The following is a 45918-nucleotide window of genomic DNA, read 5'->3' on the forward strand; positions in this document are numbered from 1 at the left end:
TTCAGCCTGGTCCTCGCCGAACTCTCGCAGCGTGGTCAGCCTGCTGACAGCGACATCCAGGTGTCCCTGTTCGGCGGGACCACGGCGACGGTGACGCACGCCCCGGCGGAGCCGGGGCAGAAAACTCAGCACAAGAAGCTGAAGCGGACCTTGCGCACCGGGTTGTCGACGTTGGTGTCGACCAGACAGATCGACTGCCAAGTGCCCAGCGCGAGCACCCCGCCCAGCACCGGAACCGTCGCGTACGGCGGCACCAGCGCCGGCAGCACGTGGTCACGGCCGTGGCCCGGGCTGCCGTGGCGGTGCCGCCAGCGCGCGTCGCGGGGAAGGATGTCCTCCAGCGCGGCGAGCAGGTCGTCGTCGCTGCCGGCGCCGGTCTCGAGGATCGCGAGACCGGCCGTGGCGTGCGGGACCCAGACGTGCAGCAGGCCGTCGGTGGCGTCGGCGTCGCGCAGGAACTTCTCGGCCTCGTGGGTCAGGTCGTGCACGACGGCGGTGTTTCCGGTGTGCACCTCGAGTTCGGTGGAGTACATGGTGATGAGCGTAGGTGCGTTCACACGCCGAGGTAGCGGAGCACCGCCAGCACCCGGCGGTTGTGGCCTTCCGACGGCGGCAGGCCGAGCTTGGCGAAGATGCTCGTCACGTACTTCTCCACCGAACCCGCCGACAGGAACAAATCGCCGGCGATGGCGGAGTTGGACCGGCCCTGCGCCATCAGGTCGAGCACCTCGCGTTCGCGGGCGGTCAGTTCGGCCAGCGGCCCCGACCGGCCGGTGGCGGCGAAGAGCTGGCGCACGACTTCGGGGTCCAGCACCGTCTCGCCGGCCGCGACCCGGCGCAGCGCGTCGAGGAAGTCGGACACCTCGGCGACGCGGTCCTTCAGCAGGTAGCCGACCGCGCCGGCCTGGTCGGCGAGCAGCTGCTTCGCGTACTTCGTCTCCACGTACTGCGAGAACAGCAGGATCGCGCACCCCGCCAGCTCCTCACGCAGCTCGATCGACGCGCGCAGGCCCTCGTCGGTGTGCGAAGGCGGCATGCGGATGTCGACCACGGACACGTCGGGCCGGTGCGCGCGCACGGCCGCCCGCAGCTCCTCGGCGTCCTTCACCGCGGCGACCACGTCGTGGCCCCGCAGCCCCAGCAGCTCGACCAGACCCTGGCGCAGGATGGTCGAGTCCTCGGCGATCACGATCCGCATGCGTCCCCCTCGTCGCCAGCCTAGCGAGGCAGCGGGACCTCGGCCGTGACCAAGGTCGGGCCGCCGGGCGGGCTCACCACGGTCAGCTCGCCGTCCACCGGCCGCAGCCGCTCCGCGACCCCGGCCAGCCCGCCGCCGGGTACCAGCACCGCGCCGCCGGGGCCAGGATCGGTGACGGTCAGCCGCAGCACGCCGTCGTGCTCGTCGATCCCGACGGTGCAAGGCTTTCCGGAGTGCTTCGCCACGTTCGTCATCAGCTCCGCGGCGGCGAAGTACACCACGGCCTCCAGCGACGGCGGCGGCCGGTGGCCGAGCCGCACGGACACCGTCGCCGCCATCCCGGCGGAAGTGGCCACAGTGGACAGTGCCACGTCGAGGCCCTTGTCGAGCGCCGCTGGGTGGATGCCACGCGCGAGGTCGCGCAGCTCGACCAGCGCCTGCTTGGCGTTGCCGTGCGCGGCCGCGACGAGCGTGCGCACCTGGTCGAGGTCGACGCTGTCCGTGGCCAGCTCTTCCTTCGCCAGCCCCAGTTTCATCGCCATCGCGACGAGCTGCGCCTGGGCCCCGTCGTGCAGGTCGCGTTCGATGCGCCGCAACCGCTGCGCCGCGTCTTCGAGCGCCGTCGCCCGCGTCTCCTCCAGGAACCGCAGGCGGTGCAGCAACCCGGGCCCGGACAGCAGCAGCCGCCCGAGCTGCCGGTCGAGGACCGCCAGCGAGTGCACGACCCACGGCACGGCGGCCAGCGCGATCACGCCGCCGACCGCCCACAGCACCGTGCCCGGCCACGTGCGGCTGACGATGTTGTAGACCGGCAGCACATCGCGCGTGAACAGCCACAGCACCGGGTAGCTCGCCCCCGCGACGCCGAACACCAGGAGCGACCCGGCCACGGCGAACCCGGCGAACGAGATCGGGACCCGCAGCACGAGATACGCGCCGGCGCGCCACGCGTGCCGGTCGCCGAGCCGCGCGACCAGCCAGTGCCACAAGCCGGGCCGCAGCGCCACCGGCGCCGGCGCGCGCAGCGGTGCGTCGAGCAACACGCCCGCCAGCCGCCGGTGCAGGCTCCCGAGCAGCCGCATCCCTCGCACGACCCCCGCGAGCACCAGCAGCCCCAGCCCGAGCGGGCTCAACGCGACACCGATCGCGAGCCCGACGAGCACGACGACGAGCGCGACCGGCGACAGCACCCCGGCCACCACCAGCCACACCGCTTCCGCCCGCGTCTGCCGCAGCGGCCCCGGCCACCACCCGCGCCGCGGCGCGCGTGCGTCCGCGGCCCGAGAAGTCATGCCCCGAAGTCTGCCCGCCACCCGGCCGGCCGACCACCGGGTTCGCCCTGAACCGGGTGGGGGATTTCCCCCGCCCGGCCCGGGGCGTCAGTCTTGTTGGGGGCGCTGCTCGTCCTCGCGAGCGCCGTACTCAGGAGCGCTGTGCTCACGGACGCTGTCCTCGCGAGCGCTGTCCTCGCGAGCGCTGTAGTCAGGTGCGCTGTAGTCAGGAGCGCTGTGCTCACGGGCACCGTGCTCACGGGCGCTGTCCTCCCGAGCGCGCTGCGACGCTTCGCGCATCTCGATCACGTCGGTCAGCCAGCTGCCGGTTTCGCGCGCGATGTCGCGCACGGCGCCGGTGATGATCGTCGCGATCGCCCCGATGTGGGTGGCCGCGGATTCCGTGAGCTCCTGCACCGTGTCCTTGCCGCTTTCGAACTGACCCACCATGTGAGGTTCCTCAGGCTGCTCGGAGTTGCCGGTCGGGGTCCACCGTAACCTCCGGGCCGCCCGGAGGCGTTCCGGGAAGCGCCAGCTTCACGATCTTCTTGGCCACCGACCACAGCTGTTTGCGCAGCGGCCCGGTGTTGTAGGGCAGGCCGTAGCGCTCGCAGATCTCGCGCACCTCGGCCGCGATCTGGGGGTAGCGCCGCGCCGGGATGTCCGGGAACAGGTGGTGCTCGATCTGGTGCGAAAGGTTCCCCGAAAGGATGTGGAACAGGGGGCCGCCGGTGATGTTGGCCGACCCCAGGATCTGGCGCAGGTACCACTGGCCGCGCGACTCGTCGTCGGTCTCTTCCTGGGTGAAGCTCTCCACGTCGGCGGGGAAGTGGCCGCAGAAGATGATCGCGAACGCCCACAGGTTGCGCACGAGGTTCGCGCTTGCGTTGCCCACCAGCGTCAGCGGCGCCAGCGGTCCGGTCAGCAGCGGGAAGAGCACGTAGTCCTTGCCGATCTGACGCCCGGCCTTTTGCACGATCTTGCGCAGCACCGGCACGTTCTCGGCCCACGTGCGCTCGCCCTTGAAAACTCGCTCGATTTCGAGGTCGTGCAGCATCACGCCCCACTGGAACAGCAGGGCCAGCAGCGTCGCGTACACGGGGTTGCCGAGGTAGTACGGGTGCCATTTCTGCGCCGCGTCCATCCGCAGGATGCCGTAACCGATGTCACGGTCCTTGTCGAGGATGTTCGTGAACGTGTGGTGCAGGTAGTTGTGGGAATGCCGCCAGTTCTCGGCGGGCGCGACGTTGTCCCACTCGAAGCGCTGCGAGCTCAGCTCCGGGATGCGCGTCCAGTCGTACTGGCCGTGCATCACGTTGTGGCCGATCTCCATGTTGTCCAGGATCTTGGCCAGCGACAGCGCCGCGACGCCGGCGACCCACGCGGGCGGCAGGAACCCGGCGAACAGCAGCCCCCGCCCGGCGACCTCCAGCCCGCGCTGGGTCTTGATGATCGTGCGGATGTACTCGACGTCGGCCTCGCCGAGGTCGTCGACGACGCGCCGGCGCAGCGCGTCGAGCTCGCGGCCGAACTCCTTGATCTGTTCTGGCGTGAGGCGGTCCTGAAGTCCTGTCATGGCATACCTCCTGTGTCTTGCGGGGCACCCGCACCCGGTCGGCGTCGCGATCGGGCGGGGCATGATGTGCTCACGACGCCTCTCAGGCGTTGATCTCGACGTCCCCGACCGGGACGCTGATGCAGAGCTGGATCTCTTCGTCTTCTTCGCCGGAGACCTCGCCGGAGCGGACGTTGCGCACGCGCCCGGCGGTCTTCACCTGGGTGCAGGAGAAGCAGATGCCCATGCGGCACCCGTGCTCCGGCGACAGGCCCGCGTCCTCGGCCTGCTCCAGCAGCGGCTTGCCCGAGTTGGCGCATTCGCGGCCGCTGCGGGCGAAGCGCACGGAGCCCTCGGCGGTCTGGTTGGTCTCAGCGTCGAACGTCAGCGGCGGCGCCGTGAACTCTTCGGTGTGCAGTCGTTCACCGAGTCCTTCGGCCTCGAACAGTTCGCGGGCCGAGTCCATGAGCGGTTTCGGACCGCAGAGGAAGGTCTCGGCGTCGCGGAACCACGGTGCGGCGTGGGCGAGGTGCTGCTTCGAGAAGAACCCGCGCAGGTCGCCGCCCCCGCCGTGGGTGTGCGCGTGGACCACCCGGAACCCGGGGTGGCGCTCGGCGAGCCCGGCCAGCTCGGTGCGGTAGAGGACGTCGTCGGCGGTGGTGGAGTAGTGCAGGAACACGACCTCGCCGCCGTGCCCCTCGGCGACGAGCCGGCGTGCCATCGCGAGCACCGGCGTGATGCCGCTGCCGCCGCTGACCAGCACGATCCGCTCAGGTTGCGGCGAGGGCAGAGTGAATTCGCCGTCCGCGGCGGACAGCCCGAAGACCGTGCCGACGCGGGTGGTGGCGTGCAGGTGGCGCGACACCAGGCCCTGCGGGTCGGCCTTCACGGTGAACTCGAGGTCGCCGCCGCCCGGCCCGCACGGCGAGTAGCAACGGGTGCGCCGGACGCCGTCGATCTCCACGGTCAGGCGTACGTACTGCCCGGCCTCGAAGCCCCGCCACGCGCGGCTCGGCCGCACGGTGAACGTGACCGTGTCCGGGGTCTGGTGCCGCACGTCGACGACGCGGCCGCGGATCTCGCGGCGGACCAGCATCGGGTCGAGCAGTTCCAGGTAGCGGTCGGCGCCGTGCGGGGTGAGCAGGGCCTCGGCGAGCGAGGCGAGCCCGCGCAGGCGCTTCGGGAGCAGTGCGGTCATCACGCCCTCCGGATTTGAGTGCACATCTGTACACTCACTAGTGTGGGGGCACGGCCCGGGTGGCTGTCAACGCGGGAGCGAGGTGATGTGACGTGGACCATGCCGAAGGCGTCAGTACGCTGCTGGGGGTGTCCGCTGGGTCGGAATTCGAGATGCCGGCGTCGGTGAGCCGGCAGGAGCGCAAGCAGCGCACCCGCCAGGCGCTGCTCGGCGCGGCACTGGAACTGCTGGCCGACCGCGGGTTCGGCAGCCTGTCGCTGCGCGAGGTCACCAAGCGCGCGGGCATCGTGCCCACCGCGTTCTACCGGCACTTCACCTCGATGGACGAGCTCGGCGTCGCCCTGGTCGAGGAGACCACGCGCACGCTGCGCGGCGTGATCCGCTCCGCGCGCGCCGAGCCCGTGAGCCACCGCGGCATGATCGACGCGTCCGTGCGAACGCTGTACGAACACGTGCGAGCGCACGAGGACCATTTCCGCTTCGTCACGCGCGAGCGCTACGCCGGCACCGGCCCGGTCGCGCGCGCCATCGGCGTGGAGCTGCGGCTGTTCTCCAGCGACCTGGCCATCGACCTCGCCCGCTTCGACCACCTGCGCGAGTGGCCCACCGAAGACCTCCACGCGCTGGCCGACCTCATCGTCACGGCCATGCTCGCCACGGTCGTCGACCTGCTCGACGTCCGCCACGGCGACCGCGAAGCCGACGAACGCACGTTGGAGCTGGCCCGCAAGCGCCTGCGGATGATCCTCGTGGGCGTGCCCCACTGGCGCCCGTCCGCCTAGCCGCGGGCCGGCGCCCGAGAGCTACGATTTCGTTGACCAGCCTGTTCTTCGGGGACGCCGGATCTTCGGCGGGCGGGGTCGTGGAGGAGCGCTGTGGACACCGGGTCGGACGTGCGTGCGGAGTTCAGCGACCCGGCCGGGAACCTGGCGTTCGACGAGGCGCTGCTGCGGGAAGGCCCGGCCGCGCCGGTGCTGTGGCTGTGGCGCAACCCGGTGAGCGTGGTCGTCGGCCGCGGCCAGAAGGTGGCGCGCGAGGTGCGCGTGGCCGAGTGCGAGCGCGACGGCGTGCCGGTGCTGCGCCGGGCCAGCGGTGGCGGCACGGTGTTCCACGACCCGGGCAACCTCAACGTCACGCTCGTGCTGCCCGGCCCGGCCGACCGGCCGCTGGAGATGCTCGGGCTGGTGATGTCGGCGGCTGTCGAGAAGCTCGGCCTGCCGCCGCGCCTCGGTGAGCGCGGCCTGTTCATCGGTGACGCGAAGCTGTGCGGGTTCGCGGTGTTCCGGACCAAGAACGGGCTGCTGGCCCACTCGACACTGCTGATCGACACCGACGCCGCGCGCGTCGGTGCCTACCTCACCGGGCCGCCGCCGGACCCGAAGCCGCTCGACTCGCACCGCAGCAAGGTCGCCTCGCTGGCCGACCACGGCGTGCGTCCGGCGGAAGGCGAGGCGGAGTCCGTGGTGCGTGCCGCGGCCGCCGGGCTGCTAGGCCCGCTCGTGCCGCGGCCGCCGACGGACGCGGAGCTCGAGCGGCAGCGTGTGCTGCTGGACACGCGCTACCACTACGACGGCTGGCACACCGACGGCAAACAGCGCCGGTGAGCGCTACTCGCCGGCGGAGAACGTGACGGCGGGGATCTTCTTCACCGGGCGTCGGACGTCCTTGGCCGGCTTCGGCTCAATGGTCTTCACCACGGCTTTCGGTTCCGCGGCAGCGTTTTTCACCGGCTGCTTGGCCCGCGTGGTCTTCGGCGCCGGTTCGGCCTGCTCGACCGGGCGGGCCGTCGTCTTCGCCGCTGCCGCGATGCGCTTGGCGGGCTTGGCCTTCGCCGGAACTTCCTGTGGTTCCACGGCTTTCGCCCCCGCCACCAGGCGCGGCCGCTGCTTGCGGCCACCCGTGCGACGGCCGTTCGTCACGTAGGGGTCGAAGATTTCCCGCAGTGCCGCGGCGTTGCGGACGGAGAGGTCGATCTCGTAGTCGAGTCCGTCGAGGCCGAAGCCCACCGTCTCGGCGGCGGGTGCGCCGGTGAGGTCGTCCAACACGTGGACGGCGGTGTTCTTGGCCATGCGAAAGCCTCCGTGCTCGATCGTGGTCGTGCGTGCAATCGGCACGGCGACGACCCGGTGACCCGGTGTCGCCGATTTCTTGCAGCTCGCGGAAGACAATAACGGCTGGCTTGCGTGAAGCCGCGCGGTGGTGTGCGCTGAACCCATGTCAGGACAGACTTTCGACGTCGTGGTGATCGGGGCCGGCCCGGTCGGTGAGGTCGCCGCGGAACGCGCCGCCATGGGCGGGTTCAAGGTGGCGCTCATCGAGCACGAGTTGTTCGGTGGTGAGTGCTCGTACTGGGCGTGCGTCCCGAGCAAGGCGTTGCTGCGCCCGGGGAACCTGCTCGCCGCGGCCAAACGCATGCCAGGGGTGGTGGTCGGCGACGCGCTCGACCCGGCGCAGGTGCTCGCCCGCCGGGACTCGTTCACCGGCCGCGCTGACCCGCAAGGTCAGGACCACGGCCAGGTGGACTGGGCGCGAGGGGTGGGCGTCGAGCCGATCCGCGGCCACGGGCGGATTTCCGGTGAACGGGAGGTGACGCTGTCCGACGGGCAGGTGCTCACCGCGCGCCACGGCGTGATCGTCTGCACCGGCAGCGTGCCGCGTAACCCGCCGATCCCCGGCCTCGACACGATCAAGCCCTGGGGCTCGCGCGACGCGACGGCGTCGTCGGCCGTGCCCGCGCGGCTCGGCGTGCTGGGCGGTGGCGTCGTCGGCGTGGAGATGGCGCAGGCGTGGGCGCGCCTGGGCGCGCAGGTGCACCTGATCATCACGGGCAAGCGCCCGCTGCCGCGGCTGCCGGAGTTCGCCGGCGACCTGGTGCTCGCGGGCCTGCGCGCCGACGGCGTGATCGTGCACACCGGCTCGGGCATCGACGAGGTGTCCGCTGTGGACGGCGGCGGCGCGTCGCTCACGCTCACCGGCGGCGAAGACCTGGTGGTCGACGAGCTGCTGGTGGCCACTGGCCGCGTGCCGGCGACCGGCAACGTCGGGCTCGATGTCCTCGGCCTGCCCACGGAGGGCCCGCTCGAGGTCGACGAGAGCGGCCGCGTGTCCGCCGTGGACGGTGGCTGGCTCTACGCCGCGGGCGACGTGACCGGCCGCGCGCTGCTGACCCACCAGGGCAAGTACGGTGCCCGCGTGGCCGGTGACAGCATCGCCGCGCGCGGCCGCGGTGAGGACATCTCCACCGCGCCGTGGAGCCGCTACAGCGCGACCGCCGACCACCACGCCGTGCCGCAGGTCATCTTCACCGACCCGGAGGTGGCGTCCGTCGGCCTCACCGAGGCCCGCGAGGGCTCGGCCGACCGCGTCGTCGACATCGACATCGCGGTCGCCGGCTCGGCGCTGTTCGCCGACGGCTACACCGGCAAGGCCCGCATGGTCGTCGACACCGACCGCGGCGTGGTCCTGGGCGTAACCTTCGCCGGCCAGGACGTCGCCGAAATGCTGCACTCCGCCACGATCGCCGTCGTGGGCGAAGTCCCCCTCGACCGCCTGTGGCACGCGGTCCCCTCGTTCCCCACGATCAGCGAGGTCTGGCTGCGGCTGCTGGAGGCTTACGGCCTGTAGACACGGTTTTTGGGAGGCGGCGGGTCCCCGGCTGTTGCCGGGGACCCGCTGTTTTTCAAGGCGGTCAGGCGGGCATGGCGAGTGCGAGGGCGCCTTGGGCCGCGCGGGTGAGGCCGGGGTCGTCCGGAGTGGACGGACCGGACTGCCACACGACTTGCACCAGCCGCACGCCGGTGCCGTCGAGTTTGCTGGCGTAGGCGGCGCTGTCGAACTGCGGGGGCGGGGCCGGCCACTTGCCGGTCTCGGTGGCGACGTCGAGGATGCCGCCGCCGCCCGGGGTGTCGGCGACCTGCTTGAAGTGCGTGGCCTGGGCGGCGTCGGGGAACTGGACCACGGCCATGGTCACCGCGGCGGCGCGCCCGTCGACCAGGGCCGTGTAGCTGGCGCGGCTGACGGCGGAGCAGCTCGTCTGCTGCAGGCTGGCCTGCACATCGCCGAACGCGTGCGACGCGCACCGCTGGTCCGAACTGCTCGCCCGCGGCTCGAACGACAGGCTCGGCGACGCGCTGCCGGCCGGCGCACTGCTCACGGCCGCGGGCGGCGGCACCGGCCGTGCGCTCGAGCTCGGTGCGGGAGCGGCCTCGCCGCCCCCACCGCCGCCGGTCGCCGCCACGACGATCGCCGTGACCAGCAGGATCGCCAGCAACCCGATCGCGGCCACCGGCACCCACCGCACGGTCCGCGACTGCTGCTTCTCCCGCGGCGGCGCACCGCCACCCGCGGGCACCTCCACCGACCCGGAGGCCGACGGCGCTGACGACACAGCCCTCGGCGGGCTCGCCGCGTTCGTCGCGGTCGCTGCGGCACCCTGCCGGGCCGCCGGTGCCGGCGGCTTGCCACCCGGTCCGGCGCCGGCCACGGCGGGCTTGCCGCCGGCAGCGACGGGAGGCGGTCCAGCCGGAGCCTTGCCACCAGCAGATACAGAAGACCTGCCTCCAGCCGGAGCGACAGGCGGGTTTCCAGCGAGAGGGACAGGCGGCTTGCCGCCGGGCGCACCAGTCGGCCTGCCGTAACCATTCCCCGGCGGGACCGGCCTCGGCGCAGGCACCGCTCGCTGCCCGGCCGGCCGCTGCCCGCCCTGCTTGGGCCCACCCTGCTTCGGCGACGTCATCTTCTCCGTCACCGCCGACTCCAGCGAACCGCCCCGGCCACCGCCCGAAGTGGACGGACCGTTCGCCACCGCACCGGGGAAGCTCGGCGGGGCAGTCGACTCGGTCGGCCCGTCGGCGAGGGGAATCGCCTGCTCAGGCTCGGTGGCCGACTCCGCGCCGGCCGGCGAAGCAGCCGCACTCGCCGCGCCGGGGGACGGCGGGGTGCCGGGCGGACCGGCCGGCGAAGAGGCCGTACCGGGGAAGGTCGGTGCGGCGGTGGACTCCGTCGGGGCGTCGGCGAGGTGGTTCGCCGGGTCCTGGTCGGTGCCGGTGGTTTCCTCGGTGGCCGGGGGAACGGCCGCCGAGGAAGACTCCGTAGGGAACGGCGAAGCGGCCGAAGTGGACGAACCCGGTGCCGCCGTCGACTCGGTGGGTGCGGTGGCGAGGTGACCCGCCTGTTCCGGAACCGCGGCCGGGGAAGTGACCGAAGTGGACGCACCCGGGAAAGCCGGCGCCTCGGCCGGGACACCCGCCAGGGAAGGCGCGGCGACGTGCGGCACCGGCCGGGTGGTCGGGATGACCGGCGGTGGCGGCGGCACCGACGTGATGCGCGTGCGCTGCGCGGGCTTCGACACACCGGAAGCAGAAGCAGGAGTAGCAGCCGGAACAGGAGCAGGCACAGGAACCGGCGGATCATCCGTGTACCGGACGAACCCCTCACCCAGCAGCACCTCGTCCGACATCCCCGGCGCATCCGGCGCCAGCGCGGTGATCAGCGCCCGCGCCTGGTCCAGCGACCGCGGACTCCGCGCCGTGGCCAGCGACACCGTCGCGGCCAGCATCGTCGTCGGCGTCGGGTGCAGCACGCGTACCGGCCCGGAGAGGTCCGCGGGTGGCTGATCCACCGTCTCGACATACGGACCGACCGCCACGATCGTGCCCACCGGGCCGGAACCCGGCGCCAGCTCGGCGATGCGGCGTTCGCACTCGGCCGAGAGGTCCAGGGCTTCCGTGGCGGGGTTGACGGCGTCGTCACCGTGGACCAGCGGCCAACCGTCGGCCTTCCACGGGCCGCCGAGCGGCGCTTCGAGGCGCAGCGCAGGGTCGGGGAGGTCGACGCCGATCACGATGAGCACGCCCTTCGGCAGCACCACCACGGCTTCGACAGCGCGCTCGCCGCCGGCCGGGCGGGCGCCGATCAGGGCCACGCCACCGATCACGGTGCTGCCGCGGCCGAGGGAGGCCAGCGCCGCCCGCACATCCTCGGCGACGCGCGACGGCTGCTGCCCGAGGCGGACCAGTCGCACCGAAACCCTCCTCACCTCGTCCGTTTCGCGGCCCACGCTAGCGTGCCTGCCCCGCAGATCCCTGCTATACGCGGACGCGTCGGCGAGCCTCCCTCCTCAAGGGGGATTCCGGTGCGACTTGTGGTGTTCGTGTGGCCAAACGGCACGGTTGGGGTGCAGAATGTGCTACACAGATCGGGAAGTGGCACATCGGGGAGGGGCACGGAAGCCCACAAGCCGAAGCGAAGCTCGAGAGGTCGTAGGGGAAGACGTCCCTCGTCGAGCAAGCGGAGGTCAGCAGTGAGCACCCGTGGCAACACCCGAGGTGTGGTGTACGTCCACTCGTCGCCGTCTGCGGTGTGTCCGCACGTCGAGTGGGCAATTTCGGGCACCCTCGGGGCCCGAGTCGAGCTGAAGTGGACGGCGCAGCCCGCCAGTCCCGGGCAGCTGCGTGCCGAGTGCGGCTGGCGCGCGCCTTCCGGTACCGCGGGCAAACTGGCCTCGGCGCTCAAGGCGTGGCCGATGCTGCGCTTCGAGGTCACCGAGGAACCCAGCGCCGGCGTCGACGGCGAACGGTTCTGTTTCGCGCCCGGACTGGGCCTGTGGCACGGCCGTACCAGCGCCAACGGCGACATCGTGGTGGGCGAGGACCAGCTGCGCTCTCTCGTGAGCATGACTCGTGGCGGTGAGTCGCTCGCGCACAAGCTGGACGAGCTGCTCGCGGCGAGCTGGGACGAGGCACTCGAGCCCTACCGCCACGCCGGCGACGGCGCTCCCGTCACATGGCTGCACCAGGTCGGGTGACACCCGCGGGCGGGTGGGTACCCTCTCGGGGGTGACCGCCCGTCCGCCCGCACCCGCCCGCCAGCGGTGGCTGGTACCCGTCCTCGTCGTGGTGTTGTCGATCACCGTCGGCGGTGGCCTGCTCGCGCGCGAGCTGTACCGCCGCCCGGTCGTCGACACCGCCGACCCCATCGCCCTCACGACGCCGACGTCGGTGGACAAGGACGACCTGCCCGGCCCCGGTGACGTCAAGGTCACCGAGGACGCCGCCCGGCACCCGCACGGCAAAGCCGTGCAAGCCGTGCTGCAGGACTACTTCGACGGCATCAACAACCACGACTACGACCAATGGGCACGCTCGGTCAGCAAAGCCCGGATCTCGGACAACCCCCGCACGACGTGGACGAGTGACTACAAGTCCACGAAGGACGGCAGCATCCTGCTGTACCGCATCGAACCCGGGGCCGGCTCGTCGCTGCGGGTGCTCGTGGGCTTCACCAGCACGCAGTCGTCCAACGAGGCACCGGAAGCGCTCAAGGAGGGCTGCATCCACTGGCGCCTGGTGCTGCCGATGATCCTCGAAGGCGGCGGGTACAAGATCGACACTGTCACCCCCGGGACCTTGCCCGAACAGGAAAAGTGCTGAACCTGCCCGGCCCGGACAACGAATCAGGGCCCCTCCCGCGACGGGAGGGGCCCTGATTCGTTGCGGTGGAACCGATCAGGCGGCCGGCGTGAACAGCAGGGCGGTGTTGTGGCCGCCGAAGCCGAACGAGTTGCTGAGCGCCGCGGTGAGCTCGACCTTGCGGTTCTCGCCCGACACGATGTCGAGCTGCACCTTCGGGTCGAGGTCGGTGAGGTTCAGCGTGGCGGGCACCACGCCTTCGTAGAGCGCGAGGATCGTGGCGATGCCCTCGACCGCGCCGGCACCGCCGACGAGGTGGCCGAGCGCGCCCTTCGGAGCGGTGACCACAGCGTGGTCGCCCACGGCCTTGAGGATCGCCGCCGCCTCGCCGATGTCACCGACCACAGTGGACGTCGCGTGCGCGTTGACGTGACCGATGTCCGCCGGGGACAGGCCGGCCATGCTCATGGCCGCCCGCATCGCCGCGATCTGCCCGATGCCTTCCGGGTGGTTGCCCGTGATGTGGTAGGCGTCGGACGTGATGCCGTAGCCGGCGAGCTTCGCGTAGATCCGCGCGCCGCGCTCCCTGGCGAGGTCGGCCCGCTCCAGCACGACCACCCCGGCGCCTTCGCCGAGCACGAAGCCGTCGCGGCTGGAGTCGAACGGCCGGGACGCGGCCGCCGGGTCGTCGTTGCGGGTCGACACCGTGCGCGCCTGGGCGAAGCCCGCGAGGGTGATCGGGTGGATGCACGCCTCGGTCCCGCCGGCGACCACGACGTCGGCCCGGCCGGACCGGATCATCTCGTAGCCGGTGGCGATGCCCTCGGCGCCGGAGGCGCACGCCGAAGCGGGGGAGTGGACCCCCGCCCGCGCCTTGAGGTCGATGCTCACGTGCGCTGCCGGCCCGTTGGGCATCAGCATCGGCACGGTGAGCGGCGACACCTTGCGGAGCCCCTGCTGGTGCAACAGGTCGTTCTGGCTCAGCAGCGTCATCGGGCCACCGACACCGGTGCCGATCGACACGCCGAGGCGTTCCGGCTCGACGTCGGTGTGCTCGTCGGTCTGCTCGGCGAACCCAGCGTCGGCCCAGGCCTGGCGGGCGGCGATGATCGCCACCTGCTCGCACCGGTCCAGCCGGCGGGCCTGGACCCGCGGCAGGACCTCGGACGGCTCGACGGCGAGCGTCGCGCCGATCAGCACCGGCAGGCCCAGTTCCTCGGGCCAGTCCGCCGGGATCTTGCGGACACCGCTGCGACCGGTCAGCAGACCGTCCCAGGTGGACGCGACGTCACCGCCGAGGGGCGTGGTCGCACCCATACCGGTGATCACGACGTCGATGTTGCTCATGGGAGTCTCCCCAAGGTCTCGGCTCCGGACCGGGGAGCATCCCCGGCCCGGGTACGAAGAGGAATTACTTCGAGTTGGCGGACACGTAGTTCACCGCGTCGCCGACGGTCTTCAGGTTGGCGAGCTCGTCGTCCGGGATCTTGACGCCGAACTTGTCCTCGGCCTGCACGGCGATCTCGACCATCGACAGCGAGTCGATGTCCAGGTCGTCCACGAACGACTTCTCGGCGGTGACGTCGTCCTGAGCCACACCGGCCACCTCTTCGACGATCTCGGCGAGGCCGGCGAGGATCTCAGCGTTGTCAGCCATTGGAGTTGTTCCCTTCTCGGTTCTTCTACAGGTCCACCTCGCGGGCACGGCGCCCGCGAGGGAAGTATCCATCAGGGGCAGACGAAGGCCTGTCCGGCATACGAGAGCCCGGCGCCGAATCCGATCGCCAGCACGATGTCGCCCGGCTTCGCGGTGCCTGCCTTGCGCATGTGGTCCAGCGCCAACGGGACCGACGCCGACGAAGTGTTGCCGGAGTACTTGATGTCGTCGGCCACGATCATGTCCTCGCGCGCGCCCGCGGCGCGCAGCTTCTTCGCGATCGACTCGACGATGCGCAGGTTTGCCTGGTGCGGGATCAGCACGTCCACATCGGACGGCTGCAGGCCCGCGGCCTCGAGCGCCCGCAGGGCGATCGGCGCGATCTGCGTGGTCGCCCAGCGGAAGACCGACTGGCCCTCCTGGTAGATCCACTTCTCGTCGCGCATGTAGATCAGGTCCACGAGGTCGCCCGCGCTGCCCCACACGACCGGGCCGATGCCCGGCTCGTCGGAGCCGCCGACCACCGCGGCGCCCGCGCCGTCGGCGAAGATGATCGCGTTGGCGCGGTCGGTCGGGTCCACCACGTCGGTGAGTTTCTCGGCGCCGATCACGAGCACCTTCTTCGCGGAGCCGGCGCGGATCAGGTCCGAGGCCACGCCGAGGCCGTAGCAGAAGCCGGCGCACGCGGCGTTGAGGTCGAAGGCGCCGGGGCTCGGGATGCCGAGCCGCGCGGCGACCTGGCCGGCCGCGTTCGGGATGGGCGAGGGCATCGTGCAGTTCGGCAGGATGACCGTGTCCACTTCGGACGGATCGACGCCCGCGTCTTCCAGCGCGGCGGTGCCGGCGGCGACGGCGAAGTCGACGAGCAGCTCGTCCTTGTTCCCGAAGCGGCGCTCGATGATGCCCACGCGCTCGCGGATCCACTTGTCGTTGGTGTCCATGAGCTCCGAGAGGTCGTCGTTGGTCACGACCCTCTCCGGCTGGTGGCTGCCGACGCCGAGGATGCGGGTGCTGGCAGGGCCCGTGCTCTGGCGCAGGCTGGGACGGTCGGTCACTGGGCGTCCTCCTCGCGCAGCTTCGCCAGCTCGGCCGGCGTCTTCAGCGCGGTGGTTGTGGTGACGACACCCTTGAGCTGCCGCTTGACCAGGCCGGTCAGCGTGCCCGCGGGCGCCAGTTCGACAGTGCTGCTCACGCCGAGCGACACGAGGCCGTCCATCGTGAGGTCCCAGCGCACGGGCCGGGTGACCTGCGCGAGGAGCCGCTCCAGGTACTCGGTGCCGCTGGTGACCACGGTGCCGTCGGCGTTCGACAGCAGCGGGCGCGTGGGGTCGGCCGGGGTGAGGCCGGCGGCGTGCTCGCGAAGGGCGTCTTCCGCCGGCGCCATGTACGGCGTGTGGAAGGCTCCCGCGACCTTGAGCGCACGGATCTTCGTGCCCTCCAGGGGTTCGGCGACGATCCGCTCGATGGCGTCGGCCGCGCCCGAGGCGACGATCTGGCCGGCGCCGTTGCGGTTGGCCGCGGCCAGCCCGCGCTCTTCGAGCCACGCGACGACCTGCTCGGGGTCACCGAGCATCACGGCCGCCATCGACGTCGGCTCCAGCGCGCAGGCCTTGGCCATCTCGGCGCCGCGCACCGCGGCCAGCGCCACGGCGTCGGCCGGGGTCAGCACCCCGGCGATCGCGGCGGCGGCGAGCTCGCCCACGGAGTGGCCGGCCACCGGCGCGTCGTCGGCCACCGGCGCCACCTGCTGCAGGCGCTCGAACGAGAGCAGCGAGAGCGCGACGATCAGCGGCTGCGCGACCGCGGTGTCCTGGATCTCCTCGGCGTCGCCTTCCGTGCCGAGGCGGACGAGGTCGAGCCCGGCACGGGCGGACCACTCCTCGACGCGCGCGCGTGCGCCGTCGGTCTCGAGCCACGGGGAGAGCATGCCGGGGGCCTGTGAGCCCTGGCCGGGTGAGAGGACTGCTGCTGTCACGCCGTCTATGACACCACGCTGGGTCGCGTCCCTCGGATGCGGCCGGTCACCAAGTCCGCGGGGCGTTATTGGAGGAAACCTCCAAAGACCCGCGATAGAACCTTGCCCTTAACCCAGATGCCTTGTGGGATTCAACCATCGCTTGCCGTGAAGTCGGTCACGGGACCGGTGCCGCCCGCGGGCACGTCACGCCGAGTCATCATCCGGGCCGCCGCAAGAGTCACCAGAGGCCGCGGGCGCGGGCCAGCCTGCCGACGGTGAGCGCCGCCCGGAGCACGAACGCGTCGCGCGGCTCGGTGGGGTTGCGGCCGGTGAGCTCGGCCGCCTTGCGCAGCCGGTACCGCACGGTGTTGGGGTGCACGAACAACGTCTGCGCGCAGCGTTCGAGCACACCACCGCTTTCGAGGTAGGTCTCCACGGTGCGCTGCAGCGCGGGGCCCGCCTCCTCCAACGGCCGCGCCACGAGATCCACCAGCAGGCGCTCGGCCTCGGGATCACCCGACAGTGCGCGCTCGGGCAGCAGGTCGTCGGAGCGGACGGGCCGCGGCGCGCCCGGCCAGCCGACCACCGCGCGCAGGCCCGAAAGCGCTTCGGCCGCGCTGTGGTGCGCCTCGGCGAGCGACGGCACGGTCGGGCCGGCGACCACGGGACCGTCGGCGAACACCGCGGACATCCGCGAAAGCGTTTCGCGTTCCTTCACTCCGCCTTCGGTCGGGCCGCCGATCACGATCACCAGCCGTGAGCCCTGCACCGACAGCAGCACGGGCCGGCCGACGCGGGCGGCGCGGCTGCGGACCTCGAACACCACCGTCGGCGGGTCCTCCGAAGGCGGGTTGCCCACGATCACGGTCGCGGCCGACGCGGGGTCCCAGCCGAGCGCGGCCGCGCGCGAGAGCACCGCCTCCTCGGCGTCGCCGCGCACGATGCCGTCGACGACCAGCGCTTCCAGCCGCGCGTCCCACGCGCCGCGCGCCTCGGCCGCCGCCGCGTAGGAGTTGGCCGCGGCGAACGCGATCTCCCTGCCGTAGCGCAGGATTCCCTCGATCAGGGCCGCGCGTTCGGCCTCGTTCGCGGCGAACTCCGGCAGCTGTTCCTCGAACTGCTCGATCGCGAGCCGCACCATGCTCACGGCCTGACGCAGGCTGATGTAGCGCGACAGCTCGGCCGGCGCGTCGCGGAACGCCTCGGTGGTGAGCTTGAGCGCTTCCTTCGAGTCGCGCAGCCAGTCGACGAACCCCGCCGCGCCCGCCTGCGTGATCAGCAACACGCTGGCGCGCTGGTCGGCGGGCAGCCGCCCGAACCACACCAGCCGTCGTTCCATCACCGCGACGCTCGCGCTCGCGAGCCGCCCTGAGGCGTGGTCGAGCGAGCGCAGCGTCTTCGCCGACAGCCCGTGGTGCTTGGGGACCCGGCGCCCCGTCGTCTCTGCCATTCGTTCCGATCCTCCGCTGGAATCCTAGTTGGACATTCGATCGGCAACTTTCGGTGGCGGACACGCAACCGGGGGCGCTAGGCACCGTCCAGCGGGAACTCTACGATCCGTAACCGGTGATGTATGTCACCGAAATCCGACAACAAGGGGGAAAGGGCCGATGCCAGAGCCCGGACTGGAGATCGATGCGATCTCCAAACGCTACGGCACTGTCGTGGCACTGGAGAAGATGACTTTCGACGTGCGGCCGGGCGAGCTGTTCGGCTTCGTCGGCAGCAACGGCGCGGGCAAGACCACCACGATGCGCATCGCGCTCGGGGTGCTCAGCGCGGACGCGGGCGAAGTCCGCTTCGCGGGTTCGCCCATCACGCACGAAACCCGGCGGCACATCGGGTACATGCCGGAAGAGCGTGGTTTGTACCCGAAGATGAAGGTGGGTGAGCAGCTGACGTACCTCGCGCGGCTGCACGGCATGTCGGCGGCCGACGCGAAGGCGTCGACCGAGCGCTGGACCGAACGGCTCGGCGTGGCTTCGCGCCGCGACGACGAGGTGGAGAAGCTCAGCCTCGGCAACCAGCAGCGCGTGCAGCTCGCGGCCGCGCTGGTGCACGAACCGCGCATCCTCGTGCTGGACGAACCGTTCTCGGGCCTGGACCCGGTCGCGGTCGACGTGATGAGCAAGGTGCTCAAGGAGAAGGCGGCCGACGGCGTGCCCGTCGTGTTCTCCAGCCACCAACTGGATCTGGTGGAGCGCCTCTGCGACCGCATCGGGATCGTCCGGAGTGGACGGATGGAGGCGATGGGCACCGTCTCGCAGCTGCGGGCCGGCGGCGCCGTGCGGCTGCTCGTCGACGCGCCGCAGGCGGCCGACGGCTGGGCCGTGAACCTGCCCGGCGTCACGGTGCTGGGCCGCGACGGTTCGGTGACCGAGCTCGAGCTCGTCGACGGTGCCGACGACCAGGTCGTGCTGCGCGCGGCGCTGGCGACCGGGCCGGTGCGCGAGTTCGCGCGGAAGCTCCCGTCGCTGACCGATCTGTTCCGTTCCGTCGTCACCGAGAACCACCACGAGGAGGTGGCGGCATGAGCACGCCCGACGTCCGCATGAGCCCGCTGTCCGGGGTCGGCCTGGTCGCCTCGCGCGAGATCAGCACGCGCCTGAAGTCCAAGGCCTACCGGATCAGCACGCTCGTGCTGCTCATCCTCATCGTCGCCGGGGTCGTGGTGCTGAAGCTCGTGGGCGGCAGCAGCGGTCCCGACGAGACCGTCGGCTACGTGCCTGCCGCGGCACCGCTGTCGGCGCCGCTGACGGCGATCGGGAAGTCGGTGGGGCAGGACATCGCCACGCAGCGCGTCGCCGACGAGCAGGCCGGCCTCGCGAAGCTGAAGGACGGTTCGATCGACGCGTTGCTGGTCCAGGGCGCGGACCGGGTGCACGTGCAGGTCGAGAAGGACCTCGACGGCAACCTCAAGAACGTGCTCACCGTGCTCGCGGGCCGCGTCGCGCAGAACTCGGAGATCATCGCGCAGCACGGTGATCCGGCGAAGGTGGACGCCGCCGTCGCGAGCGCGAGCATCGACGAGCTGCCGCCGCTGGAGAAACCGTACGACTACGACAGCCAGCAGCTCGTGCTCGGCATCATCGCGGGCATCCTCATCTACATGTCACTCCTGCTCAACGGCCAGACCGTGGCGCAGGGCGTGGTCGAGGAGAAGACGTCACGCGTGGTCGAGCTGCTGCTGTCCACCATCAAGCCGTGGCAGCTGATGGCGGGCAAGGTGCTCGGCATCGGCACGGTCGGGTTGATCCAGATGCTCGCGATCGGGGTCGTCGGCATCGCCGCGGGCCTGGGGACGGGGGTGCTCACCATCTCGGTGTCCGCGGCCATCGGCACCGTCGTCTGGCTGGTGGTGTGGTACCTGCTCGGGTTCTTCATGTATTCGATCGTGTTCGCGGCGCTCGGCGCGCTCGTGTCGCGGCAGGAGGACGTGAGCGGCGCCGTGTCGCCGGCGCTGATGCTGGTGATCGTCGGGTACGTGGTGGGCATCTCCGTGCTGCCCTCGGACCCGTCGAACGAGTTCGCCGAGGTGCTTTCGGTGATCCCGGTGTTCGCGCCGACGCTGATGCCGATGCGGCTCGCCATGGGCGGGGTACCCGTGTGGGAAGCCGTGGTGTCGGTGGGACTCGTGGTGCTGCTGATTCCGCTTTTGATCTGGCTGGCCGCACGGATCTACCGCAACGCCGTGATGCGCACCGGTGCGAAGGTCAAACTGCGCGACGCGCTGCGCGCGGCCTGAGTGTCCGTTCGGTGAACGCGTGTCGTCGCCCTGTGAAACCCGAAGGCCGCTGAAACCTCGATGGGTGCTGAAAGCCCTGAAGGGTCCGGCGAAACCTGAAGCGTATTCGCAGGGCGACGACGCGAACACCCGCTGAATACGCCCGGTGGTAATACCCGCAAATGCTCGAGGCCGCCCGGCGCTTGCGGTTTACGCTGCGCCGGACGGCCTCGTCTCCCCGGTCCCCACCGGTAGTACAAGTATGGCCGCGATTGATCTTCTCGCGCCAGTCGTCTCACTCGATCGTGGTGCAACGCACTCCCGCTGGCTGGGTACCTGATCATCGACCCGCTGCAACAGCCCGCAGCCGGGAATCCATGACGAAGGGAGCCCAGCGTGGGTGAGCAACTCAAGGACGGACTCGGACAGGCCTGGAATCTGGTGGCCACGTTCGTCCCGAAACTCGTCGGTTTTCTGATCATCCTGCTGATCGGCTGGCTGATCGCGAAAGCGGTGTCCAAAGCACTGTCACTGGTGCTCGGAAAACTCGGATTCTCCCGGCTCGTCGAGAAGACGGGCCTGACCGGAATGATGAAGCAGGCGAATGTCGACGCCACCGGCATCCTCGTGAAACTGGTCTACTACTTCATTCTGCTGATCGCGCTCCAGCTGGCGTTCGGCGTGTTCGGTGAGTCGAATCCGGTCAGCCAGCTGCTCAACGACATCATCGCGTTCCTGCCGCGGATCGTGGTGGGGCTGGTGCTGATCGTGGTGGCCGCCGCCATCGCGAAGGTCGTGCGCGACGTCGTGAACTCGGCGATGTCCACGCGGCCGGCGGCCCGGCTGCTCGGCACCGTCGCCTACTGGCTGATCATGGCGTTCGGCATCATCGCCGCGCTGGGCCAGGTCAACATCGCCACCGCCATCACCGGCCCGGTGCTCATCACGGTGCTGGCGACCATCGGCGGCGTGATCGTGGTGGGCTTCGGCGGCGGCCTCATCAAGCCCGCCCAGGACCGCTGGGGTGGCTGGCTCGCCAACCTGCAGGGCCAGCTGAGCCCGGGCGACGGAGGTGGTCAGCGGCAGGTCGGTGGCCGGCCGCAGGCCCAGACCACCCAGGCGCAGGCCCAGACCACCCAGGCGCAGGCCCAGACCACGCAGGCCCAGACCACGCAGACCCGCACCCAGCCCGTTCAGCCGGGAAACGGCCACCAGGCCGCGAACGACACCCCGACCCCGCCGGTCGGGTTCAACCGCGTCGATCGCTGATCGCGGCGCGGTTCGGACAGGCCCGGTGCATCGCCGACGGCACCGGGCCTGTCCGCGTGCTGGGACGGTGTCGCCCGGCTCACACCCCGGGGAATCCCGCGCCCGCCCGGGGTGTTGCGGCCAGAGTTACGTGGGGGACGAGAAGGGGTGCGGACGTGGACTTCCTGCTGCAGCACGGTGTCACGGTTTTCGGCCAGTGGATCTCGATCGCGGAGCTCGCGGGGCAGGTGCTCGCGCTCGCGGTCGTGTTCCTCGCCGACCGGCGGACGCTGTGGACCTGGCCCGTGCAGGTCGGCGCGACGATCCTGCTGTTCTCCGTCTACGTTTCCGCGCACCTGGGCGGTCTGGCCAGCCGGCAGATCGCCATCCTCGCGATCTCGCTCTACGGCTGGTGGGCGTGGCGGCGCCGCACCGACCCAGTCAACGGGGTGGTCGTGCGCACCGCGCGGGCGACCGAGCGGTGGGCGATGCTCGGCGCGTTCGTGGTCGGCACGGCGGCGATGGCGTTGGTGCTGCAGGCGCTGAACGCGTCGTGGGCGCCGTGGCCGGACGCCGCGATCTTCATCGGCACGCTCGTCGCCTTCGGTGCGCAGGGCGCGGGGCTGGTCGAGTTCTGGGGTGTGTGGCTGGTGGTCGACGCGATCGGCGTGCCGCTGCAGATCTCCTCCGGCCTGTACTTCTCCGCCGCGATCTACCTCGTCTTCGCGGTGCTGGTCGTGCACGGCTGGTGGAACTGGAACCGCTCGGCCAAGCGCGTGGCCGCGCACCGGGCGGTCACGGCAGCATCCAGCTGAGCACCGGGGTGCTCTGCCCGAACACGATCAGGCACATCACCAGCAGTAGCCCCACGCTCCACGGCAGCACCTTGCGCAGCAGCTTGCCCTCTTCGCCCGGCAGGTTGGCCGCGACGCACGCGATGGTCAGGTTCTGCGGCGAGATCATCTTGCCCAGCACGCCGCCGGAGCTGTTCGCCGCGGCCAGCAGGTCCGCGGGCAGGCCCGTCTGGTGCGCGGCCGTGACCTGCAGGGCGCCGAACAACGCGTTGGCTGAGGTGTCCGAACCCGAGACGGCGACGCCGAACCAGCCGAGCACGGGGGAGAGGAACGCGAGCCCGGCGCCGGCAGCGGCGATGAACGTGCCGATGGTGGTCGTCTGGCCGGACAGGTTCATCACGTAGGCCAGCGCGAGCACCCCGGTCACGGTGACGATCGCGAACCGCAGCTCCTTCACCGTCGCCAGCCACTCCCGTCCGGCCGTGCTCGCGGCGACCTTGAGCACCACGAGCGTGAGCAGCCCCGCGATGAGCACGAGCGTGCCGCCGGTGTTGAGGAACGGCAGCGAGAACGTGTTGCCGGACACGGCTTTGCCGTCCGGGCCGTGCACGTCGAGGCCGGGCCAGTGGAACTTCCACGTGGCCGCGTCGAGGAGCTTCTTGATCGGCGGCACCTGCGCGAGCGAGAAGATCACGATGATCAACGCGTAGGGCAGGTAGGCGCGCACGACCTCGCCGCGCTCGTCCGGCCGGTCGAGCGTCGCGGTGCGGGAGCCGGTGAGCACCTGCGCGCGGACCTCGGCGGGCACCGCGCGGCGCGTCATCGGCAGCGCCACGAGCGCGGCGGCGCCGGCCAGGGCCGCACCGATGTCGGCCAGCTGCGGCGAAACGAAGTTGGAGGCGAGGAACTGCACCACGCCGAACGCGACGCCGCAGACCAGAGCCGGCACCCACGTCTCACGCAGGCCGCGTTTCCCGTCGACGATGATCACCAGCAGCAGCGGCACGAACAGCGCCAGCAACGGCGTCTGCCGCCCGACGATCGACGACACCTGCTCCAGGGGCAGCCCCGTCACCTGCGCGAGCGTGACCACGGGCGTGCCCATCGCGCCGAACGCGACCGGCGCGGTGTTCGCGACGAGCGCCACCACGGCGGCCTTGCCCGGCCCGAACCCGACCGCCACGAGCATCACCGCGCTGATCGCCACGGGCGCGCCGAAGCCGGCCAGCGCCTCCATCAGCGCGCCGAAGCAGAAGGCGATGATCAGCGCCTGCAGCCGCGGGTCGTCGGAGATCCGCCCGAACGAGCGGCGCAGCACGTCGAAATGACCCGTGTGCACGGTGATCCGGTAGATCCACAGCGCGTTGACCACGATCCACAGGATCGGGAACAGCCCGAACGCCGCCCCTTGCAGCGCGCCGGAAATCGCTTGTCCCACAGGCATCCCGTACACGGCGATGCCGACGACGAGCGCCACGACAAGCCCGATCAGCGCGGCGTGGTGGGCCTTGGTCCGGACCACCCCCAGTAGCACCAGCACCACGGCCAGTGGCACCACCGCGACGAGCGCGGAAAGCCCGAGACCACCGAGCGGAGCCAGGTCTTGCACGAACACGCCGACCTCCCGGGGGGACCGCCGTTTCCGGATTGCGGAAACAGCCTTTCACGAGGTGGCAGAGATACTCGTCACAGACCCACCGGTACGTCAACCCGGTGTCGCACGTCTGGACCAATGCCCCAACGCGGCATTGGGTGTGTTGGGCGCACCGAATGTGGCGTTCGGTGCAACGCGCACCAAGAACGCCACATCGGGGCGATTCAGGCTTCGCGGATGGTCAGCGCAGGGTCACGTGCGAAGGCCGCAGGTCCTCGACGCGGCGCACGCCCAGCAGCTGCATGGTCCGGATCATCTCCGTGCGCAGGATGTCGACGCAGCGCTGCACACCGCGCTCGCCGCCCGCCATCAGGCCGTAGAGGAATGCCCGGCCGACGAGCACGAAGTCGGCGCCGCGTGCGATCGCGGCCACGATGTCGCCGCCGGAGAGGATGCCGGTGTCGACCCAGACCTCGGCGGTGCCCTGGATCTCGTCGAGCACCGCGGGCAGCAGCTCCAGCGGCGTCGGCGCGCGGTCGAGCTGGCGCCCGCCGTGGTTGGACAGGACCACGCCGTCGGCGCCGTGTTTCACCACGTCACGCGCGTCGGCCACGTTCTGCACGCCCTTGACCACGAGCTTGCCGGGCCAGGTGCGGCGCACCCAGTCGAGGTCGTCGAAGTCGAGCGTGGGGTCGAAGAGCTGGGCCAGCAGCTCGGCCACGGTGCCGTCGAAGTGGCTCAGCGACGCGAAGTTCAGCGGCTCGGTGGTGAGCAGGTTGAACCACCACGCCGGGTGCATCGCGCCGTCGGCGAACGTCTTGAGCGTGAGCGCCGGCGGGATGGTGAGGCCGTTGCGCACATCGCGCATGCGCGCGCCGGCCACCGGGGTGTCGACGGTGAGCAGGAGCGTGTCGTAGCCGTTCTCCCACGCGCGATTCATCAGATCTTCGCCCGCGCCGTGGTCGCGCCACACGTAGAGCTGGAACCACTTGCGCGCGTCGGGCGCCGCCGCGGCGAGGTCCTCGATGGAGGTGGTCGCCATGGTGGACAGGCCCATCGGGATGCCGTTGCGCTGCGCCACGCGGCCCACGGCGCGCTCGCCCTCGTGCTGCATCATGCGTGTGAACCCGGTGGGCGCGAAGCCGAACGGCAGCGCCGAGGTCTTGCCGAGCACCGTCCGCGTGGTGTCCACATCGGACACGCCGCGCAGCACGTTGGGGTGGAACTCCACGCGCCGGTAGGCCTGGCGGGCGCGCAGCAGGCTGTCTTCGAGCTCGGCCGCCCCGTCGGTGTAGTCGAACGCGGCGCGCGGCGTGCGCTTGCGCCCGATCATCCGCAGGTCGGCGATCGTGTGCGCGCCGGCCAAGCGCCGCTCGGTCGGGTTGAGCACGATCGGCTTCGGCCGCAGGATCTGCTTCAGTTCACTCGGCCGCGGCAGACGACGCTGGGTCACGTGCGATCACCCTTCCTCAGGCGCTCGGTCAGTTCAGGGACGAGAGCTCTCGGACGCTGAGATACATCCGATGTCTACCCTAGTGGGCGGGGGTCTCGAAACACCAAGACCCTCCGGGCCATTGTGCGCCCGGAGGGTCTTGCTGCGACCACTGCTTACGCGTTGCCCGAGTCCGACGTCTGCGGGCCGGCGGCCGAGACGTCGTCGAGGCGGTAGCGGCGCACCGCTTCGGTCACCTTGTCCTGCGCCACCTCGCCGCGCTTGGCGAGCGCCGTGAGGGCGCCGACCACGATCGACTGCGCGTCCACGAGGAACTTGCGCCGGGCGGCCGGGCGGGTGTCGGAGAAGCCGAACCCGTCGGTGCCGAGCGTGAGCATGTCGGTGGGCACCCACGGGCGGATCAGGTCCGGCACCGCGCGCATCCAGTCCGACACCGCCACGACCGGCCCGTTGACGCCCGACAGCGCCTGCGTCACGTACGGCACGCGGGGGCTGTCGGCCGGGTGGAGCAGGTTGTCGTGGTCGATTTCCACGGCCTCGCGGCGCAGCTCGGTCCACGACGTGGCCGACCACACCGCCGCACGCACGCCCCACTCCTCGGCCAGCAGCTGCTGGGCCTTGAGCGCGTCGGGCATCGTGACGCCGGAGACCAGGATGTGCGCCTCCGGGCCGTCGCCCGCCGGGGCGTCGGCGTACTTGTAGAGACCCTTGAGCAGGCCGTCGACGTCGAGGTTCTCCGGCTCGGCGGGCTGCTGGTAGGGCTCGTTGTAGATCGTCAGGTAGTAGAAGATGTTCTCGCCGTTGCCGTGCGGCCCGGTCTCGCCGTACATGCGCCGCAGACCGTCGCGGACGATGTGGGCGATCTCGAACGAGTAAGCCGGGTCGTAGGCCACGACCGCCGGGTTGGTCGCCGACAGCAGCAGCGAGTGCCCGTCTGCGTGCTGCAGGCCCTCACCGGTCAGCGTGGTGCGGCCCGCCGTGGCGCCGAGCACGAAGCCGCGCGCCATCTGGTCCGCCGCCGCGTACAGGCCGTCGCCGGTCCGCTGGAACCCGAACATCGAGTAGAAGATGTAGATCGGGATCATCGGTTCGCCGTGCGTGGCGTACGAGGTGCCGACGGCCGTGAACGACGCGGTGGAACCCGCCTCGTTGATGCCCTCGTGCAGCAGCTGGCCCTTCTCGGACTCCTTGTAAGCCAGCATCAGGCTCGCGTCGACCGACGTGTACGTCTGGCCGTGCGGGTTGTAGATCTTGGCCGTCGGGAACATCGAGTCGAGACCGAACGTGCGGGCCTCGTCCGGGATGATCGGGACGACGCGCTTGCCGATCTCCGAGTCCTTCGCGAGCTCGCGCACGAGCCGGACGAACGCCATCGTGGTGGCGACCTCCTGCTTGCCCGAGCCCTTCCGGATGCCCTCGTAGACCTTGTCGCCCGGCAGCACCAGCGCCTTGGCGTGCTTCGGCCGGCGCTCGGGCAGGTAGCCGCCCAGCGCCTTGCGGCGGCCGATCATGTACTCGATCTCGGGCGAGTCGGGGCCCGGGTGGAAGTACGGCGGCAGCTTCGGGTCGCGCTCGAGCTCGGCGTCGCTGATCGGGATGCGCTGGGCGTCGCGGAACAGCTTGAGGTCGTCGAGCGTGAGCTTCTTCATCTGGTGCGTGGCGTTGCGGCCCTCGAACGCCGGGCCGAGGCCGTAGCCCTTGATGGTGTGGGCGAGGATCACCGTCGGCTGGCCGTGGTGCTCCATGGCCGCCTTGTACGCGGCGTACACCTTGCGGTAATCGTGGCCACCGCGCTTGAGGTTCCAGATGTCGCCGTCGGAGAGGTCCTTGACCAGGTCCTTCGTCCGCGGGTCGCGGCCGAAGAAGTGCTCGCGCACGTACGCGCCGTCATTCGCCTTGTACGTCTGGTAGTCGCCGTCCGGCGTCACGTTCATCAGGTTGACCAGGGCGCCGTCGCGGTCGGCGTGCAGCAGCGAGTCCCACTCGCGGCCCCAGATGACCTTGATCACGTTCCAGCCCGCGCCGCGGAAGTACGACTCGAGCTCCTGGATGATCTTGCCGTTGCCGCGCACCGGGCCGTCGAGCCGCTGCAGGTTGCAGTTGATCACGAAGGTCAGGTTGTCGAGGCCCTCGCCGGCGGCCACGTGGATGAGGCCGCGCGATTCCGGCTCGTCCATCTCGCCGTCGCCGAGGAACGCCCAGACGTGCTGGTCGTTGGTGTCCTTGATGCCGCGGTCGCGCAGGTAGCGGTTGAATCGCGCCTGGTAGATGGCGTTCATCGGGCCGAGGCCCATCGACACCGTGGGGTTCTCCCAGAAGTCCGGCATCAGCCGCGGGTGCGGGTACGACGGCAGGCCGCCACCCTCACCGGCGTGGCTGTACTCCTGGCGGAACCCGTCGAGCTGCGACGAGGACAGGCGGCCCTCGAGGAACGCCCGCGCGTACATGCCCGGGGAGGCGTGGCCCTGGAAGAAGACCTGGTCACCGCCGCCGGAGTGGTCCTTGCCGCGGAAGAAGTGGTTGAAGCCCACCTCGTACAGCGCCGCGGACGAGGCGTAGGTCGAGATGTGCCCGCCGACGCCGACGCCCGGCCGCTGCGCGCGGTGCACCATGATCGCGGCGTTCCAGCGGATGTAACGGCGGTAGCGGCGCTCGATCTCCTCGTCGCCGGGGAACCACGGCTCGTTCTCCGTGGGAATGGTGTTCACGTAGTCCGTGGACGTGAGCGCGGGCACTCCGACGTTGCGCTCGCGGGCGCGCTCCAGGATGCGCAGCATCAGGTAACGCGCGCGCTGCTGACCACCCCTGGCCAGCGCCTCGTCGAAGGAGTCCAGCCACTCGGCGGTCTCCTCCGGGTCGATGTCGGGCAGGTGCGCCGCGAGTCCGTCACGGATGACGCGTACGCGTGCCGGGGTCTCCTTGCCGGAGGCGCCGTCGTTCTGCGGGGCCAAGGGGTCTCCTTGTAACTGGTTGTAGCCGTTGTAGCTGCTGGGCGGGAGTGCACGCCGATTCCCATCGTCGTCCCCGGCCCGGCTCCCGTCACCTTTACTGTCCGGTAACAAGGGTCGCCCCGAGTGTGCCACTCCCCGCGTGCGGTGTATCGCGCGCGCGTTTAGTTCTCCCCAACACTAGAGGAGAGGTTTCCGGGGGTTGCCGGAGCGGTCGTGCGACACTGCCCACAGACACCTGTCCCGGGGTTACCGAAGACCCCGGGGGGCCTCCACGCTGCGACACGACTTGTCAAAGATCCGGTGTGGACGGTTGCGCGCAGCGCCGCGCCAGTGTTCGCTATCGACAACCGTGTACCCGAGTGTGGTGGCCGGCGCGGCTTCGCCCGTGTGTCCGACCACCGCGCTCCGTCGTAGTTGGAGGAGTGGAAGCAGTGGTCGCCGCGGGAGACGCAGGCACTGCCGGCGTCGCCGAGAGCCTTGGCATCAAGCCGGACATGGTGGTCCAGGAGATCGGCTGGGACGAGGACGTCGACGAGGACGTTCGCGCGGCGATCGAGGAGGCGATCGGCGCCGAACTCCTCGACGAGGACGCCGACGAAGTCATCGACGTCGTGCTGCTCTGGTGGCGCGAAGACGACGGCGACCTGGGCGACGCCCTGGTCGACGCCCGGGGTCCGCTGGACGAGAACGGCGTGATCTGGGTCCTGACGCCCAAAACGGGTCAGCCCGGGCACGTCGAGCCCAGTGAGATCGCCGAAGCCGTGCCCCAGGTCGGTCTGTCGCAGACCGCCAACATCAGCGTGGGAGCCGACTGGCTCGGGACCCGACTGGTGTCGCCGAAATCCTCGAAGGCGAAACAGCGGTGAACCGGGGCCTGCGCAGCTGACACGATAGGGTTGTCGGCGCAGGTTTCGTGATCGCTTTCGGAGAGGATTCGCCGCATGGCCGTCGAGGTCGGTACGCCAGCCCCGGACTTCACGCTCAACGACTACAACAAGCAGCCCGTCACGCTGTCGTCGTTCAAGGGCGACAAGCCGGTGCTGCTGGTCTTCTTCCCGTTCGCGTTCAGCGGGACCTGCACCGGCGAGCTGTGCCAGCTGCGTGACGAGTTCGCCGACTACGACACCCAGGGCGTGCAGATCCTGGGCGTCTCCGTCGACGCGGTCTTCTCGCTGAAGGTGTGGGCCGAGCAGCAGAACTACCAGTTCCCGCTGCTCTCGGACTTCTGGCCGCACGGCGCGGTCGCCCAGGCCTACGGCGTCTTCAACGACAAGGCCGGCATGGCCCTGCGCGGCACGTTCCTCATCGACACCGACGGCATCGTCCGCTTCGCCGAGGTCAACCAGCCCGGCGAGGCTCGCGACCAGTCGGCGTGGAAGAAGGCCGTGGCCGAACTGGCCTGACTTTCTTTTTTGTTGACGGGCCCGGCTCCTTACCGGCCGGTCCCGTCAGCGGGCGCATAGCTCAGCGGAAGAGCACTCGGTTTACACCCGAGCGGTCGCAGGTTCGAACCCTGCTGCGCCCACCGATTCGATCGGTGGACTGTGTCCGCGGAACGCGCGAACCGGTCGAATCGGTCGTGTCTTTTGGGGGTGCAACCCCCAAACCCCGCCCGGCGGGCTTCGCCCCCGGACCCCCCACGGTGGTCGTCTTGGGTGGTCTTGCGCCCGGACCTCCACGGTGGTCGCCTTGGGTGGTGTTGTCTTCCGGATTCCCGCGGTGGTCGGCGTGCGTGGGTGGTCTCCCGGGTTCCGGCGGTCGTCGGCTGGGGTGGTCGTGGCGGTGCCGGACTTTTCGGCGGTGGTCGTGCGGGGAGTTCCCGGAGCCGCCCCCCGGCAGTGGTCGTCTTTGGTTGATCAGTAACGGTTGGTGATCGGTCGGGGACGGGGCGAGACCGGCGCGGCGGAGTGGCCCTACGCTGGACCGGCGTGATCGGGGGGTCGCCGGTCTGCGGTGGGGGGACGAGTGGACGCGCAGCGTGCATATCGACGGGTCAGCGGGACGTTCGGATTCTTCGCGCTGCTGTTCAGCACCGCGGTGGGCACGGCGGTCGTCGCTGACGGAGCACTGAGCCGGTCGAGGGTGGAGTGGACGCCCGCGCTGGTGCTGGCGGGAATCGCGGTGGTCGGAGCGGTGGCGCTGCGGGCCGGGCGGAAGGTCGCGTCGGCGGGGTACGTCGAAGCCTCCAGGCGGCGGCGCCGGGCGGGGTTTTCGCCGGCGTTCCCGTTCACGCTGGCCGCCTGGGTGCTCGCCGCGGCGGGCTTCGGGGCGGTGGCCGGCACCGCGGTCGTGGCCGGCGAACTCAGGGACGCCGAATCACGTGCGCGCCTGCAGACACTCGTGGACTTCCCGCGGCCGATTCTCCTGCTGTTCGCCGGGCTCGTGCTCCTGGCGGCCGCAGGGTACTACTCGTGGCGTTTTCGGGAACGGCACGAGCTGCTGGCGCTGCAGGCGGCGGGGATCGCGGTCCTGGTCGAGCCTGAGCCGCCGCGGCCGATCCAGGCGACCCGGCTCTGGCTGGTCGGCACGCTGGTCGACGCCGTGCTGTTCGCCGGCGCGATCGTGCCCCGGCTGCTGTCCGACGTCGACCGCCCCACCTGGGACGAGCTCCTCACCGGCGGCTTTGGCGTCCTCGCCGGGCCGGCGGTCGTGAGCTTCTCGATCCTGCTGCTCATGATGGTCAACTGGTCGACCCGCCGATCCGCCTGGCGCGCCCTGTCCCACCCGGCTTCCCTCGGCGCCCTCGCCCTGGTGGCGATCGGCTACGGCCTCGATGCCGGCGCCGGCCTCTCGGTCGTCGGCGCCGTCATCGGCGTCGCCGGCATCCTCCTCGGGTCGATCACCTGCCTGAACATCATGACCCGCGGCGCCCAACCGTGGATGGGCCTGCTGTACCTCGCCGGCAACTACGTCTACGGCTACCTCACCGCCCCGAACGGCGACTACGTCCTCCCACAGGGCGTCACCGGCTGGATCATCGCGGTGCTGGCCGCGGCCTACGCGATCCGCGAGGCGATCAAGCACTACCGGGAGTGGACCGCGGTGGAGCCGCCGCCGTTCTGAGGCCGGCGGGCCGGGGCCGGGCCTGCCCCCTCGACAGGCCCGGCCGCGTGGTGCGCGTCGCGGGCGAACGTGGAGTAGGAGGCTCGGCGGGCCCCGGTGGATACGTCGGAGACTGCGGCAAACGGGTGATCTTCCGAGACCGACGAGGACCCGACGAGGACCGACGAGGCCGACGAGGACCCGACGAAGACCGACGCTGTCAGGCGGCGGTCCACGCGTGCTCGGTCAGGCTCGGGTGCAGGGGAGCGGCCACGAGCCGGTTGGCGAACGTCGAAAGCGTGTACGCGCCGATGCCCAGCACCACCTCGAGTGCCTGCCGCGGGGTGTAGCCGGCGGCGAGGAACGCGTCGAGGTCGGCGGCAGGCACGTCACCGGTCGTCGCGAACGTGGTCAAAGCGAACTGGCGCAGCGCCTCCAGCCGAGGCACGGGCAATGGCGCCGACGCGCGCAGCGCGGCGATCAGCGAAGCCGGCGCGTCGAGCTGCACCAGCTTCACGGTGTGCATCGCGACGCAGAAGTGGCAGCTGTTGCGCGTGGACACCACCAGGATCAGCGTCTCGCGCTCCAGCGGCGACAGCGTGGTGGTCTCGAACAGGGCGCTCAGCTTGAGGAACCCGTTCAGCAGCTCCGGCGACGTCGCCAACCGGGCGACGGCGGCCGGCAGTGAGCCGAACTGGGCTTCGGTCGCGGCCAGTGCGCGGCGGGCGGCCGGTGGGGCGGTCTCGGCGGTGTGGTCGGGGAAGTGCGGCACGGGACCCTCCTGGGGTAAAGTCGTCAACGTGGTTGTCGAATTCCAGAAGGTAAACCTGGTTGTCGAATTTGGCAAGCGGTATGGCTGACGCGCCCGGCTTCGAGCTGCCGTTGCTGTTGTTCTCGGGCTTCCGCACGCTGATCGACGACCTGCACGTCGAGCTCGCCCGTCAGGGGCACCCCGACGTGCGCCCCGCGTTCGGCTTCGCGATGCAGGCCATCGGACCGCGCGGGGCCACCGCGTCGGAGCTGGGTAAACGGCTCGGCGTCTCGAAGCAGGCCGCCGGCAAGACCGTCGACCGCCTGGAGCAGCTCGGGTACGCCGAGCGCGCCGACGACCCCGAGGACGCCCGCCGCAAGCTCGTGCGGCTCACGCCGCGCGGCATCGACTCCCTCGCCCGCTCCGCCGCCATCTTCGAAACGCTGCGCGCGAACTGGGTGGGCGAGCTCGGCGCCGACCGCGTCCGCGCCCTCGAAGCCGACCTGCGCACCATGACCGGCGGCGGCTTCCGGCTCGACGTCGCGGGCTGGTTCGCCGGGTAGCGCGTCAGCCGTTGCGCGACTCCTGGGCCAGCTTCGCCACCTGGCTCGTCAGCAAGTCGATCTCGCCCTCGGTGTTGTAGTAGTGCACCGACGCGCGGACGAGGTCGGGCAGGTCGCGGGCGGTGAAGTCGTACTGCGCCGAGGTCGCGTGGGTCACGCTCGTGTTGATCCTCGCGGCCGAGAGGCGCACCTTCACCTGCTCCGCGCCGAGGCCGTCGAGGCTGAACGCGACGAGCCCGCACTTGCGCGCGCCGACGTCGTGCACCCGCACGCCGTCGAGCTCACCGAGGCGGCCGCGCAGCGTCGCGCCCAGTTCGGCCACGCGGTGCTCGATCGCCGGCAGACCCCATTCGAGCGCGTAGTCGACGGCTGCGCCGAGCCCCAGCACGGCCGCGTAGTCGCGTTCCCAGACCTCGAACCGCTTCGCCGTCGGGTCCACCACGAACTCGTCCGGCGACTCCCAGCTGGCCGAATGGAGGTCGAGCATCGCCGGCTCGAGCTGCTCGCGCAGCCGCGGGTGCACGTAGAGGAAGCCGGTGCCGCGCGGCCCGCGCAGGTACTTGCGGCCGGTGGCCGACAGCGCGTCGCACTGCAGCAGCTCCACGTCGAGGTCGAGCTGCCCGGCCGACTGGCACGCGTCGAGCAGGAACGGGATCCCGGCCTCGCGCGCGACCTTGCCGATCTCCTCGGCCGGGTTCACCAGGCCGCACTGCGTCGGCACGTGGCTCACGGCGATGAGCTTCACGTCGTCGTCGATCAGGCGGCGCAGGTCGGCCACGTCGAGCTGGCCGGTCCCGTCGTCGGCGACCACCTCCACGCGCGCCCCGGTGCGGCGAGCCACCTGGAGGTAGGCGATCGCGTTGCTCGCGTACTCGGCGCTGGAGGTCAGGATCCGGTCGCCCGGGCCGAAGCGCAGCGCGTAGAAGACCGCCTGCCACGAGCGTGTCGCGTTGTCCGTGATCGCGATGTCCTCGGGCGCGGCGTTGATCAGCCTCGCCACGGACATGTACACGGCCTCGGTGCGCTCGGCCGCCGCCGCGGCGGCCTCGTAGCCGCCGACCAGCGCTTCGGCTCGCAGGTAGTCGACCATCGTGTCGGTGACGCGGGCCGGCGGGAGCGCCGAACCGGCGTTGTTGAAGTGGACGACGCCGGTGCAGCCGGGCGTCTCGGCGCGGGCGCGGGCCACGTCGGCGGGCTGGATGCTGACCATGTGAACTGAATACAGTAGGGCCAGTCTGTATGCAATACTGCGCGGATGACCAAGCGACTCCTGCGGGGTGAGCTCATCGAGGAGATCACCGCGCGCGTGCTCGACGGCCGGCTGGACGCCCGGATCAACGAGGTACATCTCGCGCGCGAGCTCGGCGTGAGCCGCACGCCGCTGCGGGAAGCGCTGATCGGGCTCGCCGACCGCGGGCTGCTCGTCGCCGCGCCCGGCCGCGGGTTCCTCGTCGCGCCGCTCGACCTGGAGGAGGCCCGGCGGCTCTACCCGCTGGTCGCCGAGCTGGAGTCGCTCGCTCTGCGCTGGACCTCGCCGCTGGACCTGACGCTCCTGCCGGACGCGCTCGACGCGATCGCCGACGAGATGGCGGCCCGGCCCGCCGGCGCCGATCTGTCCGCTGTGGACGATCGCTGGCACGAGATGTTGCTCTCCCGCTGCGGAAATCCGCACCTGCTGCGCTTGATCGAGCAGACCAAACCGCTGCTCAAACGCTACGAATCCGTGTACTTCGGCGGCCCCGAGCGGGCAGCCGAGAGCATCGCCGAGCACCGGGGGATCGCCGACGCGCTGCGTTCCGGCGACGGGCCCGGCGCGACGGCGCTGCTCGTGCGCAACTGGGTCAAGGCACTGGCGTACCTCGAACGGAGCTGAACGTATGAAGGTCTTCGCGCACCTGTCGGACATTCACCTCGACGGCGGCGAACGCGCCGACGCGCGCGCCACCGCGGTGCTCGACTACCTGCGCGCCCTAGAACGCCCGGTCGAGGCCGTGTTCGTGACGGGCGACCTCGCCGACCACGGCCTGCCCGAGGAGTACCGCCGCGCGACCGAGCTGCTCAAGCACCCCGCGCCCGTGCTTACGTGTCCCGGCAACCACGACGTGCGCGAGGCCTTCCGCGAGGTCCTGCTCGGCGAGCCGGCGAGCGTCGCCCCGGTGAACGTCGCCACCGACGTGAACGGCGTCCTCGTGGCCATGTGCGACTCGACGATTCCCGGCGAGGGCGCGGGTTATCTCGAAGACGCGACGCTCGCGTGGCTCGACGAAGCGCTCACGGCCCACGACGGTCCCGCGTTCGTCGCGTTCCACCACCCGCCGGTCGAGGTCGGCATCCCGCTCGTGGACGCCATCCGCCAGACCGGCGAAGACCGCCTCGCCGAGGTCCTGCGGCGCCACCCGCGGGTGCTCGCGCTGCTCTGCGGCCACGTCCACACCGGCGCCGCCACCACGTTCGTGGGCGTGCCCGTGCGCGTCGCCCCGGGCGTCGTCTCCGGTGGGCTGCTGCCCGTCGAGCCCGGCGCCGACCGCTCCTGGGCCGAGGGCGGCCCGATCGACCTCGAGCGGCCGCCGTCGCTGCTGCTGCACGTGCTTCACGACGACGGCCGGCTCACCACCCACCAGCGGGTGGTGCCGTTCAGCGGCTGAAGACGGGCAGCGTGACCCGCGACGGGTGCGCCGCGTCGTGGAAGATCTCGAATCGGTTCGCCTTGCCGTCGACGGCGCTCGCCACCGGTTCGCCCGTGCCGTGGTTGCGGGCGAAGCGCGGGAACGCGCCGCCCGCCACCTGCACGCGCAGCCGGTGGCCGCGGCGGAACCGGTAGGCCGTCGGGTCGAGCTGAACCCGCACCGTCACGATCCCGTCGGCGTCCGCCTCGGGCGCGCCGGGCCGCAGCCGGAGGATGCCGTCGGTGACGTTGCGGGAGCGCCCGTCCTGGTCCACGTCGCAGAGCCGCACGTACACGTCGGCGTGGCCGAGTTCGGTTCGCACGAACACGGTCGCGCTCGCCTCGCCGATCACGTCCAGGTCGGCGATCAGCGGTTCGCCGGTGAACACGAGCACGTCGTCGCGGGCCTCGACCACGTTGTTGTCCTGCTGCTTGTTGGTGCCCGTCAGCAGTGGCCCACCGACCGCGGGCGTCGGGTCGGTGGGGTCGTAGGTGAACGCGGTGGGCTGGGCTTCGCCGCTGACCACCTCGCCGAGGCCGCCGATCGGCCGCAGGTGCGATTCGGTGGCCGTGGACTCGGGCGGCCACGCGTCGAAGTCGAGCCAGGTCGCCGCCTGCTGCAGGTACAGCCGCACGGGGGAGCGCTGCAGCTGCGCGCGGTCGTCGAGCAGGTGCGCGCGCAGGAACCCGACCTGGTCCTGCACGGAGATCCGGAGGCTGGCCGGGTCGCCGTGGGCCCACGGCCCGATCGTGATCCGCGGCGCGCGCCCGGCGTCCTGCAGCGTGCGGAAGTCGCGCAGCTGGCCCTGGATGAACAGGTCGTACCACCCGGTGACCATGCTGACGGGCACGGTGAGCCCGGCGACCTCCGCGCTGTGGTCGGACATGGCCCAGTAGCCGTCGTCCGGTTCGGCGTGGGTGGTCACGTCGCGCAGGAACAGCACCTGCTTGCCGATCGCGGCCACATCGGCGGCGTTCAGCGGCAGGTGCGCCATCGCGCGGCGCGTCTTGCGCTTCTGCACCGGGTTCGGCAGCGCCCCGAACCGTTCCTCTTGCCGGCCGATCATGGCCGACCACGACACCATGTTGTCGGCCGCGAGCACCCCGCCCGGGTAGAACGTGCTCACGAACTCCGAAGCCGTCACGCCCAGCGCCATCGCCTCGAGCGGCGGGTCGAGGTAGGGCCCGATCGCCCATTGGGTGTGCCCGAGGTAGCTCAGGCCTGCCGTCGCGAGCCGCCCGTCGCACCACGGCTGCTCGCGCAACCACTCGGCGGTGGCGATGCCGTCTTCGCGTTCGAGGTGGAACGGGCGGAACTCGCCCTCGGAGCCGAACGTGCCGCGCGTGCTCTGCACCACCGTCTGCAGGCCGTGGCGCGCGAAGACGCTGCCGAAGAGCGCGGCGATCGGCCCGCTGCGCCCGTACGGCGTGCGCACGAGCACGACCGGCCCCGAGCGCAGGCCGGCCGGCGTATACCGGTCGGCCACGAGGTGGACCCCGTCGGGCATGGGTATCCGCAGGCCCTTGGTGGCGACGGGGGCCGGGCCCTCCGCCTTCGGGAGACCGAGCAGGAGGTCGGCGATGCGCTGCAGCACAGGTTTACCCCTTTCACCAAGCCGGACGCTTTCGAAGCTACCCGTCTCGCGTGAGCGGGGTCACGCAGCGCGCGGGCGGCCCTCGAGTTCCGCGGTCACCCGCAGCGCCGGGTTCGTGAACGGTTCGAGCACGCCGGCGTCGACCCCGCACCGCTCCAGCGCGGCCGCGAGCACGGCGGCCCTCGCGCGATCGCCGCCGTCGGCGATCTTCAGCGCCACGGCCGTGCCGTCGGGCAACGCGGCGAGCTGCACGGCCTCGAACCCGTCCTTCGCGAGGAGCCCGGGCACCGCGCGCATCACCGCGGTGACGTCCCGCCGGGTGCCGCCCACGAGGTCCGGGTGCTGCCGGATCCCTTGGGCCACCAGGCTTTCCGGTGTGCCGGGCGCCGCGGTCGCCAGCCGCGAGGCCGCTCGGGCGAGTCCCCGCAGCGACAGCGCGAACAGCGGCGCACCGCACCCGTCGACGGCCACGCGCGGCACGGTCTGCCCGGTGAGGTCTTCGACGGTCGCGCGGATCGCTTGCTGCAGCGGGTGCCCGGGATCGAGGTACGTGCGCGGGTCCCAGCCCTGCTCCCGGCAGGTGGCGAGCATCGCCGCGTGCTTGCCGGAGCAGTTGTGCGCCAGGCGCGCGGCCGGCCGGCCCTCGGCGACCCACGCGTCGCGTTCGACCGGGTCGAACGGGTAGTCGGCCGGGTTGCCGAGGTCTTCGGCGGTCAGGCCATGGCCGGCCAGCACGGCCGCCGCGGCGTCGAGGTGCCGGCGCTCGCCCGAGTGGCTGGCCGCGGCGATCGCGAACCCCGCCGGCGGCAGCCGCAGGCCCAGCCGTGCCATCGCCGTGGCCTGAAGCGGCTTCGCAGTCGAACGAGGGTACATCGCGACGTCCGGGTCGCCGGCGGCGAAGAGCGTGGACCCGTCCGGCGCGAGGGCGATCACCGAACCGTGGTGCACGCCTTCGACCATGCCGTCGCGCAGGAGGTGGACGAGGGGGACGTGGCGCGGCACGCGCTGTTCGGGAGTGCTCACTGTCCGGCCTTCTCGAACGTGCTCATGGAGATGTGGCGGGACTTCAGCGCCTTGTTGTAGCCGGCGCCACCTGCGTGGGCGTGCTTCTCCGTTTCGCCGGACGACGGCAGGGACTGCTCACTCACGTTTTCAGTCGTTCCTGTTCTGCTTCGCCGTGCGACCCGGCCGCACGATGGTGGTCAGCGCCTGCTCGACGCTCGCGAGGTGCGCCGTCATCGCCGCCACGGCCGCCTCTTCGGAGCCATCGGTGATCGCCGTGACGATCCGCCGGTGCTCCACGTTCGACTCCGCACGCCGGTCGCCCAGCTGGTTGAGGAAGGCCGACTGGCGGGCCAGCGCGTCGCGGATCTCCTCGATGACCTTGGCGAACACCGGGTTGCCCGAGGACTGGGCGATGGTGATGTGGAACAGCGAGTCGAGTGCCACCCACGCCGTGTTGTCGGTCTCGAGCTCCATCCGCTCGGCGAGGTGGCCGAGCAGGTCGAGGTGGTCGGCGTCGCGGCGCAGGGCCGCGTAGCCGGCCACGGGGATCTCGACGTGGCGGCGCACCTCGATGAGGTCGCGGGCTGAATAGTCGCCGAAAGTGGGGCTCTCGGCCGGGCCGGTCGCGGTGACGAACGTGCCCTTGCCGGTGCGGGACACGGTGAGCCCGAGCGCCTGCAGCCCGCGCAGCGCCTCGCGGATCACCGAGCGGCTGACCTCGAACTCCTTGCTCAGCGCGGCTTCGGACGGCAGCTTGTCGCCCACGGCGTACTCGCCGCGTTCGATGGCGCGGCGCAGGTAGGCCAGCACCGCCTCCATGGCGCTCACGCGACGAGGGCCTTGTCCGGCTGTCTGGCTGTCAGACAGGTTCATGGAATGAGATCGTGAAGTTCCGCCGAACCGGTGTCAAGTCAGGTGGAGGTCTGCCACATCAGTACTGGGGGAATCACCGGAATCCTGTGGGCCGGTTCACTCGCCCCGGTTCTGTCGGTGGGGCGTGCGAGGGTGTCGCCGTGGCGTCACCCGCGAAGGTTTCGTCGGGCCCCGGGCGGCATGTCGGCGGGCGCGGCGGGCGGGTGAGGAGAGAGGATCCCTACCGAGCCGCACAGCGCGAGCGCGGACTAGGGTGGAGGACCCCGGGCCGCGCCGCAGCAACAACCGGGAAGCCGTCTGCCTAGGGGAGGTTTTCGCTGGTGTCGAACGATTCCTTCGTCCACCTGCACGTCCACACCGAGTACTCGATGCTCGACGGTGCGGCGAAGATCGGACCCCTCTTCGCCGAGGCGGCGCGGCTGGGCATGCCCGCGGTGGGCATGACCGACCACGGCAACATGTACGGCGGCGACGAGTTCTACCAGACCTCCAAGAAGCACGGCCTGAAGCCGATCATCGGCATCGAGGCCTACATCGCGCCGGAGAGCCGCTTCCACAAGAAGCCGGTGTTCTGGGGCCAGGCCAGCCAGCGCGGCTCCGACGAGCTCGGTGAGGGCGGCGACGTCTCCGGCGCCGGTGCGTACACGCACATGACGATGCTGGCGGAGAACGCCACCGGGCTGCGAAACCTGTTCAAGCTCTCGTCGATCGCCTCGATCCAGGGCTACTACCGCAAGCCGCGCATGGACCGAGAGCTGATCGCGGAGAACCACGCAGGCATCATCGCCACCACCGGCTGCCCGTCGGGCGAGGTGCAGACCCGCCTGCGGCTGGGCCAGCGCGAGGCCGCGATCCAGGCCGCGTCGGACTACAAGGACATCTTCGGCGCCGACAACTTCTTCCTCGAGCTGATGGACCACGGCCTGCCGATCGAGCGGTCCGTGCGCGAGGGCCTGCTCGAGGTCGGGAAGCTGCTCGATCTCAAGCCGCTCGCCACCAACGACTCGCACTACGTCACCAAGGACCAGGCCGACACTCACTCGGCGCTGTTGTGCGTGCAGGCGGGCAAGACGCTCAACGACCCGACCCGGTTCAAGTTCGACGGCGACGGCTACTTCCTCAAGTCGGCCGAGGACATGCGGGAGTACTGGGACAAAGAGGTTCCGGGCGCGGCCGACAGCACGCTGCTGATCGCCGAGCGCGTGCAGTCCTACGACGAGGTCTACTCGCACAAGGACCGCATGCCGGTCTTCGAGGTGCCCGAGGGCCACACCGAGGCGACGTGGCTGCGCCACCAGGTGGCCGAGGGCCTCCGGTGGCGCTTCCCGGCCGGCGTGCCCGACGGCTACGAGGAGCGCTGCGACTACGAGCTCGGCGTCATCGAGCAGAAGGGCTTCCCGGCCTACTTCCTCATCGTCGCCGACCTCATCCAGCACGCGCGCGAGGTCGGCATCCTGGTCGGCCCCGGTCGCGGTTCCGCCGCCGGCGCGCTCGTCGCGTACGCGCTGGGCATCACGAACCTCGACCCGATCCCGCAGAAGCTGCTGTTCGAACGGTTCCTGAACCCCGAGCGCATGTCGATGCCCGACATCGACATCGACTTCGACGACCGCCGCCGCGGCGAGATGATCCGCTACGCCACCGACAAGTACGGCGCCGACCGCGTCGCGCAGGTGATCACGTTCGGCACGATCAAGACCAAGGCCGCGATCAAGGACTCGGCCCGCGTGCACTTCGGCCAGCCGGGCTACTCGATCGCGGACAAGATCTCCAAGGCGCTGCCGCCGCCGATCATGGCCAAGGACATCCCGCTGTCCGGCATCGTCGACACCAAGCACGAGCGCTACGCCGAAGCCGCGGAGGTCCGCGCCCTCGTCGAGACCGACGAGGAGTGCAAGACGATCTTCGACACCGCGCGCGGGCTCGAGGGCCTGATCCGCAACGCCGGTGTGCACGCCTGCGCGGTGATCATGTCGAGCGAGCCGCTGACCGACGCGATCCCGGTGTGGCAGCGCGACGACGGCTCGATCATCACCGGCTGGGACTACCCGTCGTGCGAGAACATCGGCCTGCTGAAGATGGACTTCCTGGGCCTGCGCAACCTCACGGTGATCGGCGACGCGCTGGCCAACATCAAGACCAACCGCGGCGAGGAGATCGACCTCGACCGCCTCGGCTTCGACGATCCCGAGGCGTACAAGCTCCTGGGCCGCGGTGACACGCTCGGCGTGTTCCAGCTCGACGGTGGCGCGATGCGCGACCTGCTGCGCCGCATGCTGCCGACCGGGTTCGAGGACATCGTCGCGGTGCTCGCGCTGTACCGCCCCGGCCCGATGGGCATGAACGCGCACAACGACTACGCCGACCGCAAGAACAACCGGCAGAAGGTCACGCCGATCCACCCGGAGCTGGAGGACCCGCTGCGGGAGATCCTGTCCGAGACCTACGGCCTGATCGTGTACCAAGAGCAGATCATGCAGATCGCGCAGAAGGTCGCGGGCTACACGATGGGCCGAGCGGACACGCTGCGCCGAGCCATGGGCAAGAAGAAGAAGGAAGTCCTCGAGAAGGAGTACGAGGGCTTCGAAGAGGGCATGAAGGCCAGTCCTCTGCTGCCTGGCGGCTTCTCGCCCGAAGCGGTCAAGGCGCTGTGGGACACGATCCTCCCGTTCGCCGGCTACGCGTTCAACAAGAGCCACGCGGCCGCATACGGCCTGATCGCGTACTGGACGGCCTACCTCAAGGCGAACTACACGCCGGAGTACATGGCCGCGCTGCTCACGTCGGTGGGTGACAACAAGGACAAGTCGGCCATCTACCTGTCGGAGTGCCGCCGGCTCGGCATCAAGGTGCTGCCGCCGGACGTCAACGAGTCGGCCCTGCGGTTCGCGGCCGTCGGGACCGACATCCGCTTCGGGCTGGGTGCCGTGCGCAACGTCGGCGCCAACGTGGTGGAGTCGGTCATCAAGACGCGCGAGGAGAAGGGCAAATACTCCTCGTTCACCGATTTCCTGGACAAGTCGGAGCTGGTGGCCTGCAACAAGCGGGTCATGGAGTCGCTGATCAAGGCCGGCGGGTTCGACACGATGGGCTACACCCGCCTGTCGATGATCCAGGTGCACGAGGACGCGGTGGAAGCCGTCGTCCCGCTCAAGCGCCAGGAGGCCATGGGCCAGTTCGACCTGTTCGGCTCCTTCGGCGGGGACGACGACTCGGCCGAGGCCACGCCTTCCTCGTCGCCGCTCGCGCACCTGAAGTTCGGCGAGGAGGAGTACCCGCGCAAGCAGCTGCTCGCCTACGAACGGGAGATGCTGGGCCTCTACGTGTCCGCGCACCCGCTCGACGGTGCCGAGCGCATCCTGCGCAAGCACGCGCCCAAGCCGATCGCCGGCCTGCTCGCCGATCCGCCGAGGGAGGGCGAGGTCGTGATCTCGGGCCTGCTCACCTCGCTGGAGCGGCGCGTGAACAAAAAGGGCGAGCCCTGGGCGATCTGCACGGTCGAGGACATGGACGCCGCCATCGAGGTGCTGTTCTTCGCCAAGGCGTACTCGATGTTCGGCGCGGACCTGGTCGAGGACAACGCGGTGCTGGTCAAGGGCCGGGTCAACTGGCGTGAGGACAAGATGTCGGTGTTCGGTGGCGGGCTCGTGCCGCTGGACCTGTCCGAGATCGGCAACGGCGACGAGGAACCACCGCTGATGCTGCTGGCCGCCGCCGAGAAGATCGACCAGTCGGTGGTGAGCGAGCTCAAGTCGACACTGCTGGCGCACAAGGGCGAGACCCCAGTGCACCTGAAGCTCGTCGGCAAGAACCAGACCGTGTTCGCGCTTTACGATTACCCGGTGAAGGTCAGTTCGATGCTCATCGGTGAGCTCAAGGGCATCCCCGGGATCACCGCCAACACCTGATGACGGAGTACGTGCCGGACCCGCGCCGGTGGCGGGCACTCGCCGTCACGCTGGCGGCCGGGCTCATGACGCTGCTCGACGTCAGCATCGTCAACACGGCGCTGCCGGCGATGCAGCGCGGCCTGAACACCGGCAGCGGCACGGTCCAGTGGGTCGTGTCGGGTTACGCGCTCACGTTCGGCCTGGTCCTGGTCACGGGCGGCCGGCTCGGCGACGCGCTGGGCCGGCGCCGGATGTTCCTCATCGCGCTGGCGGCGTTCGTGGCTACGAGTGTGCTGGCCGGCGCGGCGACCGGCCCCACCATGCTGGTGATCGCGCGGCTCGCCCAGGGCTGCGCGGCCGGCCTGCTGACGCCGCAGAACAGCGGCCTGATCCAGGACCTGTTCCGCGGCGCCGAGCGCGGCCGCGCGTTCGGCATCTTCGGCGCCGTCGTGGGGATCTCCACGGCTGTGGGGCCGGTGCTGGGCGGCGTGATCCTCGCGGTGTTCGGCGACCCCGGCGGCTGGCGGTGGGTGTTCTTCGTGAACGTGCCGGTGGGCGCCGTCGCGTTCGTGCTGGCGATGCGGCTCCTGCCGAAGACCGCGCGCAGGCCGATGCGGGTGCGCTCGGAGATCGACTTCGTCGGCATCGCGCTGCTCGCGATCACTGTGCTCGGGGTGCTGCTGCCACTCGTGGAATCGGAGCAGGGCGGTCTCGCGAAGCTGTGGTGGCTCTTCCCCGTGGCGGTGGTGTTCGGCATCGGTTTCGTGCGGTGGGAACGCCGGGTGGTCGCGCGCGAACGGTCGCCGCTGCTGGACGTCCGGCTGTTCACGGGCACGCCGGGCTACTCGGCCGGCGCCGCGGTGGGTGCGCTGTACTTCTGCGGGTTCGCCGGGATCTGGCTCGTTTTCGCGTTGTTCTTCCAGCAGGGGCTGGGATACACGCCGCTGCAGTCGGGGCTTTCGGTCACGCCGTTCGCGATCGGTTCGGCCGTTTCGGCGGCGGTCGCGGGCCGGCTCGTGCCGCGGTTCGGCCGCCGGTTGTCCGTCACGGGCTTGAGCTTGGTGGCGTTCGCGCTGCTCTTGGTGGCGCTGGTGGTGGAGCTCGTGCCGCCGTCCGCGGCCGGGTTCGCCGTGGCGCTGCCGTTGCTGATCGGTGGCATCGGCGGCGGCATGGTGCTGGCGCCGAACACCACGCTGACGCTGGAGTGCGTGCCCACGTCGATGGCGGGCGTCGCCGGTGGCGCGCTGCAGACCGGGCAGCGCATCGGCACGGCGATCGGCACGGCTGTGCTGGCGTCGGTCTTCCAGTCGGTGGTGGTGGGCTCGAACCGGGACTACTCGCTGGCCCTCACCACGGCGATGTGTTGCTCGGCCGGGCTCACGTGTGTCGCGCTCGTGCTGGCTGTGCTGGAGCTGCGGGCGCGTCGCAACAGGGCTGCGCGTGACGAGGAGCGTGCCGCTGCGGAAGCGGCTGCCGGCGTTCACCGACAGTGAGCAGATCACGCTCACTCAGCACTACAGGTGAATTACTTTCAGCGAATCCACGATGCTCCATCCGAGTGACACGCTACGTTTGACACTGGTGCTACTCAGAGCAACCGGGTAGACCTTATGGAGCCTTCAGCACGACACTTTGGCTACCTACAGTGGCATTTCGATCGATCGACCGGGGATGGGTCGATCGGGCGAGCGGCTGAGAGTTCCGGAGTTCCATGGAATGGACACTCTTGGTCACCTCCCAGGCAACGGATCGTCGGCGTCCGCGGGGGACCGTACGGCGACCGCCGGGAGCATTGCCCCCGAGGTGGCGAGGGAGTGCGGCGAAGGCGTTCGGGCGGGTCCGGAAGAGGGGGAACCGGGCCCGCCCTTTCTCACCTCGGATTTTCTCCCCTTTCACCCTCTGTTGGGGGTCGTACTCGCCTGAGCGCTTTGGCCGTGTTGGGATGGCGGCGTTCGTCGGGTGAGTGCGGGGAGCGTCGATGTCCCAGGGGATTTTTCCGGTCCAGCGGTTCCGGGTGTGGTACCGGCCGATGCGGTCGCGCGACAGCGGTGAGAACCACCGCGTGTCCACCCCGCTGGAATTGCTGTTCGACCTGTGTTTCGTCGTCGCGGTGGGCGCCGCGAGCGCCGACCTGCACCACGAGCTGGTCGAAGGGCACATCGGCCACGGGGTGCTGAGCTACGCGATGGTGTTCTTCGCGATCTGGTGGGGCTGGCTGAACTTCAGCTGGTTCGCCTCCGCGTTCGACACCGACGACGTGCCCTACCGGCTGGCCACTCTCGTGCAGATCGCCGGCGGCCTCACCGTCGCGGCCGGCGTGGACCGCGCGTTCAACGGCGACTTCCGCGTGGTGATGGTCGGCTACGTGCTGATGCGCCTCGCGATGGTGACGCAGTGGCTGCGCGCCGCGAAATCGGATCCGGAACGCCGCACGACGGCGCTCTGGTACGCGGGCGGGATCACCTTCGTGCAGGTGTTGTGGGTCGCCGACGCGTTGATCGGCTTCCCTCAGACCACGGCGGCGATCGTGTTCGCGGTGCTGGTGGTCTGCGAGCTCGCGGTGCCGAGCATCGCGGAGTCGCGGGGAGGTACTTCGTGGCACCCGCACCACATCGCCGAGCGCTACGGGCTCTTCACTCTGATCGTGCTCGGCGAGGTGGTGCTGAGCGCCACCACCGCCGTGAAGGAGGGCGTGTCCGAGGGCGAGCACGTCGGCACGCTCATCGGGCTCGCCGCGGCAGGGCTCGTGCTGGTGTTTTCGATGTGGTGGCTGTACTTCGACCAGCCGGGGCACCTGCGGCTCGTGCGCCATCCGTCGCTGCTGAGCACGTCGAGCTGGGGGTACGGGCACTACCTGATCTTCGCTTCCGCCGCGGCGGTCGGGACGGGCCTCGAGCTGGCGGTGGACTACGACACGCACCACAGCGCGATCAGCGGTCTTGCCACGGCGCTCGCGGTGACGGTGCCGGTCGCGGTGTTCCTGCTGAGCGTGTGGCTGCTGCACATCGGGCCGACGAACGAGTGCCGGGAGATCGCGATCGGATACCCGGTCGCCGCGGTGCTCGTGCTGGCGGCTTCGTTCGGGCCGGCGCCCATTCACGTCGCGGCGGTGCTGGCGGCTGCGTTGGTGGCGCTGACGGTGTTCGCGACCCATGGGCGACCGCGGCCGGCTTGAGCGGCGTATCGGTGCAGGTCGGGGGCCCGGTGCGAGAAAAGGGGACCCCCCTGTTCGGGCCGGTTTTCGGCCATGTAAAGTTCTCCAAGTCGCCAGGGAAACCGGGTGGCCGCCGGGAACACGAACCAAGCTCCTACCTCTGGGTGGTAGAGTGGGTGGTCCCAAACCTCCGGAGCTGAACCAGCCCCCCGCGAAGCGCGAGTTTCGCCAGGGTGTACTGTAAGTCTCCGGAACAAAATAGCTTGAAACAACGCGGTGATCTGGTTTGCCTGCTGGGTGGGCTGGGTTGCGGTGTGTTGCTTGAGAACTCAACAGTGTGCTAGTGAACTAAGCCAGTAGAGCTTATATGT

The 45918-nt window shown here is 70.6% G+C and carries 39 protein-coding genes, 1 tRNA gene and 1 pseudogene; 19 read left to right on the top strand and 22 right to left on the bottom strand.

The genetic code is table 11. The features are described 5' to 3' along the window. Positions 1–125: 125 nt before the first annotated feature. The 6 genes and pseudogenes from ABZU76_RS48025 to ABZU76_RS48050 form a co-directional block, all read right to left on the bottom strand. Positions 126–533 (bottom strand): secondary thiamine-phosphate synthase enzyme YjbQ, encoded by a 408-nt coding sequence (locus ABZU76_RS48025; RefSeq protein ID WP_354884088.1) that lies wholly within the window; start codon positions 531–533, stop codon positions 126–128. 20 nt (positions 534–553) lie between these two features. Further along, complete coding sequence (locus tag ABZU76_RS48030; RefSeq protein ID WP_354884091.1) at positions 554–1198, bottom strand: response regulator transcription factor; 645 nt, start codon at positions 1196–1198, stop codon at positions 554–556. Positions 1199–1218: 20 nt separating this feature from the next. Beyond that, positions 1219–2490 (bottom strand): sensor domain-containing protein, encoded by a 1272-nt coding sequence (locus ABZU76_RS48035; protein WP_354884094.1) that lies wholly within the window; start codon positions 2488–2490, stop codon positions 1219–1221. A 246-nt stretch (positions 2491–2736) separates the two neighbouring features. Then, a pseudogene (locus tag ABZU76_RS48040) lies at positions 2737–2919 on the bottom strand (hypothetical protein); the annotation flags it as partial. 10 nt (positions 2920–2929) lie between these two features. Then, a complete protein-coding gene (locus tag ABZU76_RS48045; protein ID WP_354884097.1) occupies positions 2930–4045 on the bottom strand; it encodes an acyl-CoA desaturase in 1116 nt (371 codons plus the stop codon). Between the two features lie 82 nt (positions 4046–4127). Further along, positions 4128–5222: a ferredoxin reductase gene (locus ABZU76_RS48050; protein ID WP_354884100.1), complete on the bottom strand. Its 1095-nt coding sequence runs from the start codon at positions 5220–5222 to the stop codon at positions 4128–4130. A gap of 152 nt (positions 5223–5374) precedes the next feature. Between ABZU76_RS48050 and ABZU76_RS48055 the strand changes: the two genes are divergently transcribed. Both ABZU76_RS48055 and ABZU76_RS48060 read left to right on the top strand, forming a co-directional pair. Next, positions 5375–6004: a TetR family transcriptional regulator gene (locus ABZU76_RS48055; protein WP_354884179.1), complete on the top strand. Its 630-nt coding sequence runs from the start codon at positions 5375–5377 to the stop codon at positions 6002–6004. A gap of 93 nt (positions 6005–6097) precedes the next feature. Then, positions 6098–6826 carry a lipoate--protein ligase family protein gene (locus ABZU76_RS48060; protein WP_354884103.1) on the top strand — a complete coding sequence of 243 codons (729 nt, stop codon included), beginning with the start codon at positions 6098–6100 and terminating at the stop codon, positions 6824–6826. Positions 6827–6829: 3 nt separating this feature from the next. Here ABZU76_RS48060 and ABZU76_RS48065 read toward each other — a convergent pair whose 3' ends face one another. After that, complete coding sequence (locus tag ABZU76_RS48065; RefSeq protein ID WP_354884106.1) at positions 6830–7291, bottom strand: histone-like nucleoid-structuring protein Lsr2; 462 nt, start codon at positions 7289–7291, stop codon at positions 6830–6832. A 145-nt stretch (positions 7292–7436) separates the two neighbouring features. On the opposite strand from ABZU76_RS48065, the gene ABZU76_RS48070 reads away from it, so the two are divergent. Beyond that, positions 7437–8846 (top strand): NAD(P)/FAD-dependent oxidoreductase, encoded by a 1410-nt coding sequence (locus ABZU76_RS48070; RefSeq protein WP_354884108.1) that lies wholly within the window; start codon positions 7437–7439, stop codon positions 8844–8846. 64 nt (positions 8847–8910) lie between these two features. On the opposite strand, the gene ABZU76_RS48075 is transcribed toward ABZU76_RS48070, so the two are convergent. After that, positions 8911–11244 (bottom strand): hypothetical protein, encoded by a 2334-nt coding sequence (locus tag ABZU76_RS48075; protein WP_354884111.1) that lies wholly within the window; start codon positions 11242–11244, stop codon positions 8911–8913. 279 nt (positions 11245–11523) lie between these two features. Between ABZU76_RS48075 and ABZU76_RS48080 the strand changes: the two genes are divergently transcribed. Then, positions 11524–12027, top strand: a complete 504-nt coding sequence (locus ABZU76_RS48080; RefSeq protein ID WP_220237879.1) for a DUF3145 domain-containing protein — start codon at positions 11524–11526, stop codon at positions 12025–12027. A 31-nt stretch (positions 12028–12058) separates the two neighbouring features. Continuing rightward, positions 12059–12652 carry a hypothetical protein gene (locus ABZU76_RS48085; RefSeq protein ID WP_354884114.1) on the top strand — a complete coding sequence of 198 codons (594 nt, stop codon included), beginning with the start codon at positions 12059–12061 and terminating at the stop codon, positions 12650–12652. 75 nt (positions 12653–12727) lie between these two features. On the opposite strand, the gene ABZU76_RS48090 is transcribed toward ABZU76_RS48085, so the two are convergent. The 5 genes from ABZU76_RS48090 to ABZU76_RS48110 form a co-directional block, all read right to left on the bottom strand. Beyond that, positions 12728–13978 carry a beta-ketoacyl-[acyl-carrier-protein] synthase family protein gene (locus ABZU76_RS48090; RefSeq protein ID WP_354884117.1) on the bottom strand — a complete coding sequence of 417 codons (1251 nt, stop codon included), beginning with the start codon at positions 13976–13978 and terminating at the stop codon, positions 12728–12730. A 64-nt stretch (positions 13979–14042) separates the two neighbouring features. Continuing rightward, entirely contained in the window at positions 14043–14288 is a 246-nt protein-coding gene (locus ABZU76_RS48095; protein WP_004559006.1) for an acyl carrier protein, read from the bottom strand. 71 nt (positions 14289–14359) lie between these two features. After that, complete coding sequence (locus tag ABZU76_RS48100) at positions 14360–15343, bottom strand: beta-ketoacyl-ACP synthase III (RefSeq protein ID WP_220237883.1); 984 nt, start codon at positions 15341–15343, stop codon at positions 14360–14362. Next, positions 15340–16263, bottom strand: coding sequence for an ACP S-malonyltransferase (locus ABZU76_RS48105; RefSeq protein WP_354884121.1), 924 nt, complete (start codon positions 16261–16263; stop codon positions 15340–15342). The genes ABZU76_RS48100 and ABZU76_RS48105 overlap by 4 nt, the downstream gene beginning before the upstream one ends. A 220-nt stretch (positions 16264–16483) precedes the next feature. Next, positions 16484–17695, bottom strand: a complete 1212-nt coding sequence (locus tag ABZU76_RS48110) for a helix-turn-helix domain-containing protein (RefSeq protein WP_354884124.1) — start codon at positions 17693–17695, stop codon at positions 16484–16486. A 160-nt stretch (positions 17696–17855) separates the two neighbouring features. Here ABZU76_RS48110 and ABZU76_RS48115 point away from each other — a divergent pair, with 160 nt between their 5' ends. The 4 genes from ABZU76_RS48115 to ABZU76_RS48130 all read left to right on the top strand — a co-directional run bounded on the left by ABZU76_RS48115 (position 17856) and on the right by ABZU76_RS48130 (position 22032). Beyond that, entirely contained in the window at positions 17856–18779 is a 924-nt protein-coding gene (locus ABZU76_RS48115) for an ATP-binding cassette domain-containing protein (RefSeq protein ID WP_354884126.1), read from the top strand. Further along, entirely contained in the window at positions 18776–19990 is a 1215-nt protein-coding gene (locus ABZU76_RS48120; protein ID WP_255637658.1) for an ABC transporter permease, read from the top strand. Before ABZU76_RS48115 ends, ABZU76_RS48120 begins: the two co-directional genes overlap by 4 nt. A 375-nt stretch (positions 19991–20365) precedes the next feature. Continuing rightward, a complete protein-coding gene (locus ABZU76_RS48125) occupies positions 20366–21238 on the top strand; it encodes a hypothetical protein (RefSeq protein ID WP_354884130.1) in 873 nt (290 codons plus the stop codon). A 155-nt stretch (positions 21239–21393) separates the two neighbouring features. Then, a complete protein-coding gene (locus ABZU76_RS48130) occupies positions 21394–22032 on the top strand; it encodes a nicotinamide mononucleotide transporter family protein (protein WP_354884133.1) in 639 nt (212 codons plus the stop codon). Here the strand turns inward: ABZU76_RS48130 and ABZU76_RS48135 are convergent. From ABZU76_RS48135 to aceE, 3 genes are all read right to left on the bottom strand, one after another. After that, positions 22013–23626: an L-lactate permease gene (locus tag ABZU76_RS48135; protein ID WP_354884136.1), complete on the bottom strand. Its 1614-nt coding sequence runs from the start codon at positions 23624–23626 to the stop codon at positions 22013–22015. The genes ABZU76_RS48130 and ABZU76_RS48135 overlap by 20 nt on opposite strands. A 220-nt stretch (positions 23627–23846) precedes the next feature. After that, positions 23847–25058, bottom strand: a complete 1212-nt coding sequence (locus tag ABZU76_RS48140) for an alpha-hydroxy acid oxidase (RefSeq protein WP_220237888.1) — start codon at positions 25056–25058, stop codon at positions 23847–23849. A 155-nt stretch (positions 25059–25213) separates the two neighbouring features. After that, the gene (gene aceE / locus ABZU76_RS48145) at positions 25214–28009 is read right to left on the bottom strand and encodes a pyruvate dehydrogenase (acetyl-transferring), homodimeric type (protein ID WP_354884140.1); all 2796 of its coding nucleotides are present in this window, start codon (positions 28007–28009) and stop codon (positions 25214–25216) included. A gap of 431 nt (positions 28010–28440) precedes the next feature. Between aceE and ABZU76_RS48150 the strand changes: the two genes are divergently transcribed. The 4 genes from ABZU76_RS48150 (at position 28441) to ABZU76_RS48165 (ending at position 31072) form a co-directional block, all read left to right on the top strand. Next, positions 28441–28875, top strand: a complete 435-nt coding sequence (locus ABZU76_RS48150) for a DUF3052 domain-containing protein (RefSeq protein ID WP_220237890.1) — start codon at positions 28441–28443, stop codon at positions 28873–28875. 75 nt (positions 28876–28950) lie between these two features. Then, complete coding sequence (locus tag ABZU76_RS48155; protein WP_220237891.1) at positions 28951–29412, top strand: peroxiredoxin; 462 nt, start codon at positions 28951–28953, stop codon at positions 29410–29412. A 50-nt stretch (positions 29413–29462) separates the two neighbouring features. Next, positions 29463–29534, top strand: a tRNA-Val gene (locus ABZU76_RS48160). Positions 29535–29974: 440 nt separating this feature from the next. Beyond that, positions 29975–31072 carry a hypothetical protein gene (locus tag ABZU76_RS48165; protein ID WP_354884144.1) on the top strand — a complete coding sequence of 366 codons (1098 nt, stop codon included), beginning with the start codon at positions 29975–29977 and terminating at the stop codon, positions 31070–31072. Between the two features lie 199 nt (positions 31073–31271). Here the strand turns inward: ABZU76_RS48165 and ABZU76_RS48170 are convergent, their stop codons facing one another. Further along, entirely contained in the window at positions 31272–31823 is a 552-nt protein-coding gene (locus ABZU76_RS48170; RefSeq protein WP_354884147.1) for a carboxymuconolactone decarboxylase family protein, read from the bottom strand. Between the two features lie 80 nt (positions 31824–31903). Here ABZU76_RS48170 and ABZU76_RS48175 point away from each other — a divergent pair, with 80 nt between their 5' ends. Then, positions 31904–32365 carry a MarR family transcriptional regulator gene (locus ABZU76_RS48175; RefSeq protein ID WP_354884149.1) on the top strand — a complete coding sequence of 154 codons (462 nt, stop codon included), beginning with the start codon at positions 31904–31906 and terminating at the stop codon, positions 32363–32365. A 4-nt stretch (positions 32366–32369) separates the two neighbouring features. On the opposite strand, the gene ABZU76_RS48180 is transcribed toward ABZU76_RS48175, so the two are convergent. Beyond that, positions 32370–33575 carry an aminotransferase class V-fold PLP-dependent enzyme gene (locus tag ABZU76_RS48180; RefSeq protein ID WP_354884152.1) on the bottom strand — a complete coding sequence of 402 codons (1206 nt, stop codon included), beginning with the start codon at positions 33573–33575 and terminating at the stop codon, positions 32370–32372. Between the two features lie 45 nt (positions 33576–33620). Here ABZU76_RS48180 and ABZU76_RS48185 point away from each other — a divergent pair, with 45 nt between their 5' ends. Both ABZU76_RS48185 and ABZU76_RS48190 read left to right on the top strand, forming a co-directional pair. Next, positions 33621–34238 carry a GntR family transcriptional regulator gene (locus tag ABZU76_RS48185; RefSeq protein WP_354884155.1) on the top strand — a complete coding sequence of 206 codons (618 nt, stop codon included), beginning with the start codon at positions 33621–33623 and terminating at the stop codon, positions 34236–34238. Positions 34239–34242: 4 nt separating this feature from the next. Next, positions 34243–35010, top strand: a complete 768-nt coding sequence (locus ABZU76_RS48190) for a metallophosphoesterase (RefSeq protein ID WP_354884158.1) — start codon at positions 34243–34245, stop codon at positions 35008–35010. Here ABZU76_RS48190 and ABZU76_RS48195 read toward each other — a convergent pair. Genes ABZU76_RS48195 through ABZU76_RS48210 form a run of 4 tightly spaced genes read right to left on the bottom strand, consistent with a single transcriptional unit; the run spans position 35000 to position 38449 of the window. Continuing rightward, positions 35000–36625 (bottom strand): CocE/NonD family hydrolase, encoded by a 1626-nt coding sequence (locus ABZU76_RS48195; protein WP_354884161.1) that lies wholly within the window; start codon positions 36623–36625, stop codon positions 35000–35002. The two genes, ABZU76_RS48190 and ABZU76_RS48195, sit on opposite strands and share 11 nt — an antisense overlap. A gap of 60 nt (positions 36626–36685) precedes the next feature. Then, positions 36686–37648: an asparaginase gene (locus ABZU76_RS48200; RefSeq protein WP_354884164.1), complete on the bottom strand. Its 963-nt coding sequence runs from the start codon at positions 37646–37648 to the stop codon at positions 36686–36688. Continuing rightward, on the bottom strand, positions 37645–37773 hold the full coding sequence (locus ABZU76_RS48205) for a hypothetical protein (protein ID WP_354884167.1): 129 nt from the start codon (positions 37771–37773) through the stop codon (positions 37645–37647). Before ABZU76_RS48205 ends, ABZU76_RS48200 begins: the two co-directional genes overlap by 4 nt. A 4-nt stretch (positions 37774–37777) precedes the next feature. Then, positions 37778–38449: a FadR/GntR family transcriptional regulator gene (locus ABZU76_RS48210; RefSeq protein ID WP_354884182.1), complete on the bottom strand. Its 672-nt coding sequence runs from the start codon at positions 38447–38449 to the stop codon at positions 37778–37780. 374 nt (positions 38450–38823) lie between these two features. Here ABZU76_RS48210 and dnaE point away from each other — a divergent pair, with 374 nt between their 5' ends. From dnaE to ABZU76_RS48225, 3 genes are all read left to right on the top strand, one after another. Further along, a complete protein-coding gene (gene dnaE / locus ABZU76_RS48215; RefSeq protein ID WP_354884170.1) occupies positions 38824–42411 on the top strand; it encodes a DNA polymerase III subunit alpha in 3588 nt (1195 codons plus the stop codon). Beyond that, on the top strand, positions 42411–43886 hold the full coding sequence (locus ABZU76_RS48220) for an MFS transporter (RefSeq protein ID WP_354884173.1): 1476 nt from the start codon (positions 42411–42413) through the stop codon (positions 43884–43886). Before dnaE ends, ABZU76_RS48220 begins: the two co-directional genes overlap by 1 nt. Before the next feature lie 485 nt (positions 43887–44371). Continuing rightward, complete coding sequence (locus ABZU76_RS48225) at positions 44372–45568, top strand: low temperature requirement protein A (RefSeq protein WP_354884176.1); 1197 nt, start codon at positions 44372–44374, stop codon at positions 45566–45568. Positions 45569–45918 lie beyond the last annotated feature (350 nt).

Source organism: Amycolatopsis sp. NPDC005232, from assembly GCF_040607795.1.
Lineage (GTDB): Bacteria > Actinomycetota > Actinomycetes > Mycobacteriales > Pseudonocardiaceae > Amycolatopsis.

What these genes read in the sequence shown, in the direction of transcription:
- ABZU76_RS48115 (WP_354884126.1), top strand. Translation starts at nt 17,856, where the DNA reads ATGCCAGAGCCCGGACTGGAGATCGATGCGATCTCCAAACGCTACGGC.
- ABZU76_RS48050 (WP_354884100.1), bottom strand. Translation starts at nt 5,222, where the DNA reads ATGACCGCACTGCTCCCGAAGCGCCTGCGCGGGCTCGCCTCGCTCGCC.
- ABZU76_RS48175 (WP_354884149.1), top strand. Translation starts at nt 31,904, where the DNA reads ATGGCTGACGCGCCCGGCTTCGAGCTGCCGTTGCTGTTGTTCTCGGGC.
- ABZU76_RS48190 (WP_354884158.1), top strand. Translation starts at nt 34,243, where the DNA reads ATGAAGGTCTTCGCGCACCTGTCGGACATTCACCTCGACGGCGGCGAA.
- ABZU76_RS48025 (WP_354884088.1), bottom strand. Translation starts at nt 533, where the DNA reads ATGTACTCCACCGAACTCGAGGTGCACACCGGAAACACCGCCGTCGTG.
- ABZU76_RS48180 (WP_354884152.1), bottom strand. Translation starts at nt 33,575, where the DNA reads ATGGTCAGCATCCAGCCCGCCGACGTGGCCCGCGCCCGCGCCGAGACG.
- ABZU76_RS48070 (WP_354884108.1), top strand. Translation starts at nt 7,437, where the DNA reads ATGTCAGGACAGACTTTCGACGTCGTGGTGATCGGGGCCGGCCCGGTC.
- ABZU76_RS48030 (WP_354884091.1), bottom strand. Translation starts at nt 1,198, where the DNA reads ATGCGGATCGTGATCGCCGAGGACTCGACCATCCTGCGCCAGGGTCTG.
- ABZU76_RS48045 (WP_354884097.1), bottom strand. Translation starts at nt 4,045, where the DNA reads ATGACAGGACTTCAGGACCGCCTCACGCCAGAACAGATCAAGGAGTTC.
- ABZU76_RS48090 (WP_354884117.1), bottom strand. Translation starts at nt 13,978, where the DNA reads ATGAGCAACATCGACGTCGTGATCACCGGTATGGGTGCGACCACGCCC.
- ABZU76_RS48065 (WP_354884106.1), bottom strand. Translation starts at nt 7,291, where the DNA reads ATGGCCAAGAACACCGCCGTCCACGTGTTGGACGACCTCACCGGCGCA.
- ABZU76_RS48095 (WP_004559006.1), bottom strand. Translation starts at nt 14,288, where the DNA reads ATGGCTGACAACGCTGAGATCCTCGCCGGCCTCGCCGAGATCGTCGAA.
- ABZU76_RS48185 (WP_354884155.1), top strand. Translation starts at nt 33,621, where the DNA reads ATGACCAAGCGACTCCTGCGGGGTGAGCTCATCGAGGAGATCACCGCG.
- ABZU76_RS48035 (WP_354884094.1), bottom strand. Translation starts at nt 2,490, where the DNA reads ATGACTTCTCGGGCCGCGGACGCACGCGCGCCGCGGCGCGGGTGGTGG.
- ABZU76_RS48110 (WP_354884124.1), bottom strand. Translation starts at nt 17,695, where the DNA reads ATGGCAGAGACGACGGGGCGCCGGGTCCCCAAGCACCACGGGCTGTCG.
- ABZU76_RS48220 (WP_354884173.1), top strand. Translation starts at nt 42,411, where the DNA reads ATGACGGAGTACGTGCCGGACCCGCGCCGGTGGCGGGCACTCGCCGTC.
- ABZU76_RS48210 (WP_354884182.1), bottom strand. Translation starts at nt 38,449, where the DNA reads ATGGAGGCGGTGCTGGCCTACCTGCGCCGCGCCATCGAACGCGGCGAG.
- ABZU76_RS48055 (WP_354884179.1), top strand. Translation starts at nt 5,375, where the DNA reads ATGCCGGCGTCGGTGAGCCGGCAGGAGCGCAAGCAGCGCACCCGCCAG.
- ABZU76_RS48225 (WP_354884176.1), top strand. Translation starts at nt 44,372, where the DNA reads ATGTCCCAGGGGATTTTTCCGGTCCAGCGGTTCCGGGTGTGGTACCGG.
- ABZU76_RS48120 (WP_255637658.1), top strand. Translation starts at nt 18,776, where the DNA reads ATGAGCACGCCCGACGTCCGCATGAGCCCGCTGTCCGGGGTCGGCCTG.
- ABZU76_RS48155 (WP_220237891.1), top strand. Translation starts at nt 28,951, where the DNA reads ATGGCCGTCGAGGTCGGTACGCCAGCCCCGGACTTCACGCTCAACGAC.